The organism is Sphingobacterium sp. 1.A.5, from assembly GCF_002734235.1.
GTDB classification, from domain to species: Bacteria; Bacteroidota; Bacteroidia; order Sphingobacteriales; family Sphingobacteriaceae; genus Sphingobacterium; species Sphingobacterium daejeonense.
Genome location: NZ_PEBA01000064.1, coordinates 1 through 57671, shown reverse-complemented (window position 1 = coordinate 57671; position 57671 = coordinate 1). Strand labels below are relative to the sequence as shown.

The following is a 57671-nucleotide window of genomic DNA, read 5'->3' as shown; positions in this document are numbered from 1 at the left end:
AAGCTTGCCTTCTGGCGTCAGTCTTCTCACAGAATAATCCAAAGAAGTCGTTAAATAAATATTTCCTTCTTTATCAGCTACAAGTCCATGAGTAACCCCTACTTCACCTATATTTTCAACTTTCGCAATTAATTCATCTTGAGAAAGAGTTGAGTCTGCTAAGAACTTGGTTTCGACCCTATAAAGGTTTAATTCGTTTATGGGCTTAAAATAAAACCATTTATTATCCTTGGTCAAGGCAATACCATTCACATTGGATTTAAAAGGGTTTCCATTTTTATCTCTCATCTCATGCCCATTATAGCTTAGGACAATATCTTCCTTTGCCAATGTAAATTTTGTTTGGCTCAATGCTTTCCTGGTTTTTCCAGTTTTTAGATCAAGGACAATGATGGCAGCTTGTCCTGGGTCTGACAGGTATGCCAGTTCCTTTTCTGTATCTACGCGAACATCATTCAGTCCAGATTTACTTTTATCCAAATCATCGAATGTAAATACATTCATCACCTTATTGTCTTTGAGATCGATCTGAACCAATTTAAATTGTCCTTCTTGCTTTTTGTCTTTTCCATCTGACCCAAATATTGATCCCGATGATGCTGGTTTAGAATCCAAGACCCACAATTGATCTTTGGTATCTACATAGATATCTTGAACATTTAAAAAGTGTTTTTTGTAGTCACCTTCAGTTTCATTCCATTCCTTATTTGGATAAGCTACACGTTCACTATTGACAATTTCTGTCAACCCAAAAAGATATGGATCTTTCTTAGGAAAAGAAACAAATACTCGATTATCAGAAGATACCGAAACGCCGATTGGTTGTGATTTCCCAAAGGAAGCTACTACTTCCAAATCAGAATTTTTGGTTTGTGTCATAGCATTAAAATTTATCGTAAGTGCAATTAAAAATAATGAGCTGATTTTTTTCATGAGAACGAGATTAAATTATGGGAATCAAAGACATTAGACACTAGACAAAAGACATTAGACTTTTGTTTGGTTGAAAATAAAAAAGTGGCTGGTGGGGACACCAGCCACGGCTGTGAAAGTCTAAATACTAACTATTTACTACTAAATACTACTTAGCAGGTGTAATTGTAATTTTTCTGAATTCGATAGGTCCATGGTCACCTTGGATGTACAATGGTCCTGGTTCGCCTTCTTTACTGTCAAGGGCGCCACCTGTAATACCAGGGATTTCTTGTTTAGTAATTACAGTTTGTCCGTTGATAGAGATTGTTACTAATCTGCCGACAAGTGTAATTTCCATATTGTTCCATTCATTCGGGCCTTTTGTTACTAATGCATTAGGCGTAAGGAAACCATAGATTGCGCCGAAATATAAATTTCCTGGGTGTCTATCTTTTGGAGAGTCTTCGATCTGAACTTCATAACGACCTCTCAAATAAACTCCTGAGTTACTTCCTTCAGGATATTTAAATTCAAGATTAAGTTTAAAGTCTTCGAAGTTTTGTTCTGTTATTAAGTTAGCACCTGCTGCTTCGTTTGTCAGAATACCATCTTTGACTGTCCATTTATTGTTTTCGTTTGATGGTTTCCAACCTGTTAGATCTTTACCATTAAACAATTCCACTGCTGTTCCCCAAGTTGGTTCTCCAGTACGGTTTAGGTAAGGTGCTTTAGTTCCTGTAAAAGTATACTTTTCGCCGTTATTGCTTGTGATTGTACCTTTTATTTCGGCACCAGCTAGTTCACCTTCGATTACGAAATCACCATTTCCACCTTCCCATTGTGGAGGGATTGCAAAAGAGAACTTACCATCTTGAAGTTTGATATGGGAAACAGGTCTGCTACTTCCGCTATCACCTACCCAGTAACCTACCAATGTAGTGAATCCTGACAATTTGATTTCTAACCAAGAAGGCACTTGTTTGCCATTTTTATCGACATTTAAGTCCCAACGTCCCAAAAGGTCTTTTGATTCTTCAGGGATTGTTTGCGATGCGGGGTTATGTTCCACTTCTTCTTTTTTTTCTTGCCCTTGATTTTCTGCTTTTTCTTGGGTTCCATTTTGACACGAAGTCAGGCCTAGTCCAAGAATACTTGTAAAGGCTAAACCGTAAGCAAATTGTTTGATCATCTTAATTATATTTGATTGATTATTTATTAAACTTTATAGTATTGTTCGAATCCAGTTCTTGGAGGAGGTCCGATCAATAAGGCATTTGCAAATTTATCATTTGTAATTTCTTTTTTCACTGGATCGAAGTCGAATTTACCATTTAATCTTTGTGCGATTACTCCCAAGCAGAATACTTGGCTCAACGGACCTGCTATTTCGAATGAAGATCGGGTCTTTTCTTCACCTTTACAAGCTTTCAAGAAGTTTGCAAAGTGATTTGAAGGAGATGCAGGGACTTCAGGCAGCTTATTAGCTAAGTCATTTGCTTTATCTTCTGGAATAATGGAAAGCGTACTACCGTGTGACCCACCTTTGAAAGTAAGGTCTTTACCATAGATTATTTTTCCAGGGTTCAATTTCGCAGGTTCAAGGTTTCCTGTGCTTGGAGGAGGTATATTAGGATCTAGTCCAGAGACTCCATATCCTTCTGGAATTGGAGGTAGATTGTTGATTCCGTCGTACCACATGATATCCAATGCCGGCATTCCTCTGCGTTTAGGGAAGCTGAATTTTAAAGTTGACGACATCGGGAAGAAGAATGAGTTATGTCCTTCCAGCATTTCTGCACCAACTGAGGTTGGCAACCCCAAATTCAGGAATTCATGAGCTGTATCTAGAATATGTGCTCCCCAGTCACCTAGGGCTCCCATTCCGAAATCAAACCAACAACGCCATTGTCCATTGATAAAGTCTTTATTGTAATTATGTCCGATAGTTTGCATTTGCCATAAATCCCAATCCAGTGTACTAGGGATTGGTTCGGCTGGTGGGAAATTCTTAATGTTGACATCCCAACCATGCCATCTTCTTGGCATATTCATGTGACCAACGATCTGAGTAACATCTTTTATGATTCCGGCGTCTTTCCAAGCCTTAAATTGGAAGTAATTGGCGTCTGAATGTCCTTGATTACCCATTTGTGTAGCCAGTTTAGGATTTTTCTTAGCCTTTTCCATCATAAGTTCTACTTCCAGAAAAGTACGTGCCATTGGCTTTTCTACATAGACATGCTTTCCTAAATCCAGAGCCATCATGGTAATTGGAAAATGCGAAAAATCTGGCACACCAACCGAAACGGCATCGATTTGATTTCCCATCTTATCAAACATCTGTCTGAAGTCTTGGAATCTTGGAACATCAGGGAATTGTTTCAGTATAGCTTCCGTATGTTTTGCGCCCATATCCACATCACATAATGCTACGATATTACATAATCCTGTTTTATATAAATCACCCAATATTTCGGCAGCTCTGTTTCCGATTCCCACAGCGGCAAGGTTGACACGTTCATTTGGCTTTGCCATCAAGATATTTCCCAAAGGACTACTTGCCATTGTTAATGCTCCACCAGCAATTATGGACTTTTTTAAAAAACTTCTACGAGAAAAATGGTGATTCATCAGATTCTGAGTTTAGGTTTACGAATGTTACATGAATGATTAGCTTAAAATTAAAAAAAAATCCTAATTTCAGACACCTAATTGGATATTAATCCATAAACCTGTTACAATAAAAGACAAAATATGATGAAAAGAACCTTTTTTAAATCTGTTTTCACTACTTCTTGCACATTTCTATTAATAAGTTCGATGAGCATTTCCTGTCAACAGGATCAAAAGACTTCTGATGGTTGGGAATTATTATTCAATGGCAAGGATTTGACGGGTTGGAAGCCATTGGCTGGGAAGGCAGACTATCATGTAGAAGATGATGCTATCGTCGGAGTAATGACTAAGGGTACACCCAATTCATTTTTGGTCACAGATCAGGAATACGGTGATTTTATATTGGAACTTGATGTAAAATTAGAAGGTAATACAACGAATTCTGGAATTCAGACTAGAAGTCATTTTGATTCTACGGCAAATAATGGTGCTGGACGTGTTTATGGGAGACAGATTGATATAGATCCGACTGAGCGAGCGTGGACAGGTGGTATTTATGATGAGGGAAGAAGAGAATGGCTCTATCCATTAGATTTAAATCCGACAGCAAAAACTGCATACAAACCCAATGATTTCAATCATTTTAGGATTGAAGCTATTGGAAATGAAACCAAGACTTGGGTAAATGGAGTTCCTACTTCTTTTGTAATAGATAGTTTAGATGATTCTGGTTTTATCGCTCTACAAGTGCACAGCATTCCTGATTCTCTAGACGGTAAAAAGGTATATTTCAAAAACATCAAGATTCAGAAGAAGGATTTGAAGCCTCAGGACTTTCCGAAGGAAGTGTATGTGGTCAATACGAAAGCTAATGATTTATCAGAGGTTGAAAAGGCAGCTGGGTATTCATTGTTGTTTAATGGGAAAGATGCAAGTGGTTGGCACAGCGCCAGAGGGGGTGAATTTCCAGAAAAGGGTTGGAAAATAGAAAATGGAATTATACAGGTTCAAAAATCTGATGGTGGTGAATCTACCAATGGTGGGGATATCGTAACAGACAAGCAATATAAAGCCTTTGACCTCTCTTTTGATTTTAAATTAACACCTGGGGCAAACTCAGGCATCAAATATTTTGTGACCTTAAACGAAGAAACCAAGGGTTCTGCTATTGGTCCTGAATATCAGATTTTAGATGATGAGCTTCATCCTGATGCAAAATTAGGGAAAGATGGCAATAGGACATTGGCTTCCTTATACGACTTGATCACTTCTGACCGCAACCCTAGACCTCGAAAACCGATCGGAGAATGGAATAGAGGCAGGATTGTGGTTACTCCAGACAACCATGTCACTTATTATTTGAATGGATTTAAGATATTGGATTTTGTTAGAGGTTCTGAAGATTTCAGAAAATTAGTTGCAGGTAGTAAATATAAAGATTGGGATAAGTTTGGGGAGGCTGAACAAGGTCATATTTTATTACAGGACCATGGGGATCAGGTATCCTTTAGGAGTATCAAGATAAAAGAATTATAAATAAAATGCCCCGAATGATTCGGGGCATTTTTTATAATTGCGATTTAAAATCTTTTATTCTTGATTGGAAATTTTCAAACTCTGATGATTGCAAATTAATAAAGCTATTATCTTCCAGTTTCCCTACCACTTCATTCATTTCAGCTTCAGATTCGTACACCATCAAGCGGAAAGGATTGTGATAATCTTTGCTTCTTGAGTTATAGATCTCATCACAAATCCATTTTTTAGTTTGAAGAGCCTCATCAAAAAGTTCATTCCAAAATTCTGCATTCCAATTTTGAGGATCTGTTTCAGTGATTTCCTGTAAGGATGCCAAGCTGTGCTGAAGTTTATCCTGTACATAATCACTGCTCAATTGTCTGTAGTTTGAATGCATTTCATCCCATGAATCTATCTGTCCAGATTTTAAATTGTTCAATAGATCATCAAGTTTACTAACAGGAATCAATTGACTACCTACGTTTTCAAACTCTTCTCTTTTTAAACCCTTATCAATCAATGATTTTATATTATTGTTAAAACCATTTGGATCAACATGTTCCATTATTTGGCAGACAGCATAATATCGAACTAATTTTTTAAATAGGTGGAAAGATTCTTTTGGTTTCAAAAGAAGAACTTTTCTTTTGGAGAACTCAGCATTGTCCAAGAATATTTCTTCGGATGTTTTCTCATTGTTGTTTAACCACTGTAAAGGGTCTGATATATTCAATGATTTTCTAACGGCCGATTTAATCTCTTTGATTCCTGTAAATATTTCATTTACTGTATCAGGAGCTAAGATATCATATTCAAAATATTGGTTTTTGAATGAACGCTTGTCCCTACTGATGAATTTATTTGTATTACGCATTAAAGCGTACATATTATACATAAACCAATAGCCTGGAACAATCACCAATCTATCATGAGTGACGTCATTGCTTACTAATGAGAATGGAAATTTAATATCCAGTTCATGCAAGAAATCACCTTTAACGATCAATGTGTATGATGCAAAACGTGAATTATGTTTAAGGCTAACACATAGGCCTGGCCAAAAACCACGTCCTGCGATTATTTCGCCATCTGCCCCTCTTGAGTTATGATTTGAACCTACCGTTGCTCCTGCCGCCATATTACTTTGGCCTTTGATTAAGGCTGCACATAAAAACGAGTTATTATGGTGTTGCTCATGAGCGGGGAAAATCAGCGAATTTAATACTTCACAACAAGAAATGGTAGAATTGTCTCCCAAGAAGGAGTTAATCAATCTTGCGCCGTATTTCAGCTGGGAATAAGATGATAAGATAAAGCGTACAGCTTTGACACCGTAAAACACACGGCAACCATAACCAATAATTCCATTCACCAGTTCACACCCTTCTCCAATTTGAGTATAAGCTTCGGAAGTGGAATTGATGGTTACATTTTTGAGTTTACTTACCCCTTTTATGTAAGCATCAGATCCAATTTTCACATTTTTAAATGTGTGTGAATTTTTGATAACTGTACGGTCCCCTATTTCACTATAGTAACCTCTGATATCATTGAATTTTTGGTTGGTTATATCGAAGAATCTTTTCTGTAATTCTTTATCTTGTCTATTACGGGTCCAAAGATAAACGTCTGCTGCTTGCATACCATCAAAAGGCAATACAGAGCGCCCACCATTTTCATTACATAACTCTAAAAATATTCTGCTTTTTTCTGGGTCTCCTTCTTTAAGGATTCCATTTCCAAATTTTGCATTGGAGCTGGTTTCCATTTCGTTTACATTTAAAAGGATCACTTCATTGCCTACGATAAAATGAGCAATATAACGAACTTGATGAAGAGCTACACAATCACCTAAGTCACAAGAAATAATTTGAGAATTATAAATTCCGACTGGAAGTCTGATATCTCTATATTCCAGATACACTTCTTCCATATCACCAATACGAACCAATCCAAAGAATTTGGATCTTTTGATTTGCTGGGGAATGAATTTATCTGTTACGAGTACATCATTCCAATCTGTTGACTCATTATTATTTAATTCGAGGATTCGAATTTCTTCTTCGGTGAGGTTTCTGTAATTTTTGTTGGATTTATTCTGTTCAAACCTTAGGTAGTATTCGTCTTTACCTTCAGGAAGATAATCGGCGGGTATGAAATCATACCCGATCCGATTTAATGGTACCTTTATTATATATCCCATAAGATGTTATTCCACAGTTACTGATTTTGCTAAGTTCCTTGGTTTATCTACGTCTAAACCACGGTATACTCCAATATAATATGATAGTAGTTGCAGAGGCACTACCGTCAATAGAGGAGCAATAACTTCGTCAGCTTCTGGAACAACCATTACATCATTAGAAATAGTTGGAGTTACTTCGTCTCCTTGGGTCATCACAGAGATCACCATACCTTTTCTAGCTTTGATTTCTTGGATATTACTTACTATTTTTTCATGGTATGCGTCCTTACTTGCAATAAATACTACTGGCAGTTCTTCATCTACCAATGCAATAGGACCATGTTTCATTTCAGCTGCAGGGTATCCCTCCGCATGGATGTAAGATATTTCTTTTAATTTCAGGGCACCTTCAAGTGCAGTTGGGAAGTTATACCCACGGCCTAAATAAAGTACATCTCTTGCATCTTTATATTTATAGGCTATCGCCTTGATATTGTCGACTTCATTTTCCAATACCCATTGAACTTTTTCCGGTATATCGTTTAGTTCTTGGCACAGTTCATTAAAGCGTTCATCAGAAATTGTTCCTTTAGCTTTTGCTAATTTAAGTGCGAATAGCATTAGGACTGCTAATTGTGCGGTATATGCTTTGGTACTTGCTACGCCAATCTCTGGTCCTGCATGCGTATAACAACCTGCATGAGAAATTCTAGCGATTGATGATCCTACTACGTTAACAATACCGAAGATAGTCGCTCCCTGTTCTTTAGCTCTTTCAAGTGCCACCAAAGTATCTGCAGTTTCACCACTTTGAGATATTGCAATAATTACATCTTCAGATGAAATCACTGGGTTTCTGTATCTGAATTCTGAAGCATATTCTACTTCTACATTTACTCTACAAAGTTCTTCGATGACATATTCCGCTACCAATCCAGCGTGCCAACTTGTTCCACAAGCAACAATGATAATCCTTCTGGCATTTGCCAATTTATCTTGGATAGCATCCACCCCACTTAAAATAATTCTTTGTTCATTCAACACCAATCTACCTCTTAATGAATCGGCGATGGTTGTTGGCTGTTCGAAAATTTCTTTAAGCATGAAATGGTCGTAACCACCTTTTTCGATAGCAGCCAGTTCAAGGTCAAGTTTTTGAACAAATGGGGTTATAATTTCATTACCAAGGTTTTTAAGGATTAGTTCATCTGGTTTAACAATAGCCAGTTCATAATCATTAATGTATACCACTTCCTTTGTATAAGCCAACATTGGAGAGGCATCTGATCCCAAGAAGTGTTCATTATTACCTATACCAATAACCAATGGGCTACCTTTTCTTGCAGCGATAATTGTATCGGGTTGATCTGCAGCAATTATTAGAATTACATAAGCACCTGTAACGCGCTTTAGGGCGATTCTAATAGCTTCTTCCAGACCACATTCATTCTTAGCTTGTATATCTTCTATAAAGTTCAATAGAACTTCAGAGTCCGTATCCGATTTAAATTCATAACCCGCTTTTGACAGCTCGCTTTTCAGTTGAGCATAATTTTCAATGATTCCGTTATGAATCATTGCGAGTTTTCCAGATTTTGAAACATGGGGATGAGCATTTCTATCTGAAGGTTCACCATGCGTTGCCCATCTGGTATGGCCAATTCCGGTTGTGCCAGCAGTGGATTGATCACCTACGAACTCTTCCAATGCAGCAACTTTTCCAGCTTTTTTATAGACTTTTACGGTATCCCCTTGTTGAAGGGCTACACCTGCACTATCATAACCTCTATATTCTAATTTCTTCAAGCCATCTATTACAATAGGGTAAGCTTGACGCGTTCCGGTATAACCGACAATTCCACACATACTTGTTTCTCGTTTAATTTAAGTTTTAAAATATTTAATAAATATATAAAATTTCTTGATGCAATCGTTTGCGGGCATCTAAAAACAAAAACCGAACCAATTTGGTCCGGTTTTTAAATTAAAGTTTTTTATTCAAGCTCAAACTTATATCCTACACCCTTTACGGTTGTAACATAGGTGTCACCTATCTTTTCTCGGAGCTTTCGGATATGTACGTCGATTGTTCTATTGGTTACTACCACTGAGTCTTCCCATATTGCTTTAAGGATTTGCTCTCTGGTAAATACCTTGTTTGGTTTTGATGCTAATAGGTAAAGTAATTCGAATTCTTTTTTTGCCAGAACGAATTTCTCGTCTCCTCGATACACTAAAAACGAATCCCTATCAATTACCAAATCAGATATTTCTAATTTATCGGTTACTTGGTCATCGATAACCTCCGTTGTATTTCTACGGAGTATAGCATTGATTCGGCTCATGAGAGCTCTTGGTTTAATTGGTTTAGCGATATAATCATCTGCTCCAACATGAAAACCTGCTATTTCTGAGTATTCTTCACTTCTAGCAGTTAAGAATACCATAAATACCTGTTTAAATTCAGGCATTGAGCGCATTAAGCGACAAGCTTCAATACCATCCATTTCAGGCATCATCACATCCAATATTATAAGATCTGGAAAAACCTCTTTGGCAACCTTGATAGCTTCTTTTCCATTAGAAGCTGTATAAACTTGGTAACCCTCCTTGGTTAAGTTATAAGAAATGAGTTCTACAATATCCGACTCATCATCAACCACAAGAATCTTTTGATTATTGGCCATATACGCTGTTTTTTTGCTAAGGTATATACTTAATTATAAAATAAAGTTACCTTAAAGTTATGAAATTGTTAAGCCTTAAAATAGAGTTAACAATGCATTTTTATTTTATTAAGGTTTTCGTTAAGAAATCTTCTAATTGTTTCCCTCTTAAATTCTTAGCAATTATATTTCCTTCAGCATCCAGGATGTAAGATGTAGGAATACCTTTAATTGAATAATCAATAATCAATGGAGAACTCCACGCTTGGAGATCAGAGATATTGGTCCAGGTTAATTTATCATCTTGTATAGCTCGCATCCAAGAGCCTGGGTTATTATCCAAAGAAACGCCTAAAACAGTAAAATTTTTATCTTTGAATGTGTTGTATTGTTTTACAATATTTGGATTTTCTTCTCTGCAAGGCATACACCAAGATGCCCAAAAATCAACCAATACGTATTTTCCTTTGAAATCCGAAAGCTTCACTGTTTTATTGTCAGGTGTATAAGCTGTTATTTCTGGAGCTTTTTGTCCTACCGCCAATTTTCTCAATTTGTCGACTTCCGCTTTAAATTCCCCAACATATCTATTATTGTTGAATTTGTCCTTGATATGATCGGCATATGAAATAAGTTCTGCTTCCGCCATTTCCGGATCTAAAGTACTCATTACATAAAACCCGGCTAAGTCTTCATTTTTATTAGCAAAGTCTACGGCTTGATTAATATAGTTTTTAAAGAAAGGTTCAAATTTCATTAACATTTCAGAACGCAGATTTTGAATCCCATTAGCGTCCATTTCTGCAGTTGCACTACTGAACGATTGTTGAAGGGAATCTCTAACGAAGTCAATTCTTGCTTTTTGAGGGGCAAAATCCTTTAATTTCTGCGAGAGATCAGAACCTTTTATTTCGTAATTTTCAGGCTGTTGAAGATCGACGTTGAACTCGACATTCTTTCCAGGCTCCAAAATTACTGGATAACGGTTTTTACCCACTTCAATGGTCAGCAGTCTTTCTTGAGTAGCTGGGCGTTCAAATTTAAATTTATTCCCATCTGCAATAAATGTTGAGTCCAGTTTTTGATCACCTTCATAGAAACTCACCACCTTCACATTGCCTGGGTTATCAATAACACCATTTACTTGAACGGCTTCTGAGTTAGAACAAGCCTGTAAACCTGAAATCAACAAACCGGCTAAACCAATATATATTGCAAACTTTTTCATTTTTATTTTATAAACTCTCTTGATTTTGAAATTGCTTTTTCTAATCCTGTAGCGTCCTTACCACCGGCAGTTGCGAAGAAAGGTTGACCACCTCCGCCGCCTTGAATTTCTTTTGCTAGTTCGCGCACAATATTTCCTGCATGCATTCCTCTTTCTTTTGCAAGGTCATCAGAAATCATCACGGTAATGCTTGGTTTACCATCTATTACAGCTCCTAATACTGCATACAAATTATTAATACCACCTTTGAGAGCATAAGCCAAAGTTTTAACCGCATCCGCATTTGGAAGATCAACAATAGTAGCTATATAATTGATATCACCGACCTTCTCTAGTTTTTTCTCGATTTCATCTTTCAAACCTTGAGATTTCTCGCGGATATAATTCTCGATTTCTTTTTTGAGCGCATTATTTTCGTCAATAACTTTAGAAACAGCGGAAACAAAATCTTTAGGATTGTTCAATAATTCTTTAATGTTATCAAACAGTTCGAAATGCTCACGGATTACTTGTTCAGATTTAGTTCCAGTTATGGCTTCGATCCTTCTTACTCCCGCTGCTACAGCAGACTCAGAAAGGATTTTAAAGAAACCAATCTGACCTGTAGCATTCACGTGTGTACCACCACATAATTCTTTGGAATAGGAATCATCAAAAGTGATAACCCTCACATGATCTCCATATTTCTCTCCGAACAATGCTGTTACCCCAGATTCTAAAGCCTTTTGGAAAGGAACGTTACGTTCTTCTTTTAAAGGTATGTCCTGACGGATTTTAGCATTTACGATGTCTTCAATTTCTTTTATTTCTTCGTAAGTTAATTTTGCGAAGTGAGAGAAGTCAAAACGAAGCACATCTGGAGAAACCAAGGAACCTTTTTGATTCACGTGGTCACCCAAAACTTTTTTAAGTGCCGCATGCAATAAGTGGGTTGCCGAGTGATTAGCTTCAGTATCTTTTCTTTTTTTATCATCCACTACTGCTTCGAATTCACCGACCAAAACATTTGGAAGTTGATTTACATAATGAATAAACAATCCATTTTCTTTCTTCGTATCCACAATGCTTATTCTTTCGTTGGTGTCCAAAGAACGAATAAATCCTTTGTCACCCACCTGGCCACCACCTTCAGCATAGAATGGAGTTTCTGAAAGAACCAATTGGTATTGATCTTTTCCTTTGGTGGATACTTTTCTATATTTTAAGATTTCAGTATTCGATTTCAGGGTATCATAACCTACGAATTCGCTTTCTTTATCGTCATTTACCAATACCCAATCTCCAGTATCGATAGCAGTTGCAGCTCTTGATCTTTCTTTTTGAACTAGCAGAGCTTGTTGGAACCCATTCATGTCAACAGTCATTCCCTTTTCACGTGCCAATAATTCTGTCAGGTCAATCGGGAACCCGAAGGTGTCAAACAATTCGAATGCAAAATCTCCATCGATCACATTGGTGTCAGAGGTATAGGATTCGAAGCGTTGGATTCCTTGTGTCAATGTTCTCAAGAAAGACACCTCTTCTTCGAGGATTACTTTCTCTACGAAATCTTTTTGTTGATATAATTCATCGAACACTCCTTTGAACTGTTCCGCCAATACAGGTACCAGTTCATGGATGAATGGAGTTTTAAAATGAAGGAATGTATATGCATATCTTACGGCACGTCTTAAAATCCTGCGGATTACATAACCTGCTTTATTGTTGGAAGGCAATTGACCGTCAGCGATTGCAAAGCTAACTGCGCGAATATGGTCTGAAAGCACGCGCATGGCGATATCGCTTTTTTCGTCGGATCCATAAGCAATTCCGGATTTTTGAGCAATAAACTGGATCAGAGGCTGGAAAACATCAGTATCATAGTTAGAAGACTTTCCTTGAATGGCTCTGACAAGCCTTTCAAAGCCCATTCCTGTATCCACATGTTTTGCAGGCAACGACTCCAAGCTTCCATCTTTCAAACGGTTGAACTGCATAAAAACGAGGTTCCAGATTTCAATAACCTGAGGATCGTCCATATTGACCAGGTCTTGCCCTTTAACCTTAGCACGTTCTTCATCAGAACGCATATCATAATGTATTTCGGAACATGGTCCACAAGGTCCTGTGTCCCCCATTTCCCAAAAGTTATCCTTTTTATTTCCTAGGAGGATTCTATCTTCTGGAATCAGGGCTTTCCATAGGTTGAAGGCTTCTTCATCTTGTTGCAATCCTTCCAGTACATCTCCTTCAAATATTGTTACATAGAGACGGTCCTTATCCAATTTCAAGACTTCGGTCAATAATTCCCAAGCCCATTCAATAGCTTCTTTTTTAAAATAATCTCCGAAAGACCAGTTTCCCAACATTTCGAAAAGTGTATGGTGATAGGTGTCGATACCTACTTCTTCCAGGTCATTGTGTTTACCAGAAACACGCAAGCAACGTTGAGTATCTGCTACGCGTGGGTATTTGGCGACTGCTTCGCCTAGGAACAACTCTTTAAACTGGTTCATACCCGCATTGGTAAACATCAATGTAGGGTCATTCTTCACTACCACCGGTGCCGATGGAACAATCTGGTGTCCTTTACTTTCAAAAAAATCTAAGAAGGCTTGACGTATATCTCTACTAGTCATTTAATTCGCGTATAATTTAAACTGCAAACTTACTTAAATTTGATGAGTATACGCCCCAATCAACCCAATTTTTATTAATATGACGCATATTTTTCCTAAATTTATCTCAGTAAAAACATACACACATAATAAATCATCAAGATGACAATTATTGTCCCTACGGATTTTTCTGAAAACTCGAGATTTGCAGCTGATTATGCTTGTCAAATTGCTGTTGAGAAAGGTCACAATCTACATTTATTACACTGCTATACCTCGAGCTCAGTTGGCGACACGAAAGGTGAAAGCGTTGACAACCCGTTATTGTTGGCCGATCAGAAAATTCTAGAACTGCAAACCCAGCTAGTAAAAACTTATCCTCAATTACATATTAGCATTGAATGTTCTCGCAGTTTAATCATTGATAAACTGACAGAACTTTCACAGTCAGGAAAATATGCATTGATTGTTATGGGTGCATCCGGTGCTAGTCAGTCAAAACCTGTATATTGGGGCAGCACTACTGTTGCTGTGGCTTCTAAATCAGAGGTTCCTGTTGTGGTAATCCCAAATCACCAACATACATTTGACATTAATCATGCAGCATTATTGACAAATTTTAAGTCAGAGGAATTGGATACTCTCAAAGAATTTCAGGACATTGTTGGAATCCCCAATCAGCTTACTTTAATTCATGTTTTCAAGGAAAGTCAAAAATCAGAAAATGTGAACGATGATTTAGACTCATGGGTTTATAACATTAGGGAAATGGGATCCATAGCAGATGTGCAGACGATTGCAGAACCAATCAATAAAGATGACATTGAATTAGATACCGTTCCTGAGGTCGTGAGCAAAATTATTAGTGAGGTTGACCCTCAGATTATTTTGATTACACCTAGTAGGAAAACCTTTTTTGAAAGATTATTTAAAAGCTCGGTTTCTAAGGCCATTGCTTTAGAACTTAGCAAACCAGCATTTTTTGACAAAATCTAAACTAAAACATACAGCATGAGCAAAATACTTATACCCGTAGATTTCTCTGAGAATTCTAATAATGCGATTCATTACGCTTGTCAAATTGCACAAGAGGGCGGACAAGAAATTGACCTTGTCCATGTTTTTTCTTCGCATTCCAATACTTATGCAAATATTAAAGGGGAAACACCACTAAATGACCCTAGAGTTCCGGAGGCTGAGCAAAACATGGTTGATACTATTACTCAAATCCAGCAGGAATTTCCAAAAGTGAGAGCTAACAGTATTTTCAAAGAAGGCAACTTATATGATGAGATCAAGGCTCTAACAACGGCAACTTCATATGATGTCGTGGTTATGGGTACGCAAGGAGCTTCCGGATTGGATGCTGTATTTATCGGGAGCAATACTTACGACACCATATTAAATACTACTACTCCTGTTTTGGCAGTACCTGAAATTGCTACTGAATATAAAAAGGATAACGTAGCATTGTTGTGTAATTTTAAAGAGGCGGAGTTAACAGCATTACAACAAGCTGCCCCGCTGTTTAAGACAGATTATAGATTAATTTTAATCCACGTCAACACAGATGATAAGGCTATAAAGGATATTGATGCTCAATTTAAGGAATGGATTAATAGAATTGAATCGGAATTAGGCATTTCAGATATTTCATACATCATCAAGCCTCAAACTTTGTTTATGCGCCAGAAAGAAACTGTAGCACAAGCAATCACTTCTGTCTTATTAGATGAGCAAGTTGACATCTTGATACTTACGAAAAGTAAAAAGAGTGTTTTCAGGCAATTAACTGAATCAAATGTCATCAAGAAAATGGCATTCAACATTCAAATCCCTACCTTCTTTGCTAGAGTTTTAAGCTAGACTTCCTATCGGAATTTAACTACAAAATCATGGTATTTTAACCTTTGTTGCCAAAACAAAATGTTTTGGCAACAAATTTGCCAAGTGAGCAGTAACATATAACATTTAAAGGTTAAAATATTATGAATACACTTTACTTTAAAAAAGCTAGCGCCTTGGCTGCTGCTATTTTAATCTCTTCTGCTACATTCGCTCAAACTAATACAGCAACTGTTGAAGGCACCTCTATTTTAGGTCCAACTTCTCAATATAGAACTTGGTCTATTGGTGTAAACGCGGGTCTTTTAAACCAATCCAATATTTTCGGTTTCAATAGAGCCGGATACGATAAATTGAATAACAATGTAGGTTATTCAGCTTATGTGAAAAAGCAAATCTCTCCATCTTTCGGAATTAAAGCTCAATATATGGGCGGAAAAGTAGGTGGTGTGAACGAAGAATCTGGCACTGAGTTCGAAGCAAAAATGCCTTGGTCTGCAGCCTTGTCTGGAGAGTTCACTCTTGCAAACACCAACTGGAGATTTTTCAACAGCATTATCAAACCTTATTTCGCAGTAGGTTTAGGTGCTTTGAACTCTGAAACAACGCTTACAATTGGCGAAACATCTACAACTTCTGACTCTCAGACAAAACTTTATGTTCCTGTTGATGCAGGTTTCAAATTTGCTGTTGCTAGAGGAATCAACATTGATTTAGGTTACCAATTAAACTGGGCTAACCAGAATTTTGATGGTATCCGTGGTGGTCAATATAAAAATGATTTATTCTCATACGCACATGCTGGTATCGAAGTGGCTTTAGGAGATGGAAACAAACCTTATTTAGGGAATTCAAATCCAGTTGCTACGATGTCTGCTAAATATGATGAATTGAAAGCTGAGCGCGACGCATTAGTTGCTGCAAATGAAAAGCTTCAATCAAATATGGATGAAATCAACGCTGGTCTTGAAGATTCAGATAATGATGGTGTAGCAAACAAGTTCGACAAATGTCCTGACACTCCTGCTGGAACTAAAGTAGATGGTTCAGGTTGTCCACTTCCAGAAGCTAAACACGAAACTAAAGTAGTTGAGAAAATCGTTGTTACTGAAGAAGACAGAAAAGTAGTTGATGAAGCTATTAAAAACTTAGAGTTTGATTTGAGCAAAGCTACTATCCGTCCTTCATCATACGAATCATTGAATAGAGTTGCTGCTTTATTGATTGAGAAAAACTTCAGCTTGAAACTTGCTGGTCACACAGATAACACTGGTTCATTACAATTGAACTTACGTCTTTCTAAAGAGCGTGCAGAGGCAGTTAAAGCTTACTTAGTATCTAAAGGAGCAAATGCATCACGTATCGAAGCAACAGGTTATGGTCCTAACCAACCAATTGCAACTAACAGCACACCAGAAGGTCGTCAGTTAAACAGACGTGTTGAATTTACTTTATTCTAGGAATAAAAAGAGCATTAAGCTAAACAACATACAATCAAAATTAGGGTCTGCATCTGTAGACCCTTTTTTATTAAACATTAAAAAAGGGCAAATTTTCCAATTTGCCCTTTAAATATTATGAATAGTTTTTATTCAGAACTATCTGAAATTCCTGTTTCTCTTTCCTTTCTAATTTTAGAATTTTTATATCCATAAAGGAAATAGAAAGCTACCCCGATAGCCATCCATATTCCCAATCGCTCCCAACTTTCGATAGGAAGACCCGCCATCATCAACACACAAACTAAAATACCTAAAATAGGAACCAAAGGCACTAAAGGAGTTTTGAATGGTCTTTCAATATTAGGATTGGTTTTACGAAGCACCAAGACTCCAATACATACTAATGTAAATGCAAATAAAGTTCCGATACTAACCATATGTCCCAAATCAGACACAGGTACGAAACCTGCAAACAAACTCACAAAAATCATAAAGATTAGGTTTGTTTTCCATGGAGTCTGACGTTTTGAAAGGTCTGAGAATAGTTTAGGAAGTAATCCATCCTTACTCATTGAATAGAATACACGGCTTTGGCCCAATAGCATTACTAAAATAACTGAAGTATATCCAGCGATAATCGTAACGATCATGGCTGTATTTAGGAAGTGATAACCTGTTTTTTCGAAGGCTGTCGCTACAGGTTTTGCATCTCCACTGAAAACTGTATAAGGAGCTAAACCTGTCATTACGTAAGCAAAGAGAACATATAGTATTGTACAAACAATCAATGAACCTATGATACCGATAGGCATTCCTTTTTTTGGATTCTTAGCTTCTTGAGCAGCAGTACTTACTGCATCAAAACCAATAAATGCAAAGAATACAACTCCAGCAGCCTGAAGGATACCTGTCCAGCCATAATGTCCTCTATAATCACTGTTCCAAAATTCCCAGAATCCCATTTGACCGTTTTTGACCATTTCTTCACCTTCATTTACTGGAATCAAAGGAGTGTGGTTTGCAGGATCAATAAATTGCCATCCCAATACAATGAATAAAATAACTACTGCAACTTTAAGAACAACAAGGATATTATTTACAAAAGAAGATTCTTGAGTACCACGCATTAATAATAAGGACAGCAGGCAAACGATTATAATTGCTGGCAAGTTGATTACTCCACCTTCGAATGGTCCAGCCAATACTTCTTGGGGGAGGTGGATTCCAATGAGCAAAAACAGTTCATTTACATATTGTGACCAACTTACCGCTACTGTTGCAGCTGCTAAAGCATATTCCAGCACTAAGTCCCAACCAATGATCCAAGCCATAAATTCGCCCATGGTAGCATAAGAATAGGTGTAAGCACTTCCAGCTACGGGGATCATTGATGCAAATTCAGCATAACAAAGTCCTGCAAAAGCACATCCTACTGCTGCAATGATAAATGAAATCATAACGGCAGGTCCAGCATGGTCAGCTGCAGCAATTCCGGTTAGGGAAAACAATCCTGCACCGATGATTGCTCCAATTCCAAGAGCAATAAGGCCTGAACTGGAAAGGGTCCGTTTTAGCGTACCTTCCCCACTCTGCTCTGCTTCTGAAACTAATTTTGAAATCGATTTTTTATACCACATAAATTTAGATGAATAATTAAAGTATCAAACCTACAAAAAAAATAAAAAATACTGCATATCATTATTAAATCCTTATCGATATAAGCAAATTCATCTAATTTCTACTTAAAGACTGATTGAACTTTACAAATATTCTTTTTGGGAAACTTAATTCAAAATAATTATTGGCGGGATTGAATCTATTTAAAATTATTATCATTTTAACGAGTTTCATAAAAATTTAAATTGAAGTAAAACAAATATTTAATTATGTTGTTGAATGAATTGTAAGGGTTAAGTAAAATAAAATGCTAAATATTTGATTTTAACCGATTGAATATTAGGATTTATCAGATTCTATTATTACCTTTGCACCGCCTTAGGCAATTGTGCCTATTGTATAATTTATTTCATGAACCCATTTTTAGAACTGGGAATCCGTCATGATATTGTTAATGCCATCACTGAGTTAGGTTTCGAGAAACCTTCTCCCATCCAGGAAAAAGCCATTCCTGTATTACTGACTGGTAACGACGATTTTGTCGGATTAGCCCAAACAGGTACAGGGAAGACAGCGGCATTTGGTCTTCCACTATTAGAACAACTAGACTTTTCAGTAAAACAACCTCAAGCATTGGTCCTATGTCCTACGCGTGAGCTATGTTTGCAAATCGCAAGAGACCTAGAAAAATTTGCCAAGTACATCGATAACGTACATGTGGTTGCCGTTTATGGCGGTGCCAATATCGGTGATCAATTACGCCAGATTCGTCGTGGCGTTCAAATCGTAGTAGCTACACCAGGTAGAATGTTGGATATCATTGGCCGTAATGCCATTGATTTCTCTAATGTTCGTTATGTTGTACTAGACGAGGCTGACGAAATGTTAAACATGGGATTCCAAGAAGATATCAACAATATCCTATCGGAAACTCCAGATGACAAAAAAACATGGTTGTTTTCAGCAACTATGCCTAAAGAAGTGCGCCGTATAGCACAGAACTACATGACTAACCCTCAAGAGTTAACAGTAGGAACAAAAAATACGGGTAACGAGAATATCGAACACCAATATTTTATGGTTAAGGCGAAAGACAAATATGCAGCATTCAAGCGTATTGTTGATTTCTACCCTGAGATTTTTGGTATTGTATTCTGTCGTACAAAAATTGAAACTCAAGAAATTGCTGAGGCCTTGATTAAGGATGGCTACAATGCAGACTCTCTTCACGGAGATTTGTCTCAACAGCAACGCGATAAGGTGATGAAACGTTACCGTGAGCGCAACTTGCAGCTTTTAATCGCTACTGACGTTGCAGCTCGTGGTATTGATGTTAATGACGTAACTCACGTAATTAACTATTCACTACCTGATGAAACGGAAAACTACACGCACAGATCTGGTCGTACTGCCCGTGCAGGAAAGACTGGTATTTCAATCTCATTGATCAATGGGAAAGAAATGAGCAAAATCCGTCACATCGAAAAAATCATTGGTAAGCAATTCATTCCCAAACAAGTTCCTCAAGGTGCTGAAGTTTGTGAAAAACAATTGTTAGCCTTAGTTGATAAGGTTCACAATGTTGAAGTTCATGAAGATCAAATCAATGCTTTCTTACCTCAGATCTTAGAAAGTCTTCAAGACCTAAGCAAAGAGGAAGTAATCAAAAAATTCGCTTCATTAGAATTCAACAGATTCTTGAATTATTACCAAGACGCTCCAGATCTTAATTTTGACGCACGCGACTCTAGAGGTGAACGTGGTGATAGATCTGAACGTCGTACAGGTTCAAAAGGATATACTCGTTTGTTTATCAACCTTGGATCCGTAGATGAATTCAGCCGTGGAGATATGCTTTCTTACATCTGTAACAAAGGTAAGATCTCAGGTAAATCAGTTGGAAAGATTGACTTAAAAGGTGTTTTCACTTTCTTTGAAGTGTTAGATGCTGATGTTGACAGTGTTTTCCAAGGGTTTAAAGACGTTGATTTCAACGGAAGAAATGTTAGAATCGAAGTTTCAGGTGATAAACCTTCATCAGACAGAGGCGGAAGACGTCGTTCTGGAGGTGGTGGTGGTGACCGCAGAGACAGAGGTGGAGACAGAGGTTCTCGTGGTGGTTCAGGCCGCAGAGACAGAGGTGATAGAGGCGACAGAGGAGGATCAGGTTTCCGCGATTTCTCAGGAAAACGTAGAGACAGAGAATCTAAAAGCAGATATTAATAAAAAAGAGCTCCAAATTGGAGCTCTTTTTATTTGATCTTTATTTCTTGTGCATATTCTTCCATTTTGGGACTGTGTTGTGAAAAATTCCTGATTAGTTCATAGGTATTCGGTATTATAGACTTAAACCTTTCCAATGTTAAATCTGAAACATTCTTTCTATCAAAAGGAACTACCTTAACATACTCTTGTATTTCGTTTTCATTCCTTCCATATTTATAATCATAGCTGAATCTCAACTCCTCTCCTTCTAATTTCACATTAATATTTTCTGTATTTGGCACTGAAATATAAAATTCCGAGTTCTGCAACATATTGCCGTTACTATTGAATAATTCCTTTTGAGCTAATGCCTGATGCAACTCTCGGGCAACAAAAATAGAGGGATCAACAATATGTACCTTTTCAGAAATAAGTGATCTATATTTATAATTACCATCATTTCCCTTATAATTCTTGAGTTCCATCAAAACTTCATTTATCTCTTTTATTAAATATGGATAATGAGTACAACCTAAAATTAACGATTTCAATGGCTGTGCATTTTCTGTTTTCCGCATCTGCTCTAAAAGGCTTACCAAATGGAAACGGATGTAATTTTCGGAAGAATTAATTTGCAATTGACTGCAATCTTCAACATCCTTACCGTCACAAAGCATTTGATTTTTATCAAAATTAAAATTGTAGATATCTAGGAGTGTTCTATCAATTTTATAATCTTTATTATCAAGAGATGGCCCTCTATAATCGGAACGTGGTTGTTTTGCCTCAGCTTTAATAAAATCAGGTTCTCCATCCACAGCTTCAGCTACTCCATGTCCACCTTGATTAAAAATCTGAATATCTCCTTTTAATCCTAATGTGTTGATCTGTTCTCTAAGGGTTCTTTCATAACCTTTTGATGCTATGGTTCCTACTGTTGCAAAAACTGCGATTGCCCCAGATTCCTCCTTTCCAAAATTTGCAAGTGTCCCCCTAGCAGCAGCGTTAATCACACCAATAACTGGAATATCCAATTTTGTTTTCTTCATAAATGCCTCAGCATCACTATAACCGTAAGCAGTTGCAGTATTACATGCTATAACGATTGCCTTTACTTTATCCTTATTCGTTTGGTAATTTTGGTCTTTATAATGAAAGTAATACTTATTGGATAACAAGAATTGAAAATCTTTGATAATATGTTCCTTTAAAAGATTATCCTTATTTACAGCATGATAATTTCCATAAGGCATATTTGCCTGGTCGGCCAAATAAATAAAGTTTTCTTTGCTAAAATCCAGTATTCCATCCTTTTTTAATGCTTTGGATTCATTATCATACTCATCAAAATTTACAAGAGCATCCAACACAGTCAATCCACCAGTACCAGAATCAAAGACACCTATTGGCAGATTATTCAATGATTTAGGATAATTTTCAAAATCAATGAAATAAAAATTCTTTTGATCATTTAATATAGCATTTTCAATCTGCAATGTAGTTTGGCCAATTGCGGATTGCGAAATTCCTAAGAATAGAGAACTAATGGCTAAGCCATACGTAAGTGTTAGGTGTTTCATTGGGTGTTCGGTAGATTTCCATAAAGATATTTGTTTATTCTGAATTTCAAAATAAAAAACGCACAAACATGCAACAATAACCTACAAAAAAGACCAATATTCATATATTGGTCTAAAATCTTTCAAATCTTTGTTTGAGTTGTCTTCTTCTGGAGCGTCTCAGCCGAGAATATTTAACTGGATAATGCCTCTTTTTGGTAATATTATTGAATATCAGCGCAACCAAAAGTAAAATTAGAGCTCCAGAAAAAACAGGAGTTATTACATACAAGTATCCTAATTCGGCAATTTTTGTTCCTCCACTGACTGCTATTAAAGCTGTAGCACCACCGGGTGGATGCAAGCTTCTGGTAATTTGCATGGCAACTATTGAAGTAGCCACTGCTAATGGCGCTGTCAACCAGATTATATCAGGCATCACTTTGGCAACTGTTACTCCTACAATTGCAGAGACCACATGACCACCTATTAAATTTCTAGGTTGCGCTAATGGGCTTTGGATAGCGCCGTAAACCAAAACAGCAGAAGCCCCGAAAGAACCAATAAGAAAAACATTTTCTAAAGGTGGAAATTGGAGTGACTGTATGTATGCGATAAGCCCAATCCCGATAAATGCACCTAGAAAAGACCAGAAATGCTCACGAAAGTCAACCAGAGTTTCTCGATACATTACATATCGATACAATCTAAACTGCCTATTAACGGATTTCCGAAATTTTTTCACCTCAAATTAAGAGATATTTCTCTGCCTTACAGCTTCATAGATTACAACAGCCGCTGAAACTGAAACATTTAATGATTCAATTTCTCCGAACATTGGAATCTTCGCCAATTTATCGGAAATTCTAATCAAGTCGTCAGAAACGCCTACATCTTCTGCACCCATGATGATACAACTTGGGGTTGTATAATCGACATCATAAATAGACTCGTTTGTTTTTTCAGTACTTACTACTAATTGCACTCCAGAATCAATCAAGAATCTAGCCACACGAGATAAAGAATCTTGACGACATACAGGGATTTTATATAATGCGCCTGCTGATGTTTTAATAGCGTCTGGATTAATTTCAGCAGAGCCTTTTTTCGGGACAATGATCGCATGAACTCCAGCACATTCAGCAGTACGGGCAATTGCACCCATATTTCGAACATCTGTTACTCCATCTAACATCAACAACAAAGGAGTTTCTCCTTTTTCATATATCACTGGCAATAAATCCTCGATGTCTTGGTAAGTAATGGGAGAAATTACAGCAATAATACCTTGATGGTTCTTTCTAGTGATACGGTTTAATTTCTCAATAGGAACTTGTTGAAAAGAAATGTTATGTTCTTTCACCAAAGCCTTGAATTCCGCAAACAATGGTCCTGATAGTCCTCGTTGAACGAACAAGGATTCGATTTCTTTTCCACTATCAATTGCTTCCATGACAGCACGAATACCAAAAACCATTTGATTTGTTTCACGTTTTTCGGACCTGTCCCTACGTTGAAAATTTTGCATGTGTATATATTATGGATAAAAGGGAATTTCACCCTCAAATAATTCGTACAAAGGTAGAAAAGAAAATGATTAGCTTAAACCCAAATCAAATGTTTTTCTCAACTCATCCAAAAGTGGGTTCTTTGCTACCATGGCTTGGTACTTCTCTTGAGAAGTATATGGCTTTCGCTCTTTGGATTTTTCCACCATCACGCCTTCGATATCTAAGGCAAAGTTACGAAGCTGTACACGCAGATAGTTCAGCATATCTATCTTTCCTAATTTCAGCTCCTCCATTTGGACACCGTTTTCTACCTCCACCTTTACCTTCACCCCTTCCAGGACCGGCATATTCGCTGTCATAATGGTATACAATGTGATTTTGCTTTCCTTTCTAAGCACTTCAGCGAACTCATTCCATTTACTTAGAAAAGCATTTTGAGTAACCTCATTGAATTCATTTCCTTCAACCAGTTCAATTTCACCATCAGCATTTGCTTTTTTCTCATCAAAAATGGTATTGAGGTTAGGAACTGCAACCGAAGTCTTTATATTCCCCCACCCTTTCGACGCAGGTTTTGGTTTCACCGGTGACTCTGAATTAACAGAAAGAGAGTTTTGTGCTACAGGCGGTTTGACCGAAGTTGAAGTACTTGGGATATTAGTTTTAATTACAGGAGATGCTGGCGAAGCAGAATTATTTACTTGAGTTGCTTGTTGTGTAGTTGTAACAGGTTTAGCTGTTACCCCTGAATCAGGGAGTTTTTTTTTTAATTCAGCTAATGCTGGTAGACCTTCTGCTCCTAACTGAATGGCACTCGCGATATGGCACATTTTCAGCAATGTAAGCTCTACCTGCAAACGTTGATTTTTACTGGTCCGATAGTTTATCTCACATTGATTAGCAATATTGAGCGCCGACAGCAACAAACCACTCGATAAGGCTTGAGATTGTTCAAGATACCTCTTCTTTATATTTTCACTGACTTCAAGAAGCTTCAGCGTACTTGGCTCTTTGCTAACCAAAAGATTTCGGATATGAGAAGATAGCCCAGCAATAAAATGACCACCATCAAAACCATTATTAAGGACTTTATCAAATATCAATAGCGTAGTTGCTGCATCTTGCCTTGATATTGAGTCCATTAATTGGAAGTAATAATCATAATCTAGAATATTCAGATTATTGATTACGGCTTGATAAGTTAAATTCTTATTGGAAAAGCTGACAATCTGATCAAACATAGAAAGAGCATCACGCAACCCTCCATCTGCTTTCTGAGCGATGACATGCAATCCATCAACTTCAAATGTTACTCCTTCTTTTTCAGCAATCGAAGCAAGGTGATTGGCCATATCCTCTACTTTTATTCTATTGAAATCAAAGATTTGACATCTTGACAATATCGTAGGAAGGATCTTATGTTTTTCTGTGGTGGCTAATATAAAAATAGCATATGAAGGGGGTTCTTCCAATGTTTTCAAAAAAGCATTGAATGCTTGTTGAGACAACATATGAACCTCATCAATGATATATATTTTATATTTTCCAGTTTGTGGAGGTATTCTAACCTGATCTATTAATGAACGAATGTCATCGACGGAGTTGTTAGATGCCGCATCTAATTCATGGATGCTGAATGAATTACCATTTTGGAAGGACTTGCAGCTATCACATTGACCACATGCTTCGTTGGATTCTGTGATATTTTCACAATTTATTGTTTTTGCCAATATACGGGCACAAGTTGTTTTACCAACTCCACGAGGTCCACAAAACAAAAAAGCCTGAGCTAACTGATTATTGTGAATTGCATTCTTAAGTGTGCCAGTGATGTGTTGCTGCCCTACGACCGAGTCAAAAGTAACAGGTCTATATTTACGTGCAGAAACAATAAAATTATCCATGCACGAAGATAATCATTTTCAAAATTCAGCACAACTGTAAAAGGCTTTTTAAACATTAACGATACATTCTAAAACAGAAAAGCTGTCCCCCGACAGCTTTTCTTCATTTTACTTTTATATTTTATTTTACCTATGATGGTCTTATTTTTCATTATATACTAATTTCCATAATATTGCTCCTATCACAGCTCCAACCAATGGCGCCAATAAGAACAACCAAACTTGAGAAATAGCATTACCGCCGGCAAATATCGCTGGACCTAAGCTTCTTGCAGGATTAACAGATGTTCCAGTAATTGGAATAGCTACCAAATGAATTAAAACTAGAGTAAACCCAATCGCTAAGCCCGCCATGGTACCATTTCCAATTTTAGAAGTAGTGCCCAAAATGACAAATAAAAATAAAGCTGTTAATACAGTTTCTGTGATAAATGCTGTCATCATATTATATTCATTTTGATATCCAGCACCCCATCCATTGGACCCATATGCCCATTCACCAGGGTTAAACACCGCTAATTGGCCAGTTAATATAGTCTTTAGCACGAAAGCCCCCAAAATACCACCAATGATTTGGGCTGTAATATAGACTAAAGCATCTTTTCCAGACATTTTTCCGGACACCAATACTCCCAATGTTACAGCAGGGTTGATATGACATCCTGAGACTCCCCCAATAGCATATGCAAAAACTACAACAGACAGACCGAATGCTAATGAGATCCCCAATAAGCCTAATCCTGATGTCTGCGCCAAAGTGTCCCCACCTGCAATGGCCGCAGCTCCACAACCAAATAATACCAAACCAAATGTTCCAATCAGTTCAGCAATAAACTTAGATAATGTTTTTGTTTCCATAATTTATTATTTGAACACAAATTAATAATTAATATTAATATTTACCTTATAAAATAATTATAGAGTTTTGAACATTGATTTACAATAAAAAAAGAGACCTGCATTTGCAGATCTCTTTCCAAGTTTAATAAAACAAAAAAAGGACCGATATCACATCGACCCTTTTTTCTTAATTGTTTTACCTAATAACCTTTAAATCACCAAACAATTTATTGAAACAAATTACTTAATCCAAAGGTATGGCTATTCCTTAAAGTTACTGTTAAGAGAAAATTAAATAAAAATTACTCTTTTACCTGGCTTTTGCTGTTGCCAACATACGAGTTACTTCGTCAATGGTTGTACGCGCTGCTTCAACCATTTTAGTTGGTCCTCCGAAATCAGGATCAAAAGACACTGTTTTAGATTTTTCCTTGTATTTATAAGTTAGTTTATATCTAGGCTTGCGCTCTCCGGGTTTTCTGGAAGCTAAGTCAACTGTCATATCATTTGGCAAATTCCAGAAACCTAATTCTTGTGCTTTTCTGTGCAGATACAATAAATCATTGTCTCTAAGTTTTAGCGAATCCTTCACCAATTTATTCTCTTTTGTCAAATAATTATATTCGCGAGTTTTTGAATTATAATAATTCAACATCGAATCTGGATATCCATAAGTAAGTTCAATGGAATCAAAATCAGCATAACGATATGGTGCATTTTTCACCATTGCCGAATAATAATAAACACAATAAATTAAAAATGGAACTATGATACAAAGCCCTAAAAAAATCTTCTTTGTTCTATCTGACATGATATTTATTAAAATGTGCACAAAAATAGGGATTTGTAGACATTTTATTCAGGTTATTTAAGAATTAACCCTTTTCTGAAACATAATACTGTCATAAAACATGCAAAAGCCTAAATTCTAGCTTTTGGGAGTGCCGCTTCTTTTGAAATATTTATAATACCAACTGTCACTCAGATTGGAGATAATTACTCCTTTTCTTGTTGAAACATGAACGAATTTGCCATTATGGAGATAAATCCCCACATGGTCAATATTCCTTCCTCCAAAAGAAAAGAAAACTAAATCTCCTTCCTTGAGTTGGTTTTCATATTTTCTCTTTACGTTATCAGCCATATCTCGGGAAGTCCTTGGAAGATCTTTGCCATAGATTTTTTGATATAGCATACTGACAAATCCTGAACAGTCTACTCCTCTCTTATCCATTCCACCCATTCGATGAGGAGTACCCATCCAATCATCAATCATGTAATAAAGATTCTTATTGTCTAGTTCTTTTGTTTTTACTCCTAAAAGGTCTGCGTAATTATCAAGTTTATTAGATCCATACCCTTTACCTCTAGCATCACTGGCATCAGAAATTGGAGCTCCTTTTTTAGGGTTCACACTTCCATAGGAATACTTAGCTGAAGTCTTGCGTTTCGAACCACAAGAACTTAAAATCACCGCAGCTAAAAGAAATATTAATAAACTATAGTTAACCTTCATTCAAACCTCCAATCAAAAATATATCCTTAACAGCCTAACAACCAACTTGATTTTTTCCACAAATGTGATTTTCTTTTTATTCTCAAGAAGACAATATAGCTTAAAATCAGTTCTACACGCACTTTTTAAAGCAAAAAAATTGTTACGACAACTATTTTAAACTGTCTTGATAACTTTATTAATCATTTATTTGCCTACTATCTGTAAACAACTGTTATGAATATGAGGTAAACACATCTAATTAAATTACTTTTGTGCCATGAATAAAACTAAGGGGGCAATTGCGGTTTTTTTAGGGGCTGCAAGCTTTGGTATTTTATCTACTTTTGTTAAAAAGGCCTACGAACAGGGATTTAACTTAGGAGAGGTAACAGGAATACAAGCATTATTAGGTGTCATATTTTTGTGGTTGACATGGGCAATCGCAAAAAATAAACACACAAGGAATGATCAAGAAAACCTGAAAAGTCCTAAATGGAAAATTATCCTAAGTGGTGTTAGTACTGGGATGGTAAGTATTCTATATTACAAATGTGTTGAACTAGTTCCCGCCTCTTTAGCTATAGTTCTGTTGATGCAATACATTTGGATAGGACAAATCATTGAATTATTGTTTTTCAAGGTCAAACCCCAACTAAGTCAAATCATCGTAATTATCTGTATTCTTGCGGGAACAGTTTTGGCGACAGGAATGATAGAAGAGCCTTTGGAATCATTTTCAATTGTTGGCATTGGTTATGGGTTATTAGCTGCTACAGCGTATTCTATATTTATGATTGTCAATGGTCGAGTTGGCAATGATTACCCACCAGTTCAGAAAAGTGCATTAATGATTTCAGGCGCGTTGATATTGATATTCATCACTCTTCAGCCTTTTAGTCTTTTTAATCCAGAGATTTTTCTTGGCATTCTTCCTTATGGGTTATTATTATCGTTATTCGGCACCGTAATTCCACCATTATTATATGCATATGGAATGCCGAAGACCGGTTATTCCCTTGGTGCTGTATTGAGTGCTGTAGAACTTCCGGTAGCAGTTTGTATGTCCTATTTAGTTTTGAACGAATCTGTGACTTGGATCAAATGGTTAGGGGTATTTTTCATATTGCTGACCATATTCTGGAAGAACAATTTGAAAACAAATAGCTAATTTTTAAGGTTTTTACGCTATACTTGCAGTTTTAATTAATCTTTTATCAGTTTTAATTTGATCCAACCAAAATAATCAGGATAAAAACAATATAATATGGAGAATTATCTTTATCTCGTCCTCATTACCTTGGCAGTTCTCGCCATAATTGATTTGATGGTCGGTGTAAGTAACGACGCAGTAAACTTTCTAAATTCAGCAATCGGTTCCAAAGCAATTCCATTCAAGAGCATCATGATCATTGCCAGCTTGGGGATTCTTTTCGGTTCTGTCTTTTCAAGTGGAATGATGGAAATTGCCCGAAGTGGGATTTATGTCCCCAGCAAATTTTCCTTTGACGATGTAATTACGATATTTCTCGCCGTCATGATTACGGACATCATATTATTGGATGTCTTTAATTATTTTGGTCTTCCCACATCAACTACAGTTTCTATTGTATTTGAATTATTGGGCGCAGCACTATGTTTAGCGATCTACAACATTGCCATAAAAGATGGAGATTGGTCTACCCTATCTTCATATATTAATACTGAAAAAGCTTCTGAGATTGTCTATAGTATCCTGCTCTCAGTCGTCATATCTTTTACAGTCGGTATGGCTGTACAATATGTGTCAAGGGTTCTTTTTACATTCCAGTTTGAAAAAAAGCTTAAGACGATTGGAGTAATCTTCGGTGGTATCGCAATGGCGTCAATCTCTTATTTTATTTTAATCAAAGGATTAAAAGGCGTTTCATTTATTGGAAAAGACGTTAAAGATTGGGTCCAAACTCACGAATTACTATTATTAGGAGGATCATTTGTAGTATTCTCAATTGTAAGTTATATCATTAATTTATTAGGTTATAATATCTTAAAGGTTATCATTGGAATTGGAACATTTGCTTTGGCTTTATCCTTTGCAGGAAATGATTTGGTAAACTTCATAGGTGTTCCAGTTGCTGCTGCCCAATCTGTTGAGATTTTTCAATCCATTCCAGGCGCTGATCCAGACACTTATACCATGGATGCACTAGCATCAAGCGACATTGTAGCTCCAGCATGGATTTTATTATGTGCTGGAATCATCATGGTAATAACACTTTGGACTTCTAAAAAAGCTAAAACAGTAATTGAAACTGAGATGAGCCTTACCAATCAAGGTGATGGTGCTGAAAAGTTCAAATCCAACATGCTTTCCAGAAGTATCGTGAGAGGATTTATCAGAATTGGTTCAGGTTTGAGCTATATCATGCCTAGAACTTTGCAGGCTAGTCTGGACAAAAAATTTGAAAACCCTTTATTGAACGCCCATAGAAAAAAGAAAAAATCTAAGGACGAACCTATGTTCGACATGATCAGGGCTTCAGTAAACTTGATGGTAGCGAGTAGTCTAATTGCGCTTGGTACATCGATGAAATTACCTCTATCGACCACATATGTCACGTTTATGGTGGCTATGGGTACTGCTTTTGCTGATAGAGCTTGGGGGCGTGAAAGTGCTGTGTACCGTGTGTCAGGGGTATTCCATGTTATTGGAGGCTGGTTTGTCACTGCAGGTTGTGCGTTTATGGGCGCAGTTATATTCGCATTCTTCCTGAAAATAGGAGGAATTGTCACTTTTGTTATTTCATTGATTGTATTAGCTTTACTATTGTATAGAAATGCAAAAAGCCATGACCGTAAAATTAAGGCCAAAGCTCTACAAGAACTTAATCTAGATAAAAGTGATATCATTGGTCTTCAACAAGTTATTGAAACCAGTGCTCAACAAATAAGTGAGACTTTTTCAAAAACAAATCTATTTTTCAAAGAAGCTATTGACTCCTTGATCAAAGAAGATTTGATGGCATTAATGGCAAACAAAAAACTTGTCAAAAAATTACAGAACGACCTAAATTCTACAAATAATGCCATGTACGATTATATCCGTAATCTAGATGACACTTCTGTAAAAGGTAGTCGCTACTACATTATTTCATTAGGATATTTGCAGGATATGGTTGAAAATGTGGCGGTCATCAATTCAAATGCTCTGTCCCATGTTGACAACAATCATAAAACTTTAAGAATAAGCCAGGCGAAAGACCTTAAATACGTTGTTGAAAGGATTTCAGAGTGGTTCTCTAAAATCAATATGACCTATAAAAGGTTGGATTTCAGCAAAATTGACGAAATAATTAAAGAGAGAGAAGATATTCAAGAATACATCAACAATCTATTAGATAAACAAATCGATAGGATCCGTACTTCTGAAAATAGTCCTAAAAACAGTAGACTATATTTCTCGATATTATTGGAAACAAATGAATTGATCAGTTCGACCTTCAAACTTATGCGTTTACATAAAGAGTTCGATAGTTTCCGCAGAAGGAATGCATAATATTATGACATAAAAAGAGAGAGGCTATCCTTGGGGTAGCCTCTCTCTTTTTATATAGTAATTATTATTTTAATGAGCCAAAACTTCTGGTAATTCTTCAATATCGACATCTCCATTTTCAGAGATTTCCAAAAATTTCACAGGTACCACTTCATTAACCAATAAAGGATCATATGCGGTTCTTACCTTAACATAGTTTTTGGAGAAACCATGCATATATCCGTCTTTAATATCACCTTCAAACAATACCTCATCGATGTTTCCTAATTGAGATTCGTAGAATGCTCTACGCTTTTTCTCAGACAGGATATGAAGCATTTTACTGCGGTCACTTCTTTGTGCACCTGGCACAGCGCCTTCCATTTGTGCTGCTATGGTGTTCTCACGCTCAGAATAGGTAAAGACATGCAAATAAGAAATATCCATTTCGTTCAAGAAATTATAAGTATCGATAAAATCTTCACGTGTCTCACCTGGAAAACCTACAATTACATCCACTCCAATACAACAATTTGGCATTAATGATTTAATCTTTGCCACCCTTTCCCAATAGAGTTCACGTTTATAGCGACGCCTCATTTGTGCTAGAACCTTATTGTTTCCAGACTGAAGTGGCATATGGAAATGAGGAACAAACCTTTTCGATTGAGCAACAAATTCTATGATCTCATTAGTCAGTAAATTTGGCTCGATGCTCGAAATTCGAATTCTGTCTATACCTTCAACTTCATCCAATGCTTTTACAAGATCTACGAACCTATCTTGACGCTTACCATCACGTATTCCATAATCACCGATATTAACACCGGTCAAAACAATTTCTTTAACTCCTGATGCTGCAATTTCCTCTGCTTGGCGGACTATATCTTCAATCTTTCCAGATCGGCTGGCACCTCGTGCAAGAGGAATGGTACAGAAAGTACATGAATAATCGCAACCGTCTTGAACTTTCAAAAAGGTACGAGTTCGGTCTCCAATAGAAAATGCAGACACAAACTGATTGGTCTCATCAATGGGAGCATTATGCACTATCGCTTTTTCATTTTTGGTAAGGTCGTTGATATGTTCGATGATATTGAATTTCTCGGCAGCACCTAATACCATATCAACACCTGGAATTTCTGAGATTTCTTTTGGCTTTAACTGTGCATAACAGCCAACAATTGTGATATAAGCATTTGGAGAATGCTTCAATGCTTCTTTTACGACCTTTCTACACTTTCGGTCAGCATGATCTGTAACCGAACAAGTATTGATGACATAAACATCTGCCGCACTGTTAAAAGGCGTAGTTTCATAACCCGCATCCTTAAAGATACGACCTATAGAGGAGGTTTCTGAAAAATTCAGCTTACAACCCAACGTATAGAAAGCAACTTTTTTTCCCATGATATTTTGCAAAAATACACAAAATGAAGCAAATTGTTAGTTGTTGAAAAATTGTGATATTTTGATGATCTAAAAAAGGGTATCTTCGTAAGAATATAAAACAAGGAAAATCCAATCTATGAGACAGTATTTAGATCTACTCGACCATGTTTACAACAATGGTGTTGAAAAAACAGATAGAACAGGGACAGGAACGAAAAGTGTTTTCGGGTATCAAATGCGTTTTAACCTTAAGGAGGGATTTCCACTTGTAACGACAAAAAAACTGCACCTTCGATCAATTATCCACGAATTGATCTGGTTTTTGAAAGGCGAAACGAACATTCAATATTTAAAAGAAAATGGTGTAAGCATCTGGGATGAATGGGCAGATGAAAATGGAAATCTTGGTCCAGTCTATGGTTCTCAATGGCGCTCATGGCCTACTCCGGATGGCCGTCATATAGACCAGATTACCCAAGTGATCAATCAACTTAAAAACTCCCCGGATTCCAGAAGGATAATAGTGTCGGCTTGGAATGTAGCAGAGATTGAAAATATGGCTTTACCTCCATGCCATGCATTCTTTCAGTTTTATGTAGCTCCTGCTCAACCAGAAAAAGGCTTGATGAAACCGCAACTATCCTGTCAATTGTATCAGAGGAGTGCTGATATTTTCTTGGGTGTTCCTTTTAATATTGCATCATATGCGCTATTGACTATGATGGTAGCACAAGTTTGTGATATGGAAGCGGCAGAATTTATACATACTCTTGGTGACGCACATATTTACAGCAATCATTTCGAACAGACCGAACTTCAACTAAGCAGAGATCCAAAACCGTTACCTCAGATGGTTATCAACCCAGAGGTAAATTCAATCTTTGATTTTAAATTCGAGGATTTTGAATTGCAGAATTACGAACATCATCCACATATTAAAGCTCCTGTAGCTGTTTAGTAAAAAATTAATATTTTAATGAGTTATCCTAAAGTTACATTCATTGTGGCGGCAGCTGAAAATAATGCAATCGGTAAAGGAAACCAGATGCCATGGCATTTACCAAATGACTTCAAATATTTTAAAGCCAAAACAATGGATCATTCCATTATTATGGGCCGAAAGACATTTGAATCTATTGGAAAACCCCTTCCAGGCAGAAGAAACATTATAATTTCCAGACAACCAACTTTAAATATTGAAGATGTTGATGTGGCAAACAGTCTGCAAGATGTTATCAATTATTGTAGGGACGAGCGGGAAATTTTTATCATTGGCGGCGCCGAAATATTTAAACAGGCAATGTCGATGGCTGATGAAATATTGTTAACTAGAGTTCATACCAATATTGAGGGCGCAGATGCGTTCTTTCCTGAGCTTCCTGAGTCGGATTGGGAGCTTATTAGCCAAGAAAAACATAACAAGGACGACAAACATCAGTACGACTATACATTCGAAGTATATAAAAGAAAATAAGGGAGACCAAACATGGTTTCCCTTTTTATGTTAATTTAATATGAGTAATAGCAGCATCCTTTTCCACCTATCATTTATTGAACCTCAAGCCCATTATGTAGAGGTCAGTATGGTTATCCAAGGCTTTGACCAAGACTTCTTAGACCTCAAGATGCCAGTTTGGACTCCTGGATCTTACTTAATCCGTGAATTTTCAAAAAATTTGGAGCAAGTTCAAGCACAGGATGAAAGTGGAAATGACATAGAAATACAAAAAATCAATAAAAATACCTGGAGAGTAAACTCTAAAGGTCAAGAAACAAAAATAAATTACAGAGTATACAGCTTTGAAAAATCTGTCAGGACAAACTTTGTCGATGACCAACACGCATTCATTAGCCCAGCTGGTACATTCTTTTATATTGATGGCTACCTAGACCATGCCTCTACTGTTCAAGTATCATTACCGCCATTCTGGTCCAAAATATCAACTGGTTTAGATTTAATCGAGGGAAAAGTAAATCTATTTTTTGCTGAAAACTTCGATATCCTATACGATACTCCACTTGAAATTGGAAATCAAGACACTTGGACGTTCAATGCTGCAGGTATCCCACATGAATTTGCGATGGTGGGCACGGCAAACTACGATAAAGACAGACTCTCTGCTGATATCAAAAAAATTGTTGAGGTAGAAACAGAAATATGGGGCTCCAATCCTAATGATAAATATGTTTTTATAACCCATAATTATTTAAGTTCACATGGCGGATTAGAGCATTTAAACTCAACAGTATTAGCAGCATCAAGATCAGCGTATCAAAGTAATATTGGTTATAATAATTTCTTGAGCTTAGTTGCACATGAATACTTCCATTTATGGAATGTCAAAAGACTAAGACCAGCAAACCTTGGCCCTTTCAACTATGAAGAAGAGAACTATACTTCTCTCCTATGGATTTTCGAAGGTTTTACTGCATATTATGATAATATTATAACAAGAAGATGTGGATTTAGAAATGAGCAGGAATATCTGAATGAATTAGTGTCAGAATTCAATCTAGTATTAAACCGGGCTGGAAGAAATGTCCAATCTGTAGGATTATCTAGCTTTGACACTTGGATCAAGCAATATAGACCTGATGAAAATTCACCTAACGTCAGCATATCTTATTACAATAAAGGTGCAATGTTGGCGACGATGATAGATATCATTATTATTGCCAAGACAAATGGAACTAAGCGTCTTGACGATGTTCTTAAAGCAGCTTACAATAAATATTATTTAATAGAAAATAGAGGTATTACTGAGAAAGAATTCCAAGATTTAGCAGAAGAGGTTTCGGGAATCTCCTTAAAAGAAAAATTCGATGCAGTCTATGTGACCGAAGATCTAGATTACAATGCCTATTTTAATTTAGTTGGTTATCAGTTCATCGATATCAATCGAGAAACAGAAACTCCAAGTCTAGGGATCAAGGTTTCTCACCATGATGGACGTACAGTTATAAAGAATGTAGATCGCAATTCAGCAGCATGGGTGGATGGATTAAATGTTGACGACGAAATTATTGCCGTTAATGGAAACAGATTGGATCCACAAGGCAGAGAGTTGGATCAAGCGATTGCTACCAGTAGTCTTGGAGACCCGTTGAATATTTTAGTAGCAAGAGACGGCTTAATGCGAGAAATAACGGTTCATCTGAAAGCTAGTGATAAGGTTTCCTATGTTATTGAGAGAAACCCAGATAGTACCGATCAACAGAGAAGACTTGGTGATATTTGGTTATCATTATCATAATTTGAGATATAACTTATTCAATAATTAGGGCATTTTAAAATATGCCCTTTTTTATTTAAAATGGGAATTCCCTAATTCAACAGCAAACTACACTCATTTACAAGTTATTATCCCCAAATTTCCGTAAATTTAAATACACATTAACCATTATGAACCTATAGCTCAATATAGATTCTATAAAAGCATATTAATCATGAAAGAAATTCAACTCCACAATCTCTTTGCCTATAGAAGACTGCGTAGGACCATCGGATATTTGGGATTCTTCTTACCTATTATATTGGTTTTATTATCCCTATTTCATTTCTTCTCAACAAAAATCCAACCTTCTATCAGTCATTATTATTATACGAATCTACGTGAGATTTTTACAGGCACTTTATGTGCTGTAGGCTTATTTCTGATTTGCTATAAGGGGAATGGTAATAAATCGATATTTAAAAACGACAACATATTGACTAACGTCGCAGGTTTTATGGCATTTGGTGTGGCTTTTATTCCAACAGATCCAATTTATGAAACTTGTTTGCAATGTACTCTTATAAATTTTAGTTTGACCTGGTTGCACTATGGTTTTGCCGCTGTGCTATTTGTGATCTTCGCTCTTCTATCCATCAATGTATTCACCATTGGTCAACAAAGGAATACAGATATTCCAGTGAGCATGTTCAATGAGAATAAGATTTATAAGATATGTGGATATGGAATTTTAATATGTGTAGTATTGGTCCCTTTCAAACTTTTTGCATACTCAACATTGGTATTTGAAGCATTGGCTCTGTGGCTATTTGGGATTTCATGGCTTATTAAAGGTCGAGCTCTAGGTGATGAAGGCGTTATCGGGGAAAAAGTATACCGTGAACATAACCCAACCGATACTCAAGAAGCTGTGGAAAAAGCATTACCAAAACCCTAAAACACCCTAATTACACTTTGAATTCTACTTATATATGCAAAAAACGCCCACTTGGGGCGTTTTCAATTTCTAATGTCTAATGTCTTGTGTCTTATGTCTATTGTCTATAGTCTTAAGTTTCCGGTAAATGAGCTTCCTTAAAACGTATAACGGATAGAAAATCCTACACCGTCCCAAATTCTAAAACCACTTTCTTCTAGAAAATCGAAATAAGGTTTAATATCGAGTGACAACGCCAATGGTGCTTGCGGGATTTTATATTCCGCTCCCACGATACCATCGATACTTAATGCCAGTTTAGAATATTTATCAAACCTATCACCTTGTGCATTTGTGTATGCTTTATGTGTATAAGATCCAACACTACCACCAAAACCCCAGAACCATGTGAAGTCATTATATAGAGGCATATGGTTTTCATACAAACCTACCAATCTAAATCTACTAGATTCTGAATTTCCTTGAATGCTCAAAATACCCTCGATAGCTTTATCTGGGCTCATCGTGTAACGATAAGTAATCCCAGTAGCAGAACCAAATCTGGCTCCGACAGCATGTTGTGATTGTAATTGCGCATTAGCGAGGTTGGAAGATGCGATTAAGGCGATAAAAACTAAAGTAATTTGTAAGATTTTTTTCATTTAAAACTAATTTCTGATATGTCAAAAGTACTATTTATTTCTCTAACGGGAAAAACTGATTTTCTGTATATGGAGAGTCAAAAATTATTCTGCAAGCATAGTTTTTAGCTAAAAAATTTTATCTTAGTCAATACCAACATTTGTAGAACCAATTTTTGTAATTTTAAGGGGAGAAAAAATTTATGAGCAATTATAAAAGATTAATCGATTTAATCACCAATTACCAGAAAGAGTTTGCTAAAGATATTATGGTTGCAGGCCGTGCTAGCACAGGCTGGAAGACCTATTCAACGAAAGAATTTGTTGATATCATTGATAATCTCAGTAAGGGATTGTTAGCTAAAGGACTAAAAAAAGGCGACAGAGTAGCTTTAATGTCTGGAAACCGTCCTGAATGGAATTTTATCGATTTCGCATGTAACCAGTTAGGAGTGGCAACGGTGCCATTATATCCGACATTGTCCAATCAAGATCTTATTTATATCCTTAATGATGCCGAAGTTAAGTTACTTTTTGTAAGTAATGACGAACTTTCAAAAAAAGCCGAAGCGGCATTAAAGGAAAATAATCTGGATATAGAAATGTTTACATTCGATGATATTCAAGGCAGAAAAAACTTCCAAGAAGTTATCGAATTAGGCAAGCAAAATGACCAAGAATTGCAACAGTATAGAGATGCAGTAAGTCATGATGATCTATTAACATTGATTTATACGTCTGGTACCACAGGAAAACCAAAAGGTGTTTATCTTTCACATGGCAACATTATTGCCAATGTTGAAGCGAGCAACCACCTCGTTACTGAAGAATACAAAAAGGCATTGAGCTTCCTCCCATTGTGCCATATATTCGAAAGAATGGTAGTCTATCTATATTTATCGAAAGGGGTTCAGATTTACTACGCTGAAAACCTGGATAATATTGTGGTAGATATTAACGAAGTAAAGCCAGACTTATTCACAACTGTGCCTAGGGTATTGGAAAAGGTATATGATAAAGTTGTTGAAAAAGGCAAAAACTTGACAGGGGTTAAAAAATCTCTATTTTTCTGGGCTCTAAACCTTGGTTTGCGCTATCAAGAACCGAAGAAGAATTCTGCATTTTATAATTTCCAATTAGGAATTGCTAGGAAATTGATTTTCTCGAAATGGAAAGAAGCATTAGGAGGAAATATTAAATTGATTATTTCCGGTGGTGCAGCATTACAAGAAAGGTTAGCGCGTGTATTCTGGGCTGCTGGTATTAAAGTACTGGAAGGATATGGATTGACGGAGACTTCGCCAGTGATCGCTGTGAACTCTTGGAAAGAAGAAGACGTAAAATTTGGCACTGTTGGAAGGGTTTTGAATAACCTAGATGTCAAGATTGCTAAGGATGGAGAAATTTTAGTAAAAGGTCCGAGTGTAACTTCAGGCTATTACAAAAATGAAGAAGCTACCAAAGAAGCATTTACTGAAGATGGATATTTACATACCGGCGATATCGGCGAATTAACACCTGATGGATTCTTAAGGATAACAGACCGTAAAAAGGAAATGTTTAAAACTGCGGGTGGTAAATATGTAGCTCCACAAGTCATCGAAAACAAGTTAATGGAATCTACGTTAATTGCACAGGTTATGGTGATTGGTGAGAATCAAAGATTCCCAGCGGCATTGATCGTCCCAGCATTCGAAGAACTTGAAAAATATGCCAATCATAAAGGGATAAGTTTTAGTTCAAAAGAAGATTTAATAAAGAATCAAGATATTTTAACCAAATATGAACAGGTTATCTCGCAATCTATGGCTAACTTTGGACATTGGGAGCAGGTGAAAAAGTTTAAGTTATTGCCTAAAGAGTGGTCTATCGATGCAGGTGAACTCACTCCTAAACTAAGCCTTAAACGTAAAGTAATCATGCAAAAAAATGAAGAAAATATAAAGTCAATCTATTCGGAATAATACCTATGTTAAATACTGTTTGGACCAAGATTAAAGAATTCTGGCAACTTTTGATGAATGCAGGAAATGCATTCATCGACGACAATTGCATGAAATTGAGTGCGTCGCTAGCTTACTATACTGTATTCTCGATTGGTCCACTCCTATTAATTTTGACATGGGCTTTAGGTTTCTTCTACGGAAGTGCCTTAGATGGTAGCGAAGGCGCTAGAGAGCAAATAATTGATGAATTAAACGAACTTTTTGGAAAAGAGATAGCAGGACTATTGGAATCAACGGTTCACAACCTTTCCTTGGACAGTCGTTCTAATATTGGAATTATTGTAGGTGCTGCAACTTTAATGTTTACTTCAACTACTATTTTCGTAGATATACAAAACTCAATCAACACCATCTGGAAAGTAAAACCAAAACCGAAAAAAGGGTGGTTAAAATTAATCATCAATAGACTGGTATCATTCTCTATGATTTTAGGTTTGGTGTTTCTATTAATGGCTTCTCTGATTATTTCAAGTCTAATTGGAGTAATGACTAGCTATTTTAATCAGTTTATGGAAAATTGGGATATAAGCCTGATAGATTGGGTAAATACAGCTATTACATTTTTGGTGATATCTACCTTATTTGGAACCATTTATGCCTTTCTTCCTGACGCGAAAGTAAGATTTAAAGATATATTGGGAGGTGCATTCTTCACTTCCCTACTTTTTATGCTTGGTAAATATTTGATCTCTCTTTATTTATCTCAGAACATAACTGCGAGTTCATACGGAGCTGCTGGTTCTATTATTATCTTATTAGCTTGGGTCTACTACTCATCAGCAATCCTATACTTTGGTGCTGAATTCACAAAGGAATATGCAATTAAATACGGTAAAGGCATTCAGCCTGCATCGTTCGCAGTACTTGTAAAACAAACGGAACTGGAAATCGATCCAGAAACTGGAATTAGAGAGGTGGTGAAAAAACATAGTGACCCAGTTAAATAGTGGAAGAAAATAAAAGTATCCAATACATGTTATTGGCGGGCTTTTTTTTCGCCCTCATGAATGTATGTGTCAAATTTGTATCTCATCTTCCTACTTTAGAAGTGGTACTCTTCCGATCAGTAATCAGTCTAGTAGCATCGTATGTCATCCTAAAGAAAAAACATATTCCCATTTTAGGCAAAAACAAAAAACTGCTCATTGCAAGAGGGATTGCTGGTTGCCTAGGATTGATCGGAACATTCTATATCCTACAAAATATTCCTTTGGCCTCAGCGGTAACGATTAACTATACAGCGCCGTTGTTTACAGCAATTCTAGGAATATTTGTCGTCAAACAAAAGGTAAGACCAATTCAATTTGTTTTCTTTGGACTCGCTATCGCTGGCGTATTGATGTTAAAAGGATTTGATTATAGAATATCCAATTTTGATCTGACAGTAGGTCTTTTTGCCGCCATATTTTCAGCAATTGCATACAATATAATTGCCAAGATTAAAACTACAGAACATCCATTGGTAATCATCTTCTACTTCCCGTTGATTACGATACCATTTGTTGGGATATACTCTATTTTCAACTGGCAGATGCCACAAGGAATGGATTGGATCTACTTATTATTGGTAGGTATATTAACTCAATTGGCGCAATATTATATGACGCTCTCTTACCAAAGAGCAAATCTCTCAAAAGTAGCCAGTCTCACCTATTTAGGAGTGATCTATGCATTGGGATTTGGCTTTTTATTCTTTAATGAAACCTACAACCTCTACTCCTTAATAGGCATAGGGCTTATCATTATCGCCATTATCCTTAATATGACTGTCAAACCCTCAAAATAAAAATGGTCCCCAATCTTAATTGAGAACCATTCCAAAATCTTAACCAATAAACACAAACTAATTCATCAGGCATTAGCCCTTTATCTGTGCCAATTTTGTAATTTTTGACATTGTATTTGTCTTATGTCTTATGTCTTGTGTCTAATGTCTCATATCTACTTCACATTGTAATAATAGATCTGTCTACCCACATTTCCTTGCAGGTCATTACCTTCCACGACAACCTTATACTTCCCAACTCCATCAGCATTGAAGAATTCTAGGTTTACTTCACCTTTAGAATCCACGCGGACTTCAGGGTTCCAATAGATTGTTGTTCTATAATCATTCGTGTTTTTGGATTCAGGAGTTGTGTATTTTGGTTCATAGAACTTACGCTCCTTCACATAGCCCAACGGATAAAAATCGATAACATTTGATTTTGGCAACATTGCTTCAATTTGAGCCATGGTCATACGAGGTTGTTTTTTCTCTTTTTTGGTAATAATTGAAACCACCCCGTCATTTTGATATAGATTTCTTACGGTACCCAAGTCATCACGCATAAAGATTTCGATGGCTTCGATTTCAGCGACTTGAATCGAATTGATAGAAGGTTCATCGATAGGCATACCGTTCAGGAAGAATTGAACGGGAACCCTACTGCCTTGATTATAGTTCCTCGTGATATAATATTTTTGAGTATTCACATCGAATGTAATTCCGGTTAACATTGTATTTAAACACATGCTCAAAACATTACAGCCATTAAATCTACTACCTTCGATTCTGTGTTCAGGCATAGAAAGACCAGTTAGGGCAGAAAAATCCTTACTGGTTTGTTTTTTCTCAACGGAAGCAGTCACTACAACTTCTTCGATTAAATTATGCGTACGGAATTCTTTTTTGCTATTGTCCAGATAGGCTTGTAAATTCTCGTCAATATTTTGAATTGCAGCAGCTTTATTAGGATTATTAGGGTCAATCTCTGGAAACATAGTAGGATCCATAGTGATTACCAAACTCCTAAAATTGTCATTCCCTCTAGCGTTAAGAGTAGCTTTCAGGGAGTCTGTGAAGACTAAATTCTCAAAAGTATATCTTCCTGAATTGTCTGTATACGCATCCTTCTTAATTGCAGCGCCTGGAATATTCAGCAATAATCCACCATTTGGCTGTACACGACCTGTATTCTGACGCAATATACCTGTAATTGTTATTCCTTGCTCAGGCATGAATTTCACTTGAGGAAGTTTTGCCTGTACTAAGTCTTTATAATCAAATCTTCTAAAACCTTGTGTCATCATCAAAGCATCTAATGCTTCTATCCTATTTTCATTCTTAGGGTTAAAATAGTAATTAGGCTTTTCGATGTATCCTTTGAGGTCTGAAGCCACTAACATATTGCTGACAATACCTTTATCGTCATCATCATTATAAGGAACTTTAGACTCATCGATTACAGCAACAGAAAAATTCCCTGGCAGACTATCAACCTTGGTATCCAGATTTAATTTCATCTTAACCAAATCCTTACGTCCATAATCTGTTTTGTCGGTGGCCACCTGAATTCCAATCAATTCTTGTGGTTGAATATAAACTAATCTTTCTGAAACAGGTTGTCCATCAGGGGTCAATAAAGTCACTTGAAGTACACCATTAGGAAGCTCTTTCAAAGGTATCTTTACAGATACCGCATTACTCTTAATAGATGCTTGCGCTGCATAAATCAAATGACCATTAAGTTGCCCAAAAACGTAATAAGGTTTATTTTGAATGGTATTAAAATATTGGTCATTTGTAACCAAACCCACATTGATAAATTCATTGTCTTGAGAAACAGAAACAACATTTATTTTATTATCTACCACAGCAGGTAGATCAACCGTTTTCTCAACTCCGTTTTCAAAGTTAACTACAGCTTTATAAGTCTCACCTGAAGTAGGAAGTAATGTGAATGAGCCCATTCCCATACCCAGATCTTCAAATGCTATAATTTCTTTCTTTTTGCTGTCGATTATTTTTCCTTTCACTTTCATTCCTGAGCCACCTGATGCTACAGCTTTAAAAGCAACTTTTTTGTTCACTCCAGAAATAAGGTCACCACCTTCAGGAAAAAACTGAATATCCACGTCTTGGTAAGCATTGGTCAATGGATATTGGCCAACCAACATCTCTCCATTGTCTAATTGAACAACCAAACGACCAGTTTTAAACTTTTCTTTCTCTTTATGATTGAGGTTAATTGTTATCCTTCCTAAATCATCAGTCTCGGCCTTTCCTTTATCAAAAGCATCCCATCCATCATTCACTTCCCAGTTCAATTTCTTTCTTCCCAAGGCCTGGCCATCCTGCCCTCTGAATTGAATCGTAGCTTTTGTTCTGCTTCCTTCTTGTTGATAGTTGATATTTGCACCAAGCTTCTTATTAATAGCATCACCTATTGGAACAACTTTATTAAAGAAATAATCCATATCAAAGTTCATCATCCATTTGCTATATGCACGAAAGCGATAATTATCTTGTGCCCAGAATTGCGGATCAAGAACCAATTGACCCTTTCCAGCCCCTTCTTTCACCGGAACTCTAAGCGTTTGCATCAGGGAGTCTTTGCTATTGATTACATCCACGTAAACAATCTTACTGGGATCATAATTAAACAAATTGGTGTTGAGGTAAGCTTTGAACCAAAGTGTATCTCCTACGGCGTAATACGGTTTGTCAAAATGCAGGTGAACCTTCTCTACAGGATAAACTGTAAAGTATTTTTGGACATTATCAACAGCAGTATTAATTGGAATTGTAGGCTTCTCTTGTGCGTTAGCAGAAAAAAATAATGAGGTAAGTAGAACTAAAACTAAGAGTAAACGATTAATTAGATTCATCAATATTCAATTTTGAAAAAGCTAAATATATCGAATTTTTGCCGAACAAGGGTAGAGGTTAATTAAATTTAACAGATACCTATAGCAATGGTGCTAATAACCGACATAGCGAATCAAATCCCCTTTTCCAAGCTTTTCTCTTTTTCCAATCCTTGATGTTAATCTCTTCACAATTTCCCTTATCAATTTCAAATTGCTTTTCCATGTCAGCGCAGAAATCTTTATTGGATATAACTGCTGCAACTTCATAATTGATATAGAAACTCCGAAAATCAAGATTTACGGTGCCCACATAGGCAATCTTGCCATCTATAATGGAAGTTTTTGCGTGCAGAAATCCCTTTTCATATAAGAACACTTTTACTCCTCTTTCCAAAAGAGGTTTTAAGTAAGAATAAGTTGCATGCTGTACAAACCAAGAATCCCCCTCTTTAGGAATCATTAATTCGACTTCCACTCCTGCGGCGGCCGCAGTTTTCAAGGCTGTCGACAATTCCTCGGATGGAATAAAATAGGGTGTGCATAATTTAATGGTATGGCTTGCCTCACCAATACTGATCAATAAAGCTTCCATATTGAATGGCCCCAATGAGCCCGGATCACTCGAAGCCAAAGCGACTGCTGAAAGCTGATCAGTTACAACTGGAGTCTCACGTAAATATCCATCCGCTAAATTAAAGGACTTGCCTTCCGTTTGATTCCATTGATTCCAAAAACTAATCTGGAACATAACCCCCACATTACCAACAATCTTTACTGAGGTGTCACGCCAATATAAACCAAAATCATTCGGATTTTCATATCGGTCAGAAATGTTGATCCCACCGATAAAACAAACAAAACCGTCAATGACAGCAATTTTACGATGATTCCGATAATTACTGTTTGCCAATGAAGTAAAAGTTACAGGCAAAAAAGCTTGAAACTCAATCTTTGTGTCTTTATTCTTGCGCATGTACCGAACTAATTTCGGAGAGCCAAAACTATCTACAATCAATCTGACAATGATACCCTCGTTCGCTTTTTTCTCCAACAGATCCAATACTTTAGTTCCAATATTGTCTAAATCAAATATATAAAACTCCATATGGATCGAGTGCTTCGCAGATTCTAATGCCTCTAACAACGAAGGAAACATCTCCTCACCATTCACCAATAGGGTTACTTCATTATTTAAAGTAGGTGTTGACAATTTCTCATTCTTCAAGTACGAATACACACGCGATAAATCCCCAATTTTACTCTGAATGTTGCGGATAGACCATTGCATTAAAGGTTCCAATCGCTGAAACTCTTTCTTCAACCGTAAGGTCTGTTCATGATTGATCCTTTTAAGTTTCTTTACTTTAGAGAACTTTTGACCAAACAAATAATATAATATCAACCCCAAAAATGGAATAAAGACAATAACTAAGACCCAAGAAATAGTTTTGGTAGGATTTCTGTTTTCAATAAGGATTGTGATGGTGACACCAATGTACATAATTGTCATTGGGATCCATCCCCAAAGTTCCAAGAATTTAATAACTGGCTGAATGTATTCCTGCATAGTATTAAGTTATGTCTAATAACCAAAACAAGCTTGAATTGTTTTATTATTAAGCTTACAAATACAAGATAGGAAAGAAATTGAATTAAGCACAATTCATAGCACCTTCAACTTGCAATAAAGGGCTTAAATAAGGGATATCTAAATTTGCGCCTCGCAGGATAAACCATGCGCCCATCACCAAAAACAAAATAGGCAGAACGGTAGTGAATCCTTTTTTAAAGATCCTTTTAGGAAAATTTCCAGCAAAGGAGAATAGAAGTAATAAGGGTAAGGTTCCCAAACCAAAAAGCAGCATAAATACGAAACTGTTCGAAAGGGAGTCTGCATTTACTGCAGATGCTAATGCCATATATACCATACCACAAGGTAATATGCCATTCAATATTCCTGCAACAAAACTTCCACCTGGTCGGTAAAGCCATTTGCTCATAAAACGGGCAAAAGGTTGAATTGCTTTTGTTTGGATACTTGCTAATTTCGATGAACTTTTGCCGAACATATAAAAAAGCCCTATTCCAAACAAGATAATTCCAGTAACTAAACTAAATCCTTGTTGCCAGCCTTGGATGGAAGCGACATTTCCAATAAGTCCGAGCAGGAGACCCAAAAGCCCGTAGGTAAGGATTCTACCAAATTGGTAAAGTAATTTATTAAAAGTCGTTTTCCAGGTTATCTGCTGTCCAGCTTGGACGGCAAGCAATAGCGGTCCGCACATAACTGCGCAGTGAATACTGCCTAAAAGCCCCATAAAAAACGCCAAATAATGATATGTCATGTTATTGAATAAATACGGCGTGATCCGAAATATATGATTTGCTCGAATTCACCCAGTCAATCTCCAAATTCCAGTTCCCTTTCTTAAAGCTGCTTATTGGTAATTTAAATTGATTGCTATTCGTATAAAATGGTAATTGTTGATCTTGATTTTTATCGTCCAAACGTTTGAAATTCAAATTACCCTTGTTCACTGATGAAGAAAACTGAATTAGCAAAGTATCCTTTAACACTTGAATCCGTGGTTTTGCATGATCGTTCAATAGATTCTCTTTTTTATGGAAAGTTTCATCATAATTCAAACCTTTCTCGTAATAATCAGATTCCACCAAGGTATCCGAATCATGAGTGACCATATAAATGCCTGCTCCAATAATGAAAAGCATAAACGCTCCTAACCCAAAAACTATTTTATAACCCCAATTCATACATTTATTTTGCTGGAGGCGCTATAAAAGTCGTCTCCATAGTTTCAATTACCTTATCACCTGCTTTAATATCAATCTTAACATCAGTTTTATACTGCTTGATTGATTTTTTATCAGCAATCAAAAATATACTTAATTTCGCATTCCCTTCCCTATTCAAGTGAGAAATTGGGTTAACCACTTGGATTTTGATTCCCTCAGTTTCACTGACCAAGTCGAAATCAATGTCCTTACTGGTTTTATTGATAAGTTCTAAACTATATAAGTTAGAAACAGTACCATCATCCCGCATTTGGTAAGTACTACCTTTGGCACGTAATAACCTTCCATCTACATCTGAACGACTAAAGATCATAAAACCAAATATTGCCATCAATACAACCAATATTCCGGAATAAATAATAGCACGTGTATTTCTTTTTTTACCAAGTTTTTCTGTTTCTTTCCCTTCTGCCTCAGCTGGAGAATAAAATCCAATCAATCGTTTTGGTTTGTTTATTTTCTCCATAACAGCATCACATGCATCAATACAAGCGGTACAAGAAACACATTCCAATTGTATACCGTCACGGATATCAATACCAGTTGGACAAACATGAACACAGAGGTGACAATCTATACAGTCTCCTTTTTTATCATCTTGCACTCCTCTTTTTTGTTTTCCTCTAGGTTCGCCCCTTGCAACATTATAAGCCACTGTAACCGAATTCTCATCCAATAAAACTCCCTGAAGGCGTCCATAAGGGCAGATTTTGGTGCATACGATATCACGCACATAGGCAAAAACAAAATAAAAAACTAACGTAAAAACCAAGATTGAAATAAAACCTACAATATGTTGGTCAATCGGATCTGTTGCGATTTTATAAAGCGCATCAGCTCCTATGATATAGGCCAGAAAGAGGTTTGAAATAATAAATGAGATCAGTAAAAATATGGTATGCTTTAAAACTTTTTTCCAGGCTTTAGCATCCGTATCAGGACCTTCATTTAATTTTTTCTGCTGCATCCAATCCCCTTCAATCAAATATTCTATCCTTCGGAATATGAGTTCCATAAAAATAGTCTGCGGGCAAGTCCAGCCACACCAAACACGACCATAGACTGCGGTGAATAACACGATGCAGACCATGACGATCAGCATTCCGAATAGAAAAATATGGAAATCTTGAGGATAAAAGATATTTCCAAAGATGGAAAACTTCCTTTCAATGACATTGAACATCAAGAAAGGATTTCCATTGATTTTTAGGATAGGACCTAAAAAGAAGAATAGTAGTAAACCATACCCGACCACCTGTCGATAGTTATAGAGCTTGCCACTTGGTTTCTTGGCGTAGATCCATTTTCTTTTCGATTTATCAGGTTGATTTGGTTGTACGGATTCATTTACTACTATTCCCATGATTAATTAATTATTGATTTGCGGTACTATCTGCTGCAGCTTCTTCTACTACAGCTTCGCCAGCACCACCTTCACTTTCATATGCCACTATTTCTACTCCCTCTGCTCCTTTTGGATTTGCCGGTTTGGTATCCCTCATTGTTAAGATAAAATTACTTACCTCAGCAATTTGCGCCGGTGTCAGCGTTTGTTCCCATGGAACCATCCCCTTTTCAGGAACACCATATTTCACAGTTTTGAAGATATCTTTGATCTCACCTCCATGCAACCAAAAACGGTCAGTCAAGTTTGGACCAATAGTTCCTTCACCATTGGCACCGTGACATGCTGCACAGTTCGTAGCAAATAATGCCTTACCGTTTGCTGCCAAAGTACCGGTCTCATCGACTTCAATCGAATTTTCATCGAATAGGTTTGCTGACTGAGCTAAAAACTCTTGTTTTTCGATTTCAGCCTTTGCCATCTCACGTTCATATTCTTGATCTTGATTAAGGCCCCAACCGGTAACCTGATAGATCAATAAATAAACAACTGAAAACACGACAGTGGAATAGAATAAAGCGTTGAACCATACTGGAATCGGGTTGTTCAACTCCGAAATTCCATCATATTCATGCTCATCGATAATCAAGTCCTTTTCTTGTTCTATTGGCTTTAAGCCCATGAAATAATTCCATGATTTCTTCCAATAGTTCTTCCTTGCTACCTTCTTCTCGGCTGCTAATCGTTCTTCTTCCTTTACAACTTCAGGCATGGTCACTTTTAACATTGACCTCAAGGCCTTGTTAATTGTGATTGCTGCAACTAAAACCCCCAATAGGACAAAGAATACCGCCAGATAGAAGATATCATTATATAAGTTGCCTGTACCAATAGATAGTAGCGTTCCTGGTACAACATTGCTCATTATTAATACTAAATTCATATACGTTCAGATTCAGGTAAATTATCATTCTGTTTTTCAGATTCCTCAAAAGGTAAATCTTTCATGTAATCCACAAAGCTTTTTTTCATAGTAAAGATCATGATCCCTACCATAATAAAGAAGGTTAAGAAGATTAGCATTGAGATGATCAAATAGATCTCATCTCCATGTAAGTTTGTGATTTGCTTCCACATAGCTCTTTATTTTTTTGTGTTACATTAATTGTTTTCAGCCACTTGATTGGCATCCGCTGTTTTCGCCGGCTCAGCTTTGATATCTGTACCCAAACGTTGTAGATATGCAATCATGGCTACGATTTCTTTGTTAGGTTCTACCTGGACATCATTTGCGGCAAGGTCTTTAACAATCTCTTCAGCTTGTGCTTGTGCATCCTCTAAAGCATTGTTGACTTCTGCATCTGAATAAGGAACTCCCAAATTCTTCATCACCTTCATTTTTCCTGTCAGATATTTGTAACTGATATCCTGTTCTATCAACCAAGGATATGGTGGCATAATACTTCCTGGCGATGTAATCGTTGGGTCCAACATATGGTCAAAGTGCCATTTATGTGGATACTTTCCACCTATACGATGTAAATCAGGTCCTGTACGTTTTGATCCCCATAGGAATGGATGGTCATAAACGAACTCTCCAGCTTTACTATATTCTCCATAGCGTGCTGTCTCAGAACGGAAAGGACGGATAGTTTGAGAGTGACAGTTTACACAGCCCTCCCGGATATATAAATCACGGCCTGTTAGTTCTAATGCAGTGTACGGTTTAACAGATGCAATTTTAGGTACATTGTTGGCCACTGTAAATGTTGGAATCATTTCCACGATACCCCCGATTAAAATAGCGATCAGTGATAAAACCATGAAAAGGATAGGCTTACGCTCAAGACGACGGTGTGCTGATGGTTCTGAATGCTCAACTGGTTTCAATGCAGGTGCTTCCGCTGGTTCATTGGCAACCAATTTTCCAGTTTTAACCGTTTTGATCAAGTTATAAGTCATCAAAATTACACCTGAAAGGTATAATACTCCTCCCACCGCACGCATCATGTGCATAGGTAAGATTTCCAAAGTTGTAGCTAGGAAGTTAGGATATTTTAAGACACCTTCTGGAGTAAACTCTTTCCACATCAGTCCTTGTACCACTGCTGCCCAATACATTGGAATAGCATAGAATAAGATACCTAGAGTACCAATCCAAAAGTGGGTATTTGCTAATGTTTTTGAGTATAATTGAGTTTTATAGATTCTAGGGATTAACCAATATAGAATTGCAAAAGTCATGAATCCGTTCCAGCCCAATGCTCCTACGTGTACGTGAGCTACGATCCAGTCTGTAAAGTGTGCAATCGCGTTAACTTGTTTCAACGATAACATTGGACCTTCAAACGTAGCCATACCATAACAAGTCAAGGCAACTACCATAAACTTAAGAACAGGTTCTGTCCTAACTTTATCCCAAGCACCGCGCAAGGTCAATAGACCATTGATCATACCTCCCCAGCTTGGAGCAATCAACATAATTGAAAACACAACTCCTAGGGACTGTACCCAACTAGGTAGGGATGTATACAATAAGTGGTGTGGTCCTGCCCAGATATAGATAAAGATGAGGGACCAAAAGTGTAGGATACTTAATTTATAGGAATAAACAGGTCTGTTAGCCATCTTTGGCAAGAAGTAGTACATCATTCCCAAGAATGGTGTGGTTAAGAAGAATGCAACTGCATTGTGTCCATACCACCATTGTACTAGAGCATCTTGTACTCCTGAATAAACGTAATAACTCTTCCATAATCCAACTGGCATTTGGATGGAGTTAACAATGTGCAATACAGCAACAGTAACGAAAGTAGCAATGTAAAACCATACGGCAACATACATGTGTCTTTCTCTACGTTTGATGATTGTACCGAACATGTTAATTCCAAAAACTACCCAGATGATAGTTATGGCTAAGTCGATTGGCCATTCCATTTCCGCATATTCATGTGAAGTGGTTAGACCTAATGGAAGGGTAATTGCGGAGGCGACAATAATTAATTGCCATCCCCAAAAATGGATCTTACTAAGTAAATCGCTAAACATCCTGGCCTTTAGGACACGCTGCATGGAATAATACGCTCCCATAAAAATGGCGTTTCCTACGAAGGCAAAGATTACTGCATTGGTGTGTAATGGTCGAATACGTCCGAATGTTGAGTATTGAAGTCCAAAGTTCATCTCTGGCCAAACCAACTGTAAGGCTGCAATTAGCCCGACAGTCATTCCGATGATCCCCCAAATTACAGTTGCGATTCCAAAATCTCTGACAATCTTGTTGTCATAATTAAATTGCTCTACCTGCATTATTCTTATATATTAAGTTAACGATTCAAAATTACCAGTCTACCCATGACATTCTAATGATAATGGGAAGCAAGAAAAGGTGATATAAATCACATTTTTCACTTTATATTAATTCCGCTAAAACGTATAACTACTTAGAAGGTTAGTGCAATGAAATTTAGGCTCTTCATTTTTGATGTATTTCTAGGATTTAAATCCTAGATATTTTGGAAAAAATAGTTACGGCAAATAGCCACCTTCTCCCATCTCCAACATAACGGTTAATTTAGATTAACAACAAAATATGAAAATTGATTTGATTTTTTAATAAAGAATGAAATCTTTATTAAATAAAAAAGGAAACCGTTTGGTTTCCTGATTTGGTATTGTTCTTATTATTGCGTTTTTGATTTTATATGGTTTCCAAAACAGTTTTCATTGAAATTATTTTGTAAACATATGCTGCAGTTTCAGAATTGAGTTTTAAGTCGTAATAACTATCTTTCTTCTGTCTTTTCAGCGACCCTCTCAAACTTCCCCCGCCTACGTTGTAAGCTGCTGCTGCAAGTGTCCAGTCTCCGAATTCATCATGTAATGATTTTAGATACTTTGCTGCGGCATGGGTTGATTTTACAAGGTCCAAACGCTCATCCACACTACCGTTCACTTTCAATCCATATAAGCGTGCAGTTGCTGGCATAAATTGCCAATAACCTCCAGCTCCCCTATGGGAAGTTGTTTTTGGATTCAAACTGCTTTCAACTACAGCAATGTATTTGAAATCTTCTGGAACCCCATAACTTTTAAGGATTTTTGCAATGCGGGGAAGTAATTTATCCGCCTTTCTGTGAATCTGATGTGAGGGCTTTTTTAGATAAGCAAACCTACTCAGGTACTTGTCTAGTTTTTTCTGTACAGTAACTTTTTCCAATGGAATCTCAGTTTCTGCAAAAGAGATGTGACCGTAGGGATCAGCCTCTTTCTTGGCTGCCATAACTTCTGCTACGTTAGCCTTCATCGAGTGGTCCAACGCCTTTCTAAAAGGATCAGCCGACTCTGGTTGGGGATTCGAGTACAAGTTTGACATGAACATCATCATCAAAAGTGCACTGCTACATAATACTCTTTTTTTAACCATTCATTCCCTTACTGCTACCCTATCCACGGAACTTGTGAAAACCGATCAAAAAGTAGCTTGGTGAAAAATCAAGCTCCAAAAGTACAGTATATTATAATAAGAGACAAATAATAGTATTAATCAAGAAAGTTAATTAAAGTTAAAACCTAACGTTTTCAGCGTTAATGATACTTTAAACTAAGATTTATAAAAACTGGATAAATTGTAACAAAAACCTAGACAATCAGCTGGTTTGTGATTCATGATTAACATAAATTATCCTAATTATAGGTTTTATATTTTAATTATTGACAATTCTGTAAATATTACCAGAATCTTGAGGCAAGGTTAGAGAAACTTTTAAAATGACCATGCTTTAAAATTGAAATCACCGCTAAACCAAATCCATCGCTATAGTAAGTTCTTCATACTGTCAAAATGTAATCTCAAACAACCAAATCAATTAACTATTTAAAAATTAGATTTTTACCTATTTTATTGCTTTACATCCAATTTGCATTTACCCTTTGTCTTTGAATTATAATATTTATCAAACAATAAATATATAATTACAATTGACTGATTATTTTAACTATCTTTGTGGCTCATTTTTTCGAATTATGCCATTCAATAGCAAAAGGAACAGTCGAGACGACAACTCCAGAAAACCACGAAGCAACTCAGACGGCTTCAAAAACAACAAAAAGGATGACAAGTTCTCATCCTTCGACTCTTCGAGAACTAATAAATCAGACAAATTTAATCGTGACTCTAATTCCGACAAACGTAGTTTTGACAAAGACTCCAAATTCGGTAGAGATGCAAAGTTCAATAAGGACTCTAAATTTGCCAGAGATTCTAAATTCGGAAGAGACTCAAGACCTGATAGAGATTCTAAATTCGGAAGAGACTCAAGACCGGACAGAGATTCCAAATTCGGTAGAGATTCAAGACCGGACAGAGATTCCAAATTCGGAAGAGACTCAAGACCGGACAGAGATTCCAAATTCGGAAGAGATTCAAGACCGGACAGAGATTCTAAATTCGGAAGAGATTCAAGACCGGACAGAGATTCCAAATTCGGAAGAGACTCAAGACCGGATAGAGATTCCAAATTCGGAAGAGACTCAAGACCGGACAGAGATTCTAAATTCAAAAAAGACGGAAAATTTGAGAAATCATATAACTCAGATCGTCAGTACAAAAAATTTGATGGTAAAGGCAAGGACTTTGGAAACAAACGTTCCGACCGTAGCTATGATGGCAAATCTGACCGTGACTTCCGCAAGGACAACAATAGAAAACCTAAACAAGAAAGAAGTTTTGAACCTGAAGATGATGGTTTGATCCGCTTGAACCGTTATATTTCAAACTCAGGAATCTGTTCACGCAGAAAAGCTGATGAATTGATCGAAGCAGGTGTAATTTCTGTGAATGGTGTAGTTGTTACAGAATTAGGTACTAAAGTTGATCCTGCAAAGGATGAAATCAGATACAACGACGAACGTCTGAAACGTGAGAAAATGGTTTATGTTCTTTTGAACAAACCTAAGGATTATATCACAACGACAGACGATCCACAAGAACGCAAAACAGTAATGCAACTTGTATCTAAAGCAACCAAAGAAAGGATTTATCCTGTTGGTCGCTTAGATAGAAATACAACTGGTCTCCTTTTACTTACCAATGATGGAAATTTGGCTGAAAAATTATCTCATCCGAGAAACAATATCAGCAAGATCTACCAAGTAGAATTGAACAGAAACTTAACGCAAGGCGATTTCAACAAAATCCAATTTGGTGTTGAACTTGAAGATGGATTCATCAAACCAGATGACCTAAGCTTTGTTGTAGGCGCTTCAAAAAAAGAAATCGGTATACAGATCCACAGCGGAAAAAATAGGGTCGTAAGACGTATTTTTGAATCCCTTGGGTATGAGGTTGAAAAATTGGACCGTGTTGTCTATGCCAATCTAACAAAAAAAGACTTACCTCGAGGACGTTGGAGATATCTTGAAGAAAAAGAAATCATTCAATTAAAGCATTTAATGAAATAGTATACAAGGCGCAATAAAATGCGCCTTTTTTATATCCTCCTACTTTCGTATTTTTAACAAAATTACTTTTGATATGACAGACCCAAAATGTTTAACGTCGGTTGCAGATTTTCATAAAACATTTCAGCACCCGATTTTAGATCAACCTACTATTCCATCCGATGCTCGTTGTAAACTGAGAGTTTCTTTGATTGCTGAAGAACTCAAAGAATTACAGGAAGCAATTGAAGATAAAGACCTAGTAGAAATCGCTGACGCTCTTTGTGATATCCAGTATGTTCTTTCTGGGGCAATCCTGGAATTTGGATTGGCGGATAAATTCAACGACCTATTCAATGAAGTACAACGATCAAATATGAGCAAAGCTTGCAATAACGAACAAGAAGCCATAGAAACGCAAAAACATTACCTAGAAAAAGGTGTAGAATCTTACTACAAGGAAATTGATGGGAAATTTTTAGTGTTCAGAAAAGGTGACGATAAAACTTTAAAATCAATCTATTACTCTCCTGCAGATTTAAAATCTATTGTAGAAAAATAGATAAAATATTACTCAAACAAAAAGGATGGCTCTAAACCATCCTTTTTTTATATTGTTATATCTTCCACCTGATAAGCTGATCCTTGCTTCACGCCCCTCTCTTCCAGTCCTTTGTCAATTTTAGTTTGGATACCTGATTTGGGCAAATTCCAATTTGGAGCTATCAGGAGTTCTTTGTCAGCTATCCCAAATACACGTTGGATAATAATATCCGGTCTCAACAAGGGAATAAATTTCGACAGAAACTCGGTATACTCTTCCAAGGAAAATAAATGAAAAGGCTCTCGTTTATATTTTACACCCATGATCGATCCCTCGACAATATGTAAATGGTGGAGTTTCACAAACTTAATCTTTGGATGCTTATTGATTTCCTCTGCATATTTCAACATCATTTCCTCAGTTTCCCATGGAAACCCAAAAATAGTATGAACGCAAAGATCCAAAGAAGTATTCTCCAACATCTTCATAATAGAGATAAACTCATCATGTGAACAGCCTCTATTTATTCTTTCCAATGTTTCGTTGTAAATGGATTCCATACCCATCTCCAAGTCAACATCAAATCGATCTGTATAACTCTCCAGTAGCGCAATTTTTTCAAAATCAAGACAATCAGGACGTGTACCAACTGACAAACCCAATGTATGTTCAGGACAGATGCTCAATGCCTCATCGTACATCATTTTCAATAAATGGGTAGGCGCATAAGTATTGGTATTGGGCTGGAAATAAATAATAAATTTCTCAGCACCATAACTGTTTCTGGCACGTTCGATACCATTTTCTACCTGCTCGCGAATCGATGGGATCTTGCGTGCGGTATCAGGCGTAAAAGAATCTACATTACAATAAGTACATCCACCATATCCCTTGCTACCATCACGGTTAGGGCAAGTAAAATTACCATCTACGATAACTTTAAACACCTTCTGACCGTTGTATTTTTCCTTCAAATAAGCCCCATAGTGGTTATAAGGCTTAATTCCATTATCTAATTGTGTACCCATTGTAGATGCAAAGATAAAAAAAGTATTTTGTAGTTGAGGGGATATCGATAGACAATAGACATAAGACAATAGACAATAGACATAAGACAATAGACAATAGACAATAGACAATAGACATAAGACATAAGACAACAGACATTAGACAGCCATAGGGAACTAACTCCGATAGGGTGTAACTAAAGGCGGCCTGTCGTACGGGATCGACTCCCATGGAAGGGTGTAGGTTAACCGCCATGGTTGGTGTCCCCACCAACCATCATCTGGCACGTGTCTAGCACTAGTCCTATTTGCTGCCAGGTTAGGTGAATTAACTGTGCCAACCGACACAATTCGTATTGCCATTCCATGGCAGGGTGGCGTTACTTTTGGTGCGCAAAAGTAACCAAAAACGCCCGCTCATTTAAGATGGCCTGTCGCACGGGTCCGACGCACATGGAAAGGATGCCTTGTTGCCGAGGATGCCGTTCTCTCAATTATCTCTTTGGAGGAGATAATTGACCAAAAGCATCCAAGGGCAAGGCCGACGCACAATGGCCGCGGCACCCTGTCCATCCTGCCGCCACTGGAAATGAGCGGATCCCGGCTGTGGATATCGTGACGGTATTACTGAAGACTGGATCGATGGATCTGAATGGCCCGACGCCATGGTCGGTGTCCCCACCGACCATCATCTGGAATGTGTGCGCCGCCTGCCCTTCGGCTCCGCTCGGGGACCGAAGGCGGCCGCCGGTCCCGGGACATGGGCACCCTTTGGGAACGCCATAAAACAGGAAAGCCCGATGTCCTCATGGACAACGGGCTTCCGTATAAAATTAGGCACCGACCTACTCTCCCACCTGTTACGGCAATACCATCGGCTCTGGCGGGCTTAACTTCTCTGTTCGGAATGGGAAGAGGTGGACACCGCCGATATAGGCACCTGAATACCTTTTTGACAGACATTGCTCTGTCATTGACATGTTATTGGAAGAAAGGAGTTTTAAAAAGAGAGAGGACAACAGACTATCCGCATTGGAAAGCTT

The 57671-nt window shown here is 36.9% G+C and carries 44 protein-coding genes and 1 rRNA gene (1 of these 45 running past the window's edge); 16 read left to right on the top strand and 29 right to left on the bottom strand.

Going from position 1 to position 57671, the window contains the following annotated elements:
- From CRT24_RS18165 to CRT24_RS18155, 3 genes are all read right to left on the bottom strand, one after another.
- Positions 1 to 879: the 5' portion of an SMP-30/gluconolactonase/LRE family protein gene (locus CRT24_RS18165; protein WP_257214088.1), read on the bottom strand. Its footprint begins 168 nt before the window's first position; 879 of the gene's 1047 nt are visible here — the first part of the coding sequence; its start codon is at positions 877 to 879; the stop codon falls past the left edge of the window.
- Between the two features lie 202 nt (positions 880 to 1081).
- A complete protein-coding gene (locus CRT24_RS18160; RefSeq protein ID WP_099372522.1) occupies positions 1082 to 2104 on the bottom strand; it encodes a DUF1080 domain-containing protein in 1023 nt (340 codons plus the stop codon).
- A 26-nt stretch (positions 2105 to 2130) separates the two neighbouring features.
- Entirely contained in the window at positions 2131 to 3546 is a 1416-nt protein-coding gene (locus tag CRT24_RS18155) for a Gfo/Idh/MocA family oxidoreductase (RefSeq protein ID WP_099372521.1), read from the bottom strand.
- Positions 3547 to 3669: 123 nt separating this feature from the next.
- On the opposite strand from CRT24_RS18155, the gene CRT24_RS18150 reads away from it, so the two are divergent.
- Entirely contained in the window at positions 3670 to 5067 is a 1398-nt protein-coding gene (locus tag CRT24_RS18150; protein ID WP_306473183.1) for a DUF1080 domain-containing protein, read from the top strand.
- A 31-nt stretch (positions 5068 to 5098) separates the two neighbouring features.
- On the opposite strand, the gene CRT24_RS18145 is transcribed toward CRT24_RS18150, so the two are convergent.
- From CRT24_RS18145 to alaS, 5 genes are all read right to left on the bottom strand, one after another.
- Complete coding sequence (locus CRT24_RS18145; RefSeq protein ID WP_099372520.1) at positions 5099 to 7252, bottom strand: DUF4954 family protein; 2154 nt, start codon at positions 7250 to 7252, stop codon at positions 5099 to 5101.
- Between the two features lie 6 nt (positions 7253 to 7258).
- Positions 7259 to 9100, bottom strand: a complete 1842-nt coding sequence (gene glmS, locus CRT24_RS18140) for a glutamine--fructose-6-phosphate transaminase (isomerizing) (protein ID WP_099372519.1) — start codon at positions 9098 to 9100, stop codon at positions 7259 to 7261.
- A 128-nt stretch (positions 9101 to 9228) separates the two neighbouring features.
- Positions 9229 to 9921, bottom strand: a complete 693-nt coding sequence (locus CRT24_RS18135; protein WP_099372518.1) for a response regulator transcription factor — start codon at positions 9919 to 9921, stop codon at positions 9229 to 9231.
- Positions 9922 to 10021: 100 nt separating this feature from the next.
- Positions 10022 to 11128 (bottom strand): TlpA disulfide reductase family protein, encoded by a 1107-nt coding sequence (locus CRT24_RS18130; RefSeq protein ID WP_099372517.1) that lies wholly within the window; start codon positions 11126 to 11128, stop codon positions 10022 to 10024.
- 2 nt (positions 11129 to 11130) lie between these two features.
- Positions 11131 to 13746, bottom strand: coding sequence for an alanine--tRNA ligase (alaS, locus tag CRT24_RS18125; RefSeq protein WP_099372516.1), 2616 nt, complete (start codon positions 13744 to 13746; stop codon positions 11131 to 11133).
- Between the two features lie 141 nt (positions 13747 to 13887).
- On the opposite strand from alaS, the gene CRT24_RS18120 reads away from it, so the two are divergent.
- From CRT24_RS18120 to CRT24_RS18110, 3 genes are all read left to right on the top strand, one after another.
- Positions 13888 to 14721, top strand: coding sequence for a universal stress protein (locus CRT24_RS18120; RefSeq protein ID WP_099372515.1), 834 nt, complete (start codon positions 13888 to 13890; stop codon positions 14719 to 14721).
- Between the two features lie 15 nt (positions 14722 to 14736).
- Positions 14737 to 15591, top strand: a complete 855-nt coding sequence (locus CRT24_RS18115; protein ID WP_099372514.1) for a universal stress protein — start codon at positions 14737 to 14739, stop codon at positions 15589 to 15591.
- A gap of 122 nt (positions 15592 to 15713) precedes the next feature.
- On the top strand, positions 15714 to 17030 hold the full coding sequence (locus tag CRT24_RS18110) for an OmpA family protein (RefSeq protein ID WP_099372513.1): 1317 nt from the start codon (positions 15714 to 15716) through the stop codon (positions 17028 to 17030).
- Positions 17031 to 17158: 128 nt separating this feature from the next.
- Here the strand turns inward: CRT24_RS18110 and CRT24_RS18105 are convergent, their stop codons facing one another.
- The gene (locus tag CRT24_RS18105) at positions 17159 to 18649 is read right to left on the bottom strand and encodes an amino acid permease (protein WP_099372512.1); all 1491 of its coding nucleotides are present in this window, start codon (positions 18647 to 18649) and stop codon (positions 17159 to 17161) included.
- Between the two features lie 391 nt (positions 18650 to 19040).
- Here CRT24_RS18105 and CRT24_RS18100 point away from each other — a divergent pair, with 391 nt between their 5' ends.
- Complete coding sequence (locus tag CRT24_RS18100; protein ID WP_099372511.1) at positions 19041 to 20852, top strand: DEAD/DEAH box helicase; 1812 nt, start codon at positions 19041 to 19043, stop codon at positions 20850 to 20852.
- Positions 20853 to 20881: 29 nt separating this feature from the next.
- Here CRT24_RS18100 and CRT24_RS18095 read toward each other — a convergent pair whose 3' ends face one another.
- The 7 genes from CRT24_RS18095 to CRT24_RS18065 form a co-directional block, all read right to left on the bottom strand.
- Positions 20882 to 22414, bottom strand: a complete 1533-nt coding sequence (locus CRT24_RS18095) for a glutamate racemase (RefSeq protein ID WP_099372510.1) — start codon at positions 22412 to 22414, stop codon at positions 20882 to 20884.
- A gap of 112 nt (positions 22415 to 22526) precedes the next feature.
- Entirely contained in the window at positions 22527 to 23084 is a 558-nt protein-coding gene (locus tag CRT24_RS18090) for an HPP family protein (RefSeq protein WP_099372509.1), read from the bottom strand.
- 60 nt (positions 23085 to 23144) lie between these two features.
- Complete coding sequence (gene rlmB, locus CRT24_RS18085) at positions 23145 to 23921, bottom strand: 23S rRNA (guanosine(2251)-2'-O)-methyltransferase RlmB (protein ID WP_099372508.1); 777 nt, start codon at positions 23919 to 23921, stop codon at positions 23145 to 23147.
- A gap of 69 nt (positions 23922 to 23990) precedes the next feature.
- Positions 23991 to 25808, bottom strand: a complete 1818-nt coding sequence (locus tag CRT24_RS18080) for a DNA polymerase III subunit gamma/tau (protein ID WP_099372507.1) — start codon at positions 25806 to 25808, stop codon at positions 23991 to 23993.
- A 141-nt stretch (positions 25809 to 25949) separates the two neighbouring features.
- The gene (locus tag CRT24_RS18075) at positions 25950 to 26666 is read right to left on the bottom strand and encodes an MIP family channel protein (RefSeq protein ID WP_099372506.1); all 717 of its coding nucleotides are present in this window, start codon (positions 26664 to 26666) and stop codon (positions 25950 to 25952) included.
- 292 nt (positions 26667 to 26958) lie between these two features.
- On the bottom strand, positions 26959 to 27459 hold the full coding sequence (locus CRT24_RS18070; RefSeq protein WP_232046325.1) for a hypothetical protein: 501 nt from the start codon (positions 27457 to 27459) through the stop codon (positions 26959 to 26961).
- 117 nt (positions 27460 to 27576) lie between these two features.
- The gene (locus tag CRT24_RS18065; protein WP_099372505.1) at positions 27577 to 28164 is read right to left on the bottom strand and encodes a C40 family peptidase; all 588 of its coding nucleotides are present in this window, start codon (positions 28162 to 28164) and stop codon (positions 27577 to 27579) included.
- Between the two features lie 259 nt (positions 28165 to 28423).
- Between CRT24_RS18065 and CRT24_RS18060 the strand changes: the two genes are divergently transcribed.
- Together CRT24_RS18060 and CRT24_RS18055 are read left to right on the top strand one after the other, a co-directional pair.
- Positions 28424 to 29314: a DMT family transporter gene (locus tag CRT24_RS18060; RefSeq protein WP_099372504.1), complete on the top strand. Its 891-nt coding sequence runs from the start codon at positions 28424 to 28426 to the stop codon at positions 29312 to 29314.
- 96 nt (positions 29315 to 29410) lie between these two features.
- Complete coding sequence (locus tag CRT24_RS18055; RefSeq protein WP_099372503.1) at positions 29411 to 31678, top strand: inorganic phosphate transporter; 2268 nt, start codon at positions 29411 to 29413, stop codon at positions 31676 to 31678.
- Positions 31679 to 31747: 69 nt separating this feature from the next.
- On the opposite strand, the gene mtaB is transcribed toward CRT24_RS18055, so the two are convergent.
- Complete coding sequence (mtaB, locus tag CRT24_RS18050) at positions 31748 to 33067, bottom strand: tRNA (N(6)-L-threonylcarbamoyladenosine(37)-C(2))-methylthiotransferase MtaB (protein ID WP_099372502.1); 1320 nt, start codon at positions 33065 to 33067, stop codon at positions 31748 to 31750.
- Between the two features lie 118 nt (positions 33068 to 33185).
- Between mtaB and CRT24_RS18045 the strand changes: the two genes are divergently transcribed.
- The 4 genes from CRT24_RS18045 (at position 33186) to CRT24_RS18030 (ending at position 37219) form a co-directional block, all read left to right on the top strand.
- Positions 33186 to 34007, top strand: a complete 822-nt coding sequence (locus tag CRT24_RS18045; RefSeq protein WP_099372501.1) for a thymidylate synthase — start codon at positions 33186 to 33188, stop codon at positions 34005 to 34007.
- A gap of 18 nt (positions 34008 to 34025) precedes the next feature.
- On the top strand, positions 34026 to 34523 hold the full coding sequence (locus CRT24_RS18040) for a dihydrofolate reductase (RefSeq protein ID WP_099372500.1): 498 nt from the start codon (positions 34026 to 34028) through the stop codon (positions 34521 to 34523).
- 40 nt (positions 34524 to 34563) lie between these two features.
- A complete protein-coding gene (locus CRT24_RS18035) occupies positions 34564 to 36303 on the top strand; it encodes a M61 family metallopeptidase (RefSeq protein ID WP_099372499.1) in 1740 nt (579 codons plus the stop codon).
- Between the two features lie 193 nt (positions 36304 to 36496).
- Complete coding sequence (locus CRT24_RS18030; protein ID WP_099372498.1) at positions 36497 to 37219, top strand: hypothetical protein; 723 nt, start codon at positions 36497 to 36499, stop codon at positions 37217 to 37219.
- A 137-nt stretch (positions 37220 to 37356) separates the two neighbouring features.
- On the opposite strand, the gene CRT24_RS18025 is transcribed toward CRT24_RS18030, so the two are convergent.
- A complete protein-coding gene (locus CRT24_RS18025) occupies positions 37357 to 37860 on the bottom strand; it encodes a hypothetical protein (protein WP_099372497.1) in 504 nt (167 codons plus the stop codon).
- A gap of 182 nt (positions 37861 to 38042) precedes the next feature.
- On the opposite strand from CRT24_RS18025, the gene CRT24_RS18020 reads away from it, so the two are divergent.
- The 3 genes from CRT24_RS18020 to CRT24_RS18010 are packed head-to-tail and all read left to right on the top strand — an operon-like array spanning position 38043 to position 41631.
- Complete coding sequence (locus CRT24_RS18020) at positions 38043 to 39803, top strand: long-chain fatty acid--CoA ligase (protein WP_099372496.1); 1761 nt, start codon at positions 38043 to 38045, stop codon at positions 39801 to 39803.
- 5 nt (positions 39804 to 39808) lie between these two features.
- Positions 39809 to 40792, top strand: coding sequence for a YihY/virulence factor BrkB family protein (locus CRT24_RS18015; protein WP_099372495.1), 984 nt, complete (start codon positions 39809 to 39811; stop codon positions 40790 to 40792).
- On the top strand, positions 40792 to 41631 hold the full coding sequence (locus tag CRT24_RS18010) for a DMT family transporter (protein WP_218962662.1): 840 nt from the start codon (positions 40792 to 40794) through the stop codon (positions 41629 to 41631). Before CRT24_RS18015 ends, CRT24_RS18010 begins: the two co-directional genes overlap by 1 nt.
- Before the next feature lie 155 nt (positions 41632 to 41786).
- Here the strand turns inward: CRT24_RS18010 and CRT24_RS18005 are convergent, their stop codons facing one another.
- From CRT24_RS18005 to CRT24_RS17965, 9 genes are all read right to left on the bottom strand, one after another.
- Positions 41787 to 44495 carry a carboxypeptidase regulatory-like domain-containing protein gene (locus CRT24_RS18005; protein WP_099372494.1) on the bottom strand — a complete coding sequence of 903 codons (2709 nt, stop codon included), beginning with the start codon at positions 44493 to 44495 and terminating at the stop codon, positions 41787 to 41789.
- Between the two features lie 79 nt (positions 44496 to 44574).
- Positions 44575 to 46044 carry a cardiolipin synthase gene (gene cls / locus CRT24_RS18000; protein ID WP_099372493.1) on the bottom strand — a complete coding sequence of 490 codons (1470 nt, stop codon included), beginning with the start codon at positions 46042 to 46044 and terminating at the stop codon, positions 44575 to 44577.
- A gap of 85 nt (positions 46045 to 46129) precedes the next feature.
- Entirely contained in the window at positions 46130 to 46822 is a 693-nt protein-coding gene (locus CRT24_RS17995; RefSeq protein WP_099372492.1) for a sulfite exporter TauE/SafE family protein, read from the bottom strand.
- 1 nt (position 46823) lies between these two features.
- Positions 46824 to 47249: a FixH family protein gene (locus tag CRT24_RS17990; protein ID WP_099372491.1), complete on the bottom strand. Its 426-nt coding sequence runs from the start codon at positions 47247 to 47249 to the stop codon at positions 46824 to 46826.
- Between the two features lie 4 nt (positions 47250 to 47253).
- Complete coding sequence (ccoG, locus tag CRT24_RS17985; RefSeq protein ID WP_257214087.1) at positions 47254 to 48654, bottom strand: cytochrome c oxidase accessory protein CcoG; 1401 nt, start codon at positions 48652 to 48654, stop codon at positions 47254 to 47256.
- Positions 48655 to 48664: 10 nt separating this feature from the next.
- Positions 48665 to 49579 carry a cbb3-type cytochrome c oxidase N-terminal domain-containing protein gene (locus CRT24_RS17980; RefSeq protein WP_099372490.1) on the bottom strand — a complete coding sequence of 305 codons (915 nt, stop codon included), beginning with the start codon at positions 49577 to 49579 and terminating at the stop codon, positions 48665 to 48667.
- On the bottom strand, positions 49576 to 49773 hold the full coding sequence (locus tag CRT24_RS17975; protein ID WP_099372489.1) for a hypothetical protein: 198 nt from the start codon (positions 49771 to 49773) through the stop codon (positions 49576 to 49578). Before CRT24_RS17975 ends, CRT24_RS17980 begins: the two co-directional genes overlap by 4 nt.
- Before the next feature lie 24 nt (positions 49774 to 49797).
- Positions 49798 to 51945, bottom strand: coding sequence for a cytochrome-c oxidase, cbb3-type subunit I (ccoN, locus tag CRT24_RS17970; protein WP_099372488.1), 2148 nt, complete (start codon positions 51943 to 51945; stop codon positions 49798 to 49800).
- 391 nt (positions 51946 to 52336) lie between these two features.
- On the bottom strand, positions 52337 to 53062 hold the full coding sequence (locus CRT24_RS17965) for a lytic transglycosylase domain-containing protein (protein WP_099372487.1): 726 nt from the start codon (positions 53060 to 53062) through the stop codon (positions 52337 to 52339).
- A 599-nt stretch (positions 53063 to 53661) separates the two neighbouring features.
- On the opposite strand from CRT24_RS17965, the gene CRT24_RS17960 reads away from it, so the two are divergent.
- Positions 53662 to 55098: a pseudouridine synthase gene (locus CRT24_RS17960; protein ID WP_099372486.1), complete on the top strand. Its 1437-nt coding sequence runs from the start codon at positions 53662 to 53664 to the stop codon at positions 55096 to 55098.
- Positions 55099 to 55171: 73 nt separating this feature from the next.
- Positions 55172 to 55639 (top strand): nucleoside triphosphate pyrophosphohydrolase family protein, encoded by a 468-nt coding sequence (locus tag CRT24_RS17955; protein WP_099372485.1) that lies wholly within the window; start codon positions 55172 to 55174, stop codon positions 55637 to 55639.
- 47 nt (positions 55640 to 55686) lie between these two features.
- Here the strand turns inward: CRT24_RS17955 and CRT24_RS17950 are convergent, their stop codons facing one another.
- Both CRT24_RS17950 and rrf read right to left on the bottom strand, forming a co-directional pair.
- The gene (locus CRT24_RS17950) at positions 55687 to 56649 is read right to left on the bottom strand and encodes a TIGR01212 family radical SAM protein (protein ID WP_099372634.1); all 963 of its coding nucleotides are present in this window, start codon (positions 56647 to 56649) and stop codon (positions 55687 to 55689) included.
- Positions 56650 to 57460: 811 nt separating this feature from the next.
- Positions 57461 to 57572 (bottom strand): 5S ribosomal RNA (gene rrf, locus CRT24_RS17945).
- Positions 57573 to 57671 lie beyond the last annotated feature (99 nt).

Excerpts from the sequence above, each read along its gene's own strand:
- CRT24_RS18160 (WP_099372522.1), bottom strand. The coding sequence starts at position 2,104 with ATGATCAAACAATTTGCTTACGGTTTAGCCTTTACAAGTATTCTTGGA.
- CRT24_RS18155 (WP_099372521.1), bottom strand. The coding sequence starts at position 3,546 with ATGAATCACCATTTTTCTCGTAGAAGTTTTTTAAAAAAGTCCATAATT.
- CRT24_RS18150 (WP_306473183.1), top strand. The coding sequence starts at position 3,670 with ATGATGAAAAGAACCTTTTTTAAATCTGTTTTCACTACTTCTTGCACA.
- CRT24_RS18145 (WP_099372520.1), bottom strand. The coding sequence starts at position 7,252 with ATGGGATATATAATAAAGGTACCATTAAATCGGATCGGGTATGATTTC.
- glmS (WP_099372519.1), bottom strand. The coding sequence starts at position 9,100 with ATGTGTGGAATTGTCGGTTATACCGGAACGCGTCAAGCTTACCCTATT.
- CRT24_RS18135 (WP_099372518.1), bottom strand. The coding sequence starts at position 9,921 with ATGGCCAATAATCAAAAGATTCTTGTGGTTGATGATGAGTCGGATATT.
- CRT24_RS18130 (WP_099372517.1), bottom strand. The coding sequence starts at position 11,128 with ATGAAAAAGTTTGCAATATATATTGGTTTAGCCGGTTTGTTGATTTCA.
- alaS (WP_099372516.1), bottom strand. The coding sequence starts at position 13,746 with ATGACTAGTAGAGATATACGTCAAGCCTTCTTAGATTTTTTTGAAAGT.
- CRT24_RS18120 (WP_099372515.1), top strand. The coding sequence starts at position 13,888 with ATGACAATTATTGTCCCTACGGATTTTTCTGAAAACTCGAGATTTGCA.
- CRT24_RS18115 (WP_099372514.1), top strand. The coding sequence starts at position 14,737 with ATGAGCAAAATACTTATACCCGTAGATTTCTCTGAGAATTCTAATAAT.
- CRT24_RS18110 (WP_099372513.1), top strand. The coding sequence starts at position 15,714 with ATGAATACACTTTACTTTAAAAAAGCTAGCGCCTTGGCTGCTGCTATT.
- CRT24_RS18105 (WP_099372512.1), bottom strand. The coding sequence starts at position 18,649 with ATGTGGTATAAAAAATCGATTTCAAAATTAGTTTCAGAAGCAGAGCAG.
- CRT24_RS18100 (WP_099372511.1), top strand. The coding sequence starts at position 19,041 with ATGAACCCATTTTTAGAACTGGGAATCCGTCATGATATTGTTAATGCC.
- CRT24_RS18095 (WP_099372510.1), bottom strand. The coding sequence starts at position 22,414 with ATGAAACACCTAACACTTACGTATGGCTTAGCCATTAGTTCTCTATTC.
- CRT24_RS18090 (WP_099372509.1), bottom strand. The coding sequence starts at position 23,084 with ATGTATCGAGAAACTCTGGTTGACTTTCGTGAGCATTTCTGGTCTTTT.
- rlmB (WP_099372508.1), bottom strand. The coding sequence starts at position 23,921 with ATGCAAAATTTTCAACGTAGGGACAGGTCCGAAAAACGTGAAACAAAT.
- CRT24_RS18080 (WP_099372507.1), bottom strand. The coding sequence starts at position 25,808 with ATGGATAATTTTATTGTTTCTGCACGTAAATATAGACCTGTTACTTTT.
- CRT24_RS18075 (WP_099372506.1), bottom strand. The coding sequence starts at position 26,666 with ATGGAAACAAAAACATTATCTAAGTTTATTGCTGAACTGATTGGAACA.
- CRT24_RS18070 (WP_232046325.1), bottom strand. The coding sequence starts at position 27,459 with ATGTCAGATAGAACAAAGAAGATTTTTTTAGGGCTTTGTATCATAGTT.
- CRT24_RS18065 (WP_099372505.1), bottom strand. The coding sequence starts at position 28,164 with ATGAAGGTTAACTATAGTTTATTAATATTTCTTTTAGCTGCGGTGATT.
- CRT24_RS18060 (WP_099372504.1), top strand. The coding sequence starts at position 28,424 with ATGAATAAAACTAAGGGGGCAATTGCGGTTTTTTTAGGGGCTGCAAGC.
- CRT24_RS18055 (WP_099372503.1), top strand. The coding sequence starts at position 29,411 with ATGGAGAATTATCTTTATCTCGTCCTCATTACCTTGGCAGTTCTCGCC.
- mtaB (WP_099372502.1), bottom strand. The coding sequence starts at position 33,067 with ATGGGAAAAAAAGTTGCTTTCTATACGTTGGGTTGTAAGCTGAATTTT.
- CRT24_RS18045 (WP_099372501.1), top strand. The coding sequence starts at position 33,186 with ATGAGACAGTATTTAGATCTACTCGACCATGTTTACAACAATGGTGTT.
- CRT24_RS18040 (WP_099372500.1), top strand. The coding sequence starts at position 34,026 with ATGAGTTATCCTAAAGTTACATTCATTGTGGCGGCAGCTGAAAATAAT.
- CRT24_RS18035 (WP_099372499.1), top strand. The coding sequence starts at position 34,564 with ATGAGTAATAGCAGCATCCTTTTCCACCTATCATTTATTGAACCTCAA.
- CRT24_RS18030 (WP_099372498.1), top strand. The coding sequence starts at position 36,497 with ATGAAAGAAATTCAACTCCACAATCTCTTTGCCTATAGAAGACTGCGT.
- CRT24_RS18025 (WP_099372497.1), bottom strand. The coding sequence starts at position 37,860 with ATGAAAAAAATCTTACAAATTACTTTAGTTTTTATCGCCTTAATCGCA.
- CRT24_RS18020 (WP_099372496.1), top strand. The coding sequence starts at position 38,043 with ATGAGCAATTATAAAAGATTAATCGATTTAATCACCAATTACCAGAAA.
- CRT24_RS18015 (WP_099372495.1), top strand. The coding sequence starts at position 39,809 with ATGTTAAATACTGTTTGGACCAAGATTAAAGAATTCTGGCAACTTTTG.
- CRT24_RS18005 (WP_099372494.1), bottom strand. The coding sequence starts at position 44,495 with ATGAATCTAATTAATCGTTTACTCTTAGTTTTAGTTCTACTTACCTCA.
- cls (WP_099372493.1), bottom strand. The coding sequence starts at position 46,044 with ATGCAGGAATACATTCAGCCAGTTATTAAATTCTTGGAACTTTGGGGA.
- CRT24_RS17995 (WP_099372492.1), bottom strand. The coding sequence starts at position 46,822 with ATGACATATCATTATTTGGCGTTTTTTATGGGGCTTTTAGGCAGTATT.
- CRT24_RS17990 (WP_099372491.1), bottom strand. The coding sequence starts at position 47,249 with ATGAATTGGGGTTATAAAATAGTTTTTGGGTTAGGAGCGTTTATGCTT.
- ccoG (WP_257214087.1), bottom strand. The coding sequence starts at position 48,654 with ATGGGAATAGTAGTAAATGAATCCGTACAACCAAATCAACCTGATAAA.
- CRT24_RS17980 (WP_099372490.1), bottom strand. The coding sequence starts at position 49,579 with ATGAATTTAGTATTAATAATGAGCAATGTTGTACCAGGAACGCTACTA.
- CRT24_RS17975 (WP_099372489.1), bottom strand. The coding sequence starts at position 49,773 with ATGTGGAAGCAAATCACAAACTTACATGGAGATGAGATCTATTTGATC.
- ccoN (WP_099372488.1), bottom strand. The coding sequence starts at position 51,945 with ATGCAGGTAGAGCAATTTAATTATGACAACAAGATTGTCAGAGATTTT.
- CRT24_RS17965 (WP_099372487.1), bottom strand. The coding sequence starts at position 53,062 with ATGGTTAAAAAAAGAGTATTATGTAGCAGTGCACTTTTGATGATGATG.
- CRT24_RS17960 (WP_099372486.1), top strand. The coding sequence starts at position 53,662 with ATGCCATTCAATAGCAAAAGGAACAGTCGAGACGACAACTCCAGAAAA.
- CRT24_RS17955 (WP_099372485.1), top strand. The coding sequence starts at position 55,172 with ATGACAGACCCAAAATGTTTAACGTCGGTTGCAGATTTTCATAAAACA.
- CRT24_RS17950 (WP_099372634.1), bottom strand. The coding sequence starts at position 56,649 with ATGGGTACACAATTAGATAATGGAATTAAGCCTTATAACCACTATGGG.